At 74.8% G+C, this 56,592-nt stretch carries 50 protein-coding genes and 1 riboswitch (1 of these 51 only partly in view); of the genes, 22 read left to right on the forward strand and 28 right to left on the reverse strand.

The features are described 5' to 3' along the window. From ACI79X_RS19265 to ACI79X_RS19275, 3 genes are all read right to left on the reverse strand, one after another. On the reverse strand, positions 1-490 hold a 490-nt coding region (locus tag ACI79X_RS19265; RefSeq protein ID WP_457027030.1), incomplete at its 3' end, for a hypothetical protein. Positions 491-605: 115 nt separating this feature from the next. After that, positions 606-1,577 carry a ferritin-like domain-containing protein gene (locus ACI79X_RS19270; protein WP_457027031.1) on the reverse strand — a complete coding sequence of 324 codons (972 nt, stop codon included), beginning with the start codon at positions 1,575-1,577 and terminating at the stop codon, positions 606-608. Positions 1,578-1,678: 101 nt separating this feature from the next. Next, positions 1,679-2,410, reverse strand: coding sequence for a TetR/AcrR family transcriptional regulator (locus ACI79X_RS19275; RefSeq protein ID WP_457027032.1), 732 nt, complete (start codon positions 2,408-2,410; stop codon positions 1,679-1,681). A 102-nt stretch (positions 2,411-2,512) separates the two neighbouring features. On the opposite strand from ACI79X_RS19275, the gene ACI79X_RS19280 reads away from it, so the two are divergent. Next, positions 2,513-4,699 carry an MMPL family transporter gene (locus ACI79X_RS19280; RefSeq protein ID WP_457027033.1) on the forward strand — a complete coding sequence of 729 codons (2,187 nt, stop codon included), beginning with the start codon at positions 2,513-2,515 and terminating at the stop codon, positions 4,697-4,699. A gap of 67 nt (positions 4,700-4,766) precedes the next feature. Here ACI79X_RS19280 and ACI79X_RS19285 read toward each other — a convergent pair whose 3' ends face one another. The 7 genes from ACI79X_RS19285 to ACI79X_RS19315 form a co-directional block, all read right to left on the reverse strand. Continuing rightward, positions 4,767-4,910: a hypothetical protein gene (locus tag ACI79X_RS19285; protein ID WP_457027034.1), complete on the reverse strand. Its 144-nt coding sequence runs from the start codon at positions 4,908-4,910 to the stop codon at positions 4,767-4,769. 467 nt (positions 4,911-5,377) lie between these two features. Continuing rightward, on the reverse strand, positions 5,378-5,833 hold the full coding sequence (locus ACI79X_RS19290) for an NUDIX domain-containing protein (protein WP_457027035.1): 456 nt from the start codon (positions 5,831-5,833) through the stop codon (positions 5,378-5,380). Positions 5,834-6,082: 249 nt separating this feature from the next. After that, a complete protein-coding gene (locus ACI79X_RS19295; protein ID WP_457027036.1) occupies positions 6,083-6,622 on the reverse strand; it encodes a hypothetical protein in 540 nt (179 codons plus the stop codon). A 114-nt stretch (positions 6,623-6,736) separates the two neighbouring features. Next, positions 6,737-7,378, reverse strand: a complete 642-nt coding sequence (locus ACI79X_RS19300; protein WP_457027037.1) for an isochorismatase family protein — start codon at positions 7,376-7,378, stop codon at positions 6,737-6,739. Further along, positions 7,375-9,252 carry a hydantoinase B/oxoprolinase family protein gene (locus ACI79X_RS19305; protein ID WP_457027038.1) on the reverse strand — a complete coding sequence of 626 codons (1,878 nt, stop codon included), beginning with the start codon at positions 9,250-9,252 and terminating at the stop codon, positions 7,375-7,377. Before ACI79X_RS19305 ends, ACI79X_RS19300 begins: the two co-directional genes overlap by 4 nt. Position 9,253: 1 nt before the next feature. After that, positions 9,254-11,314: a hydantoinase/oxoprolinase family protein gene (locus ACI79X_RS19310; protein ID WP_457027039.1), complete on the reverse strand. Its 2,061-nt coding sequence runs from the start codon at positions 11,312-11,314 to the stop codon at positions 9,254-9,256. Continuing rightward, the gene (locus tag ACI79X_RS19315; protein WP_457027040.1) at positions 11,311-12,003 is read right to left on the reverse strand and encodes a GntR family transcriptional regulator; all 693 of its coding nucleotides are present in this window, start codon (positions 12,001-12,003) and stop codon (positions 11,311-11,313) included. Before ACI79X_RS19315 ends, ACI79X_RS19310 begins: the two co-directional genes overlap by 4 nt. 189 nt (positions 12,004-12,192) lie before the next feature. Between ACI79X_RS19315 and ACI79X_RS19320 the strand changes: the two genes are divergently transcribed. The 3 genes from ACI79X_RS19320 (at position 12,193) to ilvA (ending at position 20,756) form a co-directional block, all read left to right on the forward strand. After that, on the forward strand, positions 12,193-13,080 hold the full coding sequence (locus ACI79X_RS19320; RefSeq protein ID WP_457027041.1) for an isocitrate lyase/PEP mutase family protein: 888 nt from the start codon (positions 12,193-12,195) through the stop codon (positions 13,078-13,080). A 122-nt stretch (positions 13,081-13,202) separates the two neighbouring features. Further along, positions 13,203-19,259 carry a DUF4011 domain-containing protein gene (locus ACI79X_RS19325; protein WP_457027042.1) on the forward strand — a complete coding sequence of 2,019 codons (6,057 nt, stop codon included), beginning with the start codon at positions 13,203-13,205 and terminating at the stop codon, positions 19,257-19,259. Between the two features lie 213 nt (positions 19,260-19,472). After that, positions 19,473-20,756, forward strand: a complete 1,284-nt coding sequence (ilvA, locus tag ACI79X_RS19330; protein WP_457027043.1) for a threonine ammonia-lyase IlvA — start codon at positions 19,473-19,475, stop codon at positions 20,754-20,756. A gap of 3 nt (positions 20,757-20,759) precedes the next feature. On the opposite strand, the gene ACI79X_RS19335 is transcribed toward ilvA, so the two are convergent. Together ACI79X_RS19335 and ACI79X_RS19340 are read right to left on the reverse strand one after the other, a co-directional pair. Then, positions 20,760-23,027, reverse strand: coding sequence for a SpoIIE family protein phosphatase (locus ACI79X_RS19335; protein WP_457027044.1), 2,268 nt, complete (start codon positions 23,025-23,027; stop codon positions 20,760-20,762). Between the two features lie 11 nt (positions 23,028-23,038). Next, positions 23,039-23,389, reverse strand: coding sequence for an STAS domain-containing protein (locus ACI79X_RS19340; RefSeq protein ID WP_457027045.1), 351 nt, complete (start codon positions 23,387-23,389; stop codon positions 23,039-23,041). Positions 23,390-23,458: 69 nt separating this feature from the next. Here ACI79X_RS19340 and ACI79X_RS19345 point away from each other — a divergent pair, with 69 nt between their 5' ends. After that, the gene (locus tag ACI79X_RS19345) at positions 23,459-23,899 is read left to right on the forward strand and encodes an ATP-binding protein (RefSeq protein WP_457027046.1); all 441 of its coding nucleotides are present in this window, start codon (positions 23,459-23,461) and stop codon (positions 23,897-23,899) included. A 94-nt stretch (positions 23,900-23,993) separates the two neighbouring features. Next, positions 23,994-24,995, forward strand: a complete 1,002-nt coding sequence (locus tag ACI79X_RS19350; protein ID WP_457027047.1) for a zinc-binding alcohol dehydrogenase family protein — start codon at positions 23,994-23,996, stop codon at positions 24,993-24,995. A gap of 64 nt (positions 24,996-25,059) precedes the next feature. Here the strand turns inward: ACI79X_RS19350 and ACI79X_RS19355 are convergent, their stop codons facing one another. The 3 genes from ACI79X_RS19355 to ACI79X_RS19365 all read right to left on the reverse strand — a co-directional run bounded on the left by ACI79X_RS19355 (position 25,060) and on the right by ACI79X_RS19365 (position 27,268). After that, the gene (locus ACI79X_RS19355; RefSeq protein WP_457027048.1) at positions 25,060-25,656 is read right to left on the reverse strand and encodes an HD domain-containing protein; all 597 of its coding nucleotides are present in this window, start codon (positions 25,654-25,656) and stop codon (positions 25,060-25,062) included. 89 nt (positions 25,657-25,745) lie between these two features. Then, complete coding sequence (locus ACI79X_RS19360) at positions 25,746-26,711, reverse strand: TIGR03557 family F420-dependent LLM class oxidoreductase (RefSeq protein WP_457027049.1); 966 nt, start codon at positions 26,709-26,711, stop codon at positions 25,746-25,748. A 125-nt stretch (positions 26,712-26,836) separates the two neighbouring features. After that, positions 26,837-27,268, reverse strand: a complete 432-nt coding sequence (locus ACI79X_RS19365; protein WP_457027050.1) for an ester cyclase — start codon at positions 27,266-27,268, stop codon at positions 26,837-26,839. 222 nt (positions 27,269-27,490) lie between these two features. Between ACI79X_RS19365 and ACI79X_RS19370 the strand changes: the two genes are divergently transcribed. Together ACI79X_RS19370 and ACI79X_RS19375 are read left to right on the forward strand one after the other, a co-directional pair. Further along, entirely contained in the window at positions 27,491-28,654 is a 1,164-nt protein-coding gene (locus ACI79X_RS19370) for an RtcB family protein (protein WP_457027051.1), read from the forward strand. 58 nt (positions 28,655-28,712) lie between these two features. Beyond that, a complete protein-coding gene (locus ACI79X_RS19375) occupies positions 28,713-29,612 on the forward strand; it encodes an SMP-30/gluconolactonase/LRE family protein (protein ID WP_457027052.1) in 900 nt (299 codons plus the stop codon). A 55-nt stretch (positions 29,613-29,667) separates the two neighbouring features. Here ACI79X_RS19375 and ACI79X_RS19380 read toward each other — a convergent pair whose 3' ends face one another. Next, complete coding sequence (locus ACI79X_RS19380) at positions 29,668-30,144, reverse strand: hypothetical protein (RefSeq protein WP_457027053.1); 477 nt, start codon at positions 30,142-30,144, stop codon at positions 29,668-29,670. 224 nt (positions 30,145-30,368) lie between these two features. Beyond that, on the reverse strand, positions 30,369-30,521 hold the full coding sequence (locus tag ACI79X_RS19385; protein ID WP_457027054.1) for a hypothetical protein: 153 nt from the start codon (positions 30,519-30,521) through the stop codon (positions 30,369-30,371). Positions 30,522-30,880: 359 nt separating this feature from the next. After that, positions 30,881-31,032: riboswitch (cyclic di-AMP (ydaO/yuaA leader) on the forward strand. A 12-nt stretch (positions 31,033-31,044) separates the two neighbouring features. Here ACI79X_RS19385 and ACI79X_RS19390 point away from each other — a divergent pair. Beyond that, positions 31,045-31,560 (forward strand): C40 family peptidase, encoded by a 516-nt coding sequence (locus ACI79X_RS19390; RefSeq protein WP_457027055.1) that lies wholly within the window; start codon positions 31,045-31,047, stop codon positions 31,558-31,560. Positions 31,561-31,654: 94 nt separating this feature from the next. On the opposite strand, the gene ACI79X_RS19395 is transcribed toward ACI79X_RS19390, so the two are convergent. Together ACI79X_RS19395 and ACI79X_RS19400 are read right to left on the reverse strand one after the other, a co-directional pair. Then, positions 31,655-32,077, reverse strand: a complete 423-nt coding sequence (locus ACI79X_RS19395) for a hypothetical protein (protein WP_457027056.1) — start codon at positions 32,075-32,077, stop codon at positions 31,655-31,657. Beyond that, entirely contained in the window at positions 32,070-35,345 is a 3,276-nt protein-coding gene (locus tag ACI79X_RS19400; protein ID WP_457027057.1) for a TM0106 family RecB-like putative nuclease, read from the reverse strand. Before ACI79X_RS19400 ends, ACI79X_RS19395 begins: the two co-directional genes overlap by 8 nt. Positions 35,346-35,530: 185 nt before the next feature. On the opposite strand from ACI79X_RS19400, the gene ACI79X_RS19405 reads away from it, so the two are divergent. The 6 genes from ACI79X_RS19405 to ACI79X_RS19430 all read left to right on the forward strand — a co-directional run bounded on the left by ACI79X_RS19405 (position 35,531) and on the right by ACI79X_RS19430 (position 40,464). Beyond that, positions 35,531-36,073 (forward strand): DUF2510 domain-containing protein, encoded by a 543-nt coding sequence (locus tag ACI79X_RS19405; RefSeq protein ID WP_457027058.1) that lies wholly within the window; start codon positions 35,531-35,533, stop codon positions 36,071-36,073. A 36-nt stretch (positions 36,074-36,109) separates the two neighbouring features. Then, positions 36,110-37,510: an ADP-ribosylglycohydrolase family protein gene (locus ACI79X_RS19410; RefSeq protein WP_457027059.1), complete on the forward strand. Its 1,401-nt coding sequence runs from the start codon at positions 36,110-36,112 to the stop codon at positions 37,508-37,510. A gap of 453 nt (positions 37,511-37,963) precedes the next feature. Beyond that, positions 37,964-38,551, forward strand: coding sequence for a hypothetical protein (locus ACI79X_RS19415; RefSeq protein ID WP_457027060.1), 588 nt, complete (start codon positions 37,964-37,966; stop codon positions 38,549-38,551). Between the two features lie 93 nt (positions 38,552-38,644). Next, positions 38,645-39,325, forward strand: a complete 681-nt coding sequence (locus tag ACI79X_RS19420; protein WP_457027061.1) for a helix-turn-helix domain-containing protein — start codon at positions 38,645-38,647, stop codon at positions 39,323-39,325. Then, positions 39,322-40,062, forward strand: coding sequence for a nucleotidyl transferase AbiEii/AbiGii toxin family protein (locus tag ACI79X_RS19425; RefSeq protein WP_457027062.1), 741 nt, complete (start codon positions 39,322-39,324; stop codon positions 40,060-40,062). The genes ACI79X_RS19420 and ACI79X_RS19425 overlap by 4 nt, the downstream gene beginning before the upstream one ends. Before the next feature lie 30 nt (positions 40,063-40,092). Then, positions 40,093-40,464: a DUF1330 domain-containing protein gene (locus tag ACI79X_RS19430; protein ID WP_457027063.1), complete on the forward strand. Its 372-nt coding sequence runs from the start codon at positions 40,093-40,095 to the stop codon at positions 40,462-40,464. A 148-nt stretch (positions 40,465-40,612) separates the two neighbouring features. Here ACI79X_RS19430 and ACI79X_RS19435 read toward each other — a convergent pair whose 3' ends face one another. Both ACI79X_RS19435 and ACI79X_RS19440 read right to left on the reverse strand, forming a co-directional pair. Beyond that, positions 40,613-42,004 carry a DUF4407 domain-containing protein gene (locus ACI79X_RS19435; RefSeq protein ID WP_457027064.1) on the reverse strand — a complete coding sequence of 464 codons (1,392 nt, stop codon included), beginning with the start codon at positions 42,002-42,004 and terminating at the stop codon, positions 40,613-40,615. Positions 42,005-42,095: 91 nt separating this feature from the next. Continuing rightward, positions 42,096-42,908, reverse strand: coding sequence for a hypothetical protein (locus ACI79X_RS19440; protein ID WP_457027065.1), 813 nt, complete (start codon positions 42,906-42,908; stop codon positions 42,096-42,098). A gap of 109 nt (positions 42,909-43,017) precedes the next feature. Between ACI79X_RS19440 and ACI79X_RS19445 the strand changes: the two genes are divergently transcribed. Next, a complete protein-coding gene (locus tag ACI79X_RS19445) occupies positions 43,018-43,881 on the forward strand; it encodes a trypsin-like serine protease (RefSeq protein ID WP_457027066.1) in 864 nt (287 codons plus the stop codon). Positions 43,882-44,043: 162 nt separating this feature from the next. Then, entirely contained in the window at positions 44,044-44,709 is a 666-nt protein-coding gene (locus ACI79X_RS19450) for a DUF6308 family protein (RefSeq protein WP_457027067.1), read from the forward strand. A gap of 71 nt (positions 44,710-44,780) precedes the next feature. Here the strand turns inward: ACI79X_RS19450 and ACI79X_RS19455 are convergent, their stop codons facing one another. Beyond that, positions 44,781-45,497 (reverse strand): EcsC family protein, encoded by a 717-nt coding sequence (locus tag ACI79X_RS19455; protein WP_457027068.1) that lies wholly within the window; start codon positions 45,495-45,497, stop codon positions 44,781-44,783. Positions 45,498-45,860: 363 nt separating this feature from the next. On the opposite strand from ACI79X_RS19455, the gene ACI79X_RS19460 reads away from it, so the two are divergent. Next, positions 45,861-46,373 (forward strand): HAD domain-containing protein, encoded by a 513-nt coding sequence (locus tag ACI79X_RS19460; protein ID WP_457027069.1) that lies wholly within the window; start codon positions 45,861-45,863, stop codon positions 46,371-46,373. 10 nt (positions 46,374-46,383) lie between these two features. After that, positions 46,384-47,286: a class A beta-lactamase gene (gene bla, locus ACI79X_RS19465; RefSeq protein ID WP_457027070.1), complete on the forward strand. Its 903-nt coding sequence runs from the start codon at positions 46,384-46,386 to the stop codon at positions 47,284-47,286. On the opposite strand, the gene ACI79X_RS19470 is transcribed toward bla, so the two are convergent. The 5 genes from ACI79X_RS19470 to ACI79X_RS19490 all read right to left on the reverse strand — a co-directional run bounded on the left by ACI79X_RS19470 (position 47,283) and on the right by ACI79X_RS19490 (position 52,445). Further along, complete coding sequence (locus ACI79X_RS19470) at positions 47,283-48,614, reverse strand: DUF4407 domain-containing protein (protein ID WP_457027071.1); 1,332 nt, start codon at positions 48,612-48,614, stop codon at positions 47,283-47,285. The two genes, bla and ACI79X_RS19470, sit on opposite strands and share 4 nt — an antisense overlap. Beyond that, positions 48,611-49,486, reverse strand: a complete 876-nt coding sequence (locus ACI79X_RS19475) for a hypothetical protein (protein ID WP_457027072.1) — start codon at positions 49,484-49,486, stop codon at positions 48,611-48,613. Before ACI79X_RS19475 ends, ACI79X_RS19470 begins: the two co-directional genes overlap by 4 nt. A gap of 151 nt (positions 49,487-49,637) precedes the next feature. After that, entirely contained in the window at positions 49,638-50,030 is a 393-nt protein-coding gene (locus ACI79X_RS19480) for an HNH endonuclease (protein WP_457027073.1), read from the reverse strand. Between the two features lie 242 nt (positions 50,031-50,272). Beyond that, complete coding sequence (locus ACI79X_RS19485; RefSeq protein WP_457027074.1) at positions 50,273-50,761, reverse strand: hypothetical protein; 489 nt, start codon at positions 50,759-50,761, stop codon at positions 50,273-50,275. A gap of 43 nt (positions 50,762-50,804) precedes the next feature. Then, a complete protein-coding gene (locus tag ACI79X_RS19490; protein ID WP_457027075.1) occupies positions 50,805-52,445 on the reverse strand; it encodes an NERD domain-containing protein in 1,641 nt (546 codons plus the stop codon). Between the two features lie 201 nt (positions 52,446-52,646). Here ACI79X_RS19490 and ACI79X_RS19495 point away from each other — a divergent pair, with 201 nt between their 5' ends. Further along, on the forward strand, positions 52,647-53,234 hold the full coding sequence (locus tag ACI79X_RS19495; RefSeq protein WP_457027076.1) for a DUF6642 family protein: 588 nt from the start codon (positions 52,647-52,649) through the stop codon (positions 53,232-53,234). Between the two features lie 9 nt (positions 53,235-53,243). Here ACI79X_RS19495 and ACI79X_RS19500 read toward each other — a convergent pair whose 3' ends face one another. Further along, the gene (locus ACI79X_RS19500; protein ID WP_457027077.1) at positions 53,244-53,912 is read right to left on the reverse strand and encodes an NUDIX hydrolase; all 669 of its coding nucleotides are present in this window, start codon (positions 53,910-53,912) and stop codon (positions 53,244-53,246) included. 64 nt (positions 53,913-53,976) lie between these two features. Between ACI79X_RS19500 and ACI79X_RS19505 the strand changes: the two genes are divergently transcribed. Then, the gene (locus ACI79X_RS19505; RefSeq protein ID WP_457027078.1) at positions 53,977-54,828 is read left to right on the forward strand and encodes an ARPP-1 family domain-containing protein; all 852 of its coding nucleotides are present in this window, start codon (positions 53,977-53,979) and stop codon (positions 54,826-54,828) included. 1 nt (position 54,829) lies between these two features. Further along, positions 54,830-56,592 carry the 5' portion of an ADP-ribosylglycohydrolase family protein gene (locus ACI79X_RS19510; RefSeq protein WP_457027079.1) on the forward strand. Its footprint extends 892 nt past the window's final position, so the window shows 1,763 of its 2,655 coding nt (coding positions 1-1,763); it begins with the start codon at positions 54,830-54,832; the stop codon falls past the right edge of the window.

Raw genomic sequence — 56,592 nt, forward strand, 5'->3', positions numbered from 1 at the left:
CCGGGCGGGGCCCGGCCGGGGGCCCCCCGGCGCGGGGGGGTGTGGGGGGGTGGGGTGGTGTCGTGGGTGGGGGGGGGGGGGCGCCCGGGAGCGGGCGGCCCGCGGCCGCGGCCGCGGCGTCGAGGACGGCGGACCGCTCCTGGCGCTCGATCACCCGGTGGTAGCTCGCCCAGGCCTCGGCCGGCGTGACGTCGAGGGCGGCGGCGATCTGCTCCCAGCTCGCCCCGCCGCGCAGGGCCGCGCGGAACCCGGTCAGCTGGCTGTCGTGGGCCTTGCGGGCGATGACCTCGCCGAGGGCCAGCAGCTCGAGGGACTCGGGCACGTCGAGCTGCGTCTCGTCCTGGAGCAGCGAGCCCCAGTCGTCGTCGTCGCGGTCGGCGACGGTGTTCAGGGTGGTGGCCCCGGAGTCCCGCCGGCTCAGGAAGTCCAGGCGGGTGGCGGCCGTCTGGAGCGAGAACTCCTGCTCCAGGGCCTCGGGAGTGATCTGCATGCCCTCCACCTTCCCCGAGGCACCGGACGGCGGCGAGCCGTTGCGAGCCGGATCTCACCGGCGCGCGGAGGGCCCGCACCCGGGGTGGGTGCGGGCCCTCCGGAGCGTGGCGGCGTCAGTTGTCGACGCCGACGGCCTCCTTGGCGACCTCGGCGAGGGCGACCTGGGCGGCGCTGATGACGCTCGAGCGGTTCTTGTGGGTCTCCTCGTAGCGGATCAGCACGCGGATGGCGTGCGGGTCGCGCAGCGCCTTGGCGGCCTTGGCGGCGTCCGACGTCGACAGCGAGTCGAAGCCCTTCACCGGCAGCTCGTCGGCGGTGACGTCGCCGAGCTCCTCGCGGGCGGCCTTGGCGGCGTCGGCGGCGTCGCGGTTGCCCTCGCGGCGGGCGATCCGCTCGGCGCGGCGCAGCGTGGCGGCCCGGCCGACGCTCAGGGTCTCCCGGACGGCGTCGGTGAGGGTGGAGGCCTTGCCGGCCACCTGGCCGAGCTTCTCCTCGGCGGCCTCGCGGCGCTGCTGGGCGGTGTCGAGGGCCTCGTTCACCCGGTTGGCGACGAAGCGGTACGGCGCGTTGGCGGCACGCGCGGCGACGCCGGCGACCTGCTGGAACGGGGTGGCCTGCAGCGCGGCGGGACCGCCCAGCGCCTCCTCGGCGAGCACGACGGTCAGCCACTCGATGGTGGCCTCGTGGGCCGTGATCAGGCCCTCGGCGAGGCGCTCGACCTTCGCCAGCCCGGCCGCCTGGCCGAGCACCTTGAGGTAGGTGGCGCGGTCGTGCAGCTGGTGCTCGAGCGAGAGGTCCTGCAGCAGGGCCTCCTCGAGCGGCTCGGCCTGCTCGAAGGTGGCCTTGAGGACGGCGGAGAGCCGGCCGACGACGGGGGTGACGACGTCCGGGACGCCCCCGAGCTCGCGGAGCTCGGCGGTGATCAGCCGGGTGCGCTCGGCGGCGTTGTCGGCGTTCTGGGTCAGCTCGCGGCGCACGGCGTCGGTGCGGGCCTGCGAGACGCGGGTGCGGGCGACCTGCTCCTCGGTCTGGGTGAGCAGGACCAGCGCGCGGAGCTGGTTGACGATCTTGGCGTGGTCGGTCACGACGGAGGACTCCAACGGTCGGGTACGGCCTGACGCCCTCTGACATGCCCCGCCCACGGCTGTGCTAACTACAGCAAGCAGATTGCTAGCGGTGAGGTCGGTCACTCCCCCGGGTGAACGAGGTCGGCCTCGATGCCCAGCCGCACGGCGACGTCGTGCATCTCGGCCTCGAACAGCGAGGCGGCGTCGTCGAGGGCGAAGCGCAGGTGCCCGAAGACCTCCATGCAGACCAGGCCGTACAGGCGCACCCAGGAGGACAGGAACACCGCCATCACGCCCAGCGGGAGCTCGACGGGCAGCTTCGCGCACCAGGCGCCCAGCTGCTCCCGGTAGCGCGGGTCGAGGTCACCGTCGGCCGGGACGGGGAAGGGCTGCTGCAGGTAGACGGCGGCCATGAGCGTGGCGAAGACACCGCCGAAGCGCCGGCCGGCGGCGGCCGCGGGGCCGTCGTCGTCCTTCTCGGGGACGACGCCGTCGGCCGCGTTGCCGAACAGCAGGCCGAACTCGGCGGGGTGGTCGATCGCCCAGCGGCGGAAGGTCCGCGCGGCGGCCATCAGCTGCACCCCGGGCCGCGGCGGGACGACGGCGTCGCGCGCCTCCTCCAGCCGGTCGCACAGCTCGTCGTAGAGGTCGGCGACCACGCGCTCGACGAGCTCCTCGCGGCTGGCGAAGTAGCGGTAGAGCGCGGGCGGGGTCAGGCCGACCTCGCGGGCGATCGCCCGCAGCGCCAGCCCCTCGACGCCGTGCTCGACCAGGACGCGACGGGCCGCGCCGCGGATGTCGCGCAGCGTGTCGGCGCGCGCCCGCTCCCGCCTGCTCCCCGGCCCGGTCATCGCCGTCCACCTCCCGCCGTTGACAGCAGTGAACGGTGTATGCAGAGTTATCACCGTTCGCTAACAGCGTTCACCAATCTATCAGGACGAGGAGGGGGAGCCGTGTTCGAGGCCCTCGGGCGAGTGGTGTACCGACGGCGCCGGCTGGTGCTCGCGCTCAGTGCGCTGGCCGTCGTCGTCGCGGCCGTGTGGGGCACCGGCGTGTTCGGCCGGCTCACCGGCGGCGGCTTCGACGACCCGGGCAGCGAGAGCTCCCGCGCCGCAGCGCTCGCCGAGAGCGAGCTGGGCCGCGACGCCGCCGACGTCGTCGTCCTGTACCGCAGCGACGACCTGACCGTGGACGACCCCGCCTACGCCGCGGCGGTCACCTCCTCGCTGGCCGCGCTGCCCGCCGGCCTGGTGGAGCGGACGACGACGTGGTTCGACGGCGGCGCCCCTCCCCTGGTCAGCGACGACCGCCGGTCCACCTACGCCGTGCTGACGCTCGCCGGCGACGCCGACGCGCGCGCCGAGGCCGTGGAGGCGATCGAGGACGACCTCGCGGCGCCCGGGCTGGACGTGTCGGTCGGCGGGGCCGCCACCGTCGAGCGGGACATCAACGACCGGGTCAGCGCGGACATCGCCCGCGCCGAGATGATCTCGCTGCCGGTGCTCGCGGTGCTGCTCGTCGTCGTGTTCGGCAGCCTGGCCGCGGCGAGCCTGCCACTGGCGATCGGCGTCACCGCGATCCTCGGCGCGTTCACCGCACTGCGGGTGGTCAGCCTGTTCACCGAGGTCTCGGTGTTCGCCGTCAACATCGTGACGATCCTGGGGCTCGGCCTCGCCATCGACTACGGCCTCTTCGTGGTGAGCCGGTTCCGCGAGGAGGTGCGCCGGCAGGCGAGCGTCGAGGAGGCCCTCGCCCGCACGATGGCCACCGCCGGGCGGACGGTGGCGGTCTCCGGCGTCACGGTCGCGCTGTCGCTGGCCGGCCTCGTCGTCTTCCCGCAGGTGTTCCTCCGATCGATGGGCTTCGGCGGCGTGAGCGCGGTGCTCGTGGCGATGCTCGCCGCGCTCACGCTGCTGCCGGCGCTGCTGGCGGTGCTCGGGCCGCGGGTGGACGCGCTGGCGCTGCCGTGGCACCGGCGCGCGGTGGCCGCCGGGCCGGGCCGCGGCTGGTGGGAGCGGGTGGCCCGCGGGGTCATGCGCCGCCCGGTGCTGGTGACCGTCGCCGTCGTCGGGCTGCTCGTGGTGCTGGCGCTGCCGTTCCTGCGGGTGCAGTTCGGCGCGATCGACGTCCGCGTACTGCCGGCCGGCACCGAGAGCCGGGTGGTGGCCGAGACGATCGAGGAGGACTTCCCCACCTCGCCCTCGGGCCCGGTGACCGCCGTCGTCACCCTCGCCGACCCGGTCGACTCCCCCGCCGGGGCCGCCGCGCTCGGGTCCTACGTGGCCGACGTCGCCGCGCTGCCGCAGGTAGAGGGCGCCACGGTGACCGGCGCCGAGGGCACGACGGCGCGGGTGTCGGTGGCCTACGCCGGCGACCCGGTCGACGCCGACGCCCGCGCACTGGTGGGCGACGTCCGCGGCGTGCCGGCGCCGCCGGGCGGCGAGGTGCTCGTCGGCGGGGAGAGCGCGGTGATGACCGACCTGCTCGACAGCCTCGGCTCGCTGCTGCCGTGGATGGCGCTGCTCGTCGTCGGCGCGACGTTCGTGCTGCTGTTCCTGGCCTTCGGCTCGGTGGTGCTGCCGGTCAAGGCGGTGCTGATGAACGTGCTGTCGCTGGGCGCCTCGTTCGGCGCGCTGGTGTGGGTGTTCCAGGACGGCAACCTCTCCGGCCCCCTGGGCTTCACGCCGACCGGGTTCATCGAGGCGACGCAGCCGATCCTGGTGCTCGCGATCGTGTTCGGGCTGTCGATGGACTACGAGGTGTTCCTCATGTCGCGCATCCGCGAGCAGTACGACCTCACCGGCGACAACACCGCCGCGGTGGCCACCGGGCTGCAGCGCACCGGCGGGATCATCACCAGCGCGGCGCTGCTACTGCTCGTGGTGATCGGCGCCTTCTCCACCTCGGGGATCACCTTCATCAAGATGATCGGGGTGGCGATGGCGATCGCCATCGTGGTGGACGCGACCGTCGTCCGGACGCTGCTGGTGCCGGCGACGATGCGGCTGCTCGGCCGCGCCAACTGGTGGGCGCCGGGGCCGCTGCGCCGCCTCTACGCGCGGTACGGCATCACGGAGTCCGACGGCGAGGAGTCCCCGACGCCTGCGCCGCGGCCGCTGGAGCCGGCCGGCATGGCCTGACCTGCTCCGCTGACCTGCTCCGCTCGCACCGGCTCCGCGGGGACCTCCCCGCGGAGCCGGTGCCGCGTCAGCGGGCGGGCGCGGCCGGGGGCACCGGCGGACGGCGGCGGGTCTCCAGCCGGAGCACCGGCTGGGTCAGCTGCGCCAGCGTGGCGCAGCGCTGGCAGACCGGGCCGGGGTGCGTCTCGGCGGCGCAGGTCTCACAGGGCACGCGGGGTCTCCTCGTTCACGGGTCCGTCGGGACCGGGGAGTCAGGACCCTGCCACCCCGTACCGGCGTCCCCGCTCCGCGTGTGACGGGTGGGACGACTCGTCAGCGATCCGTCACCTGGGCGTCCCCGCCCGTCGGCCCGGTGCCCCAGCGCGGGCGCCGGCGGACGACGGCGGTGGCGACCGGACGGGACGCGGGGGCGCAGGCGCAGGCCTGGCCGGTGCAGCGGTGCGCGGTGCTCACGGGACCTCCCGGTGACGGTGGCCGCCGAGGGTGACAGCTCCCGCGCCCCGGCGACAGCGCCGCGGCCGCGCTGGGACGAACCGTCACCCGACCGACCCACGCCGTTCCCCCGGCCGGTACCGGGGACGCCGGCCGGCCACCCGCGTGCCGCTCGTCGACCTGCGGCTGCCTCACGCTCGCCGAGGCAGCCGCAGGTCGACGACGGGCGTCCTCGGGCGGGCGTGATCAGGCGAGCAGCGCCGCCAGGCGGTCGAGGTAGGGCACCTGGCCCTTCACCAGCTTGGTGCGCGCCTCGTCGAGGCCGAACCACGCGGCCCGGTCGACCTCCGGGAAGGACTGCACGCGCCCCGACCGCGGCGGCCACTCCAGCGGGAAGGTGCCGCTGACGATCGCGTCGGCGTCGAGGTCGCCCTCCCCCGCCCACACGGTGAGCAGCTTCGAGCCGGCGCGCAGCTCGCCGAGCGGGGTCAGCGTGGCCGCCGGCACGGGGCTGCCGAGCTCCTCCTCGAACTCGCGCCGGGCCGCGGCGAGCGGCTCCTCGTCGTCGCCGTGCTCGCCCTTGGGGATCGACCAGGCGCCGTCGTCCTTCCGCGCCCAGAACGGGCCGCCCATGTGGCCGAGCAGCACCTGGGGAGCGGGAGCGAGCCGGTACAGCAGGATCCCCGCGCTCCGCCTCGGCACCCGCCCACCCTCGCACGGGGCAGCGCCCGGGCTCAGTCGAGCGGGCGGCGGCCGCCCGTCGGCACCGGCGCCGCCCGGCGCCCGCAGCCGTGGCAGAACCGTCCGGGCAGCCGCCTCGTCCCACAGTGCTCGCACGCCATGTCCGGCCTCCTCCGTCAGCGGGTGGAGACCGCAGGCTGCCCGGCGGCGGGCCCGCACGGTGCGCCGACACCGGGGGTGGGACGACTCGTCACGCGACCGTCACACCGGTCAGCGGCAGGCGTCACCCGGTCCGCGCCCCTGCCCGTTGCCCTGCCCGTTGCCCTGCCCGTCGCCCTGGCCCGGCCCGCCGTCGCGGCCGGGGCCCTTGTCGCACGGTGCGGGGACGACGGGCGCGATGGGCGGCGGCGGGGTCGCCGGCACGGCGAGGTCCGGCGTCGCGGTGGGCACCGGATCCTCCGCGACCGGGGAGGGCGCCGGGGGCGGCACGGGCTCCGGTGAGAACGACGGCGAGGAGGACGGGGAGGGCGTCGCCGTCCGCCCGGCCGGCGGCGCGCTCGCCGGCGTGGGCACCGACAGCGGCGGCGCCTCGGGCGCCCCGCCCCCGCGCACCGCGGGCGCGACCAGCACGGCCAGCCCGGCGACGAGCAGCAGCAGGACCGCCGCGCCGACGCCGACCCACCGCCGGCGCCCCGCAGGCGCCGCCCGGTGCCGCGAGCGGGTCGGCAGCACGTCGGTGTCGTGCTCGCCGGCCGGGTCGACGGCGGGACCGACGGCCGGGTCGACGGGGTCGGGGCGGGCGGTGTCCATCCGGCCGAAGCTACGGAGCGGGCGGGCCGGATCCGTTCCGCGACCCGCGGGCGGCCCACCCGCCCGTCACACCCGCCCCACGGGGCGGGGAGGCGGCTCCTCCCGGGAGGGGGGTCACCCGGGAGGAGCCGCGGTCTCCGGGCGCCGCAGGCGGTCGAGCGCCTCGGCGAGGCCGGTGGCGTCGGCGTACTTGGCGTCGAGGTCGGCCAGGTTGTTCTCGTGCAGCGCCGCGCTCCGGTCGGCGCACGCCTCGCGGACCACCTGCGGGCGGAAGCCGGAGTTGAGCGCGTCCATCGCGGTCGCCCGCACGCACCCCGACGTCGACACCCCTGCCAGCACCAGCGTGTCCACGCCGAGGCCGTGCAGGGTGGAGGCGAGCGGGGTGCCGAAGAACCCCGACGCGTACTGCTTGACCACCACCGGCTCCCCGGGCGCCGGCGTCAGCGCGAGCCGGCCCCAGTCGCCGTCCGCGTCCTCGGCGAACGCGGCCAGCGCGGGCACCTTGCGGACGAACAGCCCGCCGTCGGCGAGACCGGCCGAGTACCGGACCGCCGTCCACAGCACCGGGTGCCCGCCGGCGCGCGCGGCCTCCACCAGCGCCCGCGCCGCCTCCACCGCGGGCGCCGGGTCCGGCAGCGCGAACGGCCCGCCCGGCTCGGTGTAGGCGCGGCAGAGGTCGATGACCAGCACCGCCGGGCGGGGCCCCCAGCCCACCCGGCCGGAGAACGCCGAGCCGTGCGGCCCGGCACCGGTCACGTCGCCGACCACACCGGCCGCCGCGGCGCGGGCAGCCCGGTCTCCTCCTCGCACCGGGCCAGCAGCTCCTCCACCGGCGGGCCCATGTCGAACACCGGCAGGTCGGCGGGGCGGTCGGCGCGCAGCTGGTCGCGCAGCGTCTCGGTGGCCTCGGCGTCGACCTCGCCGCTGTCGCAGACGACGACGCCGTAGCGCCGGGCGCCGTCCTGCGTGACCAGCCCGCGGCGCACCTCCTGCGCCACCAGCTCGGGGTCGCGCTCGAGCGGGTCGCCCCACCCGCCGCCGCCCCAGGTGACGAAGTGCAGGACGTCGCCGGGCGCCACCGGCACCCCGTGGCACTTGCTGGGCAGCACCTCGCGGGTGCCGTCCGCCCGGTCGATCCACTTGCGCCCCCGGGCGCCGGGCTCGCCCCCGTTGACGCCCCACGGGTAGGTGAGCCAGCGGTCGTCGTGGATGGCGATCTCACCGGGCTCGGCGAACACGTAGGCGACGTCGACGCCGTTGCCCCCGCGGTGCAGCCCGGCCCCGCCGGTGTCGGCGACGGTCTCCCACTTCTCGATGCGCAGCGGGTAGTAGGACTCGAGGTACTCGCAGGGGATGTTGACGAAGCTCGGCCACAGCGAGTGGCCGTCGGGGCCGTCGCCGAGCGGCCGGCCGGGGATGCCGCCGAAGCCGATCGAGTAGAGCTGGAACCACTCCCCCTTCCGCTCGCCGCCGGAGTAGTGGCCCGAGTACATGAAGTGCGGCGAGGAGGAGAAGCCGGCGGCGTTGAGCAGCGCGGGGTTGGTCTGCCCCAGCAGGCCACCGAAGAGGTCGAACACCCGCCCGATGCCGTGGTTGCGGCCGTTGAGCGCGGCCGGGTGCGCGGGCTTCCAGTACGACCCGTCCGGGATCGTGACGTCGACCAGCGGGTAGAAGCCGTCGTTCCACAGGATCTGCGGGTCGGCCACCGTGATCATGTAGATCCCGAAGAACATCCGGGTCAGGTTCTCGTTGATGTAGTAGTTGATCGGCCCGGCCGCCTGCGGCGAAGAGCCGGTGAAGTCCAGGTGCACCTTCTCGCCGGTGCGGGTCAGCGACAGCTTCAGCTCGTAGGGCCCGTTGCCCAGGCCGTCGTCGCAGATGTAATCGGTGAACGACAGGGTGCGGCCCTCCTCGAACACCATCTGCAGCAGCACCTTCATGGCGTCGTGGTTGCGCTGCAGCAGCGCGTCGAGCGCCGACAGGTAGGTCGCCGTGCCGAACCGGGTGCACATCTCGACCACCCGCCGGCCCGCGGTGCGGCAGGCGGCGACCAGGCCGTTGAGGTCGGCGCGGTTCCAGTCGGGCATGCGGACCTGGTTGAGGATGATCCGCAGCGCGTCCTCGTTGAGCTGCCCGCGGCGGTAGAGCTTGAAGGGCGGGATGACCACGCCCTCCTCGTAGATGGTGCGGGCGTCGGTGGGCATCGACGACGGCGTCTTGCCGCCGACGTCGGACATGTGCCCGAACATCGACGCCCAGCCCACCACCCGGCCCTCGTGGAAGACCGGCATGACCACCAGCCAGTCGTTGGCGTGGCTGATCGCCGCGCCGCACGCGTACGGGTCGCTGGTGAGGAGGACGTCGCCCTCCTCGACGGTGTCGTCGAAGCCCTCGAGGAAGTCGGGGATGGACAGGCCGAACTGGCCGACGACCATCTTCCCGCTCGGGTCGCCGATCAGCGGGAACTCGTCGTGCTGCTCGCGGATGCCCGGCGACAGCGCGGTGCGGAACAGCACCTCGTCCATCTCGTAGCGGGCGTTGCGCAGCCCGTTCTCGATGAGGTCGAGGGTGACCGGGTCGACGTCGACCCGGTCCACGGTGCCGGTGGCGGTCTCGACGATCCGTGCCATGTCAGCCCTCCGCGGGGGTGATCAGCAGCGAGCCCGACGCGTGGACGGTGGCCACGTGCCCGGGCAGGACGAGGGTGGTGCTGTCCATCTCGGTGACGATCGCGAGCCCGGGGACGACGTCGCCGGCGCGCAGCCGCGCCCGGTCGTAGACCGACGCCGGCACCCGCTCGCCGCCGACGTACACCGGGGACTCGCTCACCAGCGCCCCCTCCGGGTCGCCGTCGCCGGGCTCGAGCCGCACGGGCGCGACGTCGGGCCGCGGGCCGGTGACGGTGGCCCGGGCGTTGACGAGCTCGTGGTCGACGGTGAGCAGGAAGGAGAAGAGGCGGTCGTGCTCGGCGTCGAAGGCCCGCCCCAGCTCGGCCAGCGGGCTGCCCCCCTCCAGCCACGCCGGGTCCACCTCGACGGGGATCTCGAAGCCCTGGCCGTGGTAGCGGACGTCGACCTGGTAGCCGACCGTCTGCTGCTCCCGGGGCAGGCCCTGGGCGGCCAGCCGCTGCCCGGCGTCGTCGGCGAGCTCGCGCAGCACCTGCACCAGCTCGTCGTCGCCGAGCTGGCCGAAGCGCCGCAGCACCGTGCGGGCGGACTCGTCGCGGCGGCTGGTGGTGGCGTCGCCGAGGGCGCACAGCACCCCGGGCGACGGCGGCACGATCACCGGCCAGGCGCCGGTGAGCACGCCGAGCGCGTTGGCGTGCAGCGGGCCGGCCCCGCCGAAGGCGACCAGCGCGAAGTCGCGCGGGTCGAAGCCCTGCTGCACCGAGACCAGCCGCAGCCCGCCGAGCATGTTCTCGTTGACGATGTCGACGATCCCGGCGGCCGCGGCCTCCGGGGAGGCCAGGCCCATCGCCTCGGCGACCTTGCCCACCGCGTCGCGGGCGGCCTGCACGTCGAGGGTGATCTCCCCGCCGGCGAGGGCCGAGGGCAGGTAGCCCAGGACGACGTTGGCGTCGGTGACCGTCGGCTCCACGCCGCCTCTGCCGTACGCCGCGGGGCCGGGGTCGGCGCCCGCCGACTGCGGGCCGACGCGCAGCGCGCGGGTCAGCTCGGGCACGTGCGCGATCGAGCCGCCACCGGCCCCGACGGTGCGGACGTCGACGCTGGAGGCCCGCACGGTGAGGTCGCCGACCTTCGTCTCGCGGCCGATCCGCGGGGCGAGGTCGCGCACCAGCGCCACGTCGGTGGAGGTGCCGCCCATGTCGAAGGTGATGAGGTCGCGGTGACCGCACTGCTCGGCCACCCACACCGCGCCGGTCACCCCGCCGGCCGGGCCCGACAGCAGCATGGTCACCGGCGCCTCGACCGCGGCGTCGGCCGACTGCAGGCCGCCGTCGCTGCGCAGGATCGACAGCTCGCCGGCGACGCCGCCCTCGCGCAGCCCCTCGGACAGGTGCCGCACGTACTTCTCCACCTGCGGCTGGACGTAGCCGTTGGCGACGGTGGTGAGCGTGCGCTCGTACTCGCGCAGCTCCGGCAGCACGTCCGACGACAGCGACACCGGCACGCCGGGCAGCACCTCGGCGGCGATCGCGCGGATGCGCCGCTCGTGGGAGGCGTCGGCGAAGGAGTTGACCAGGCTGACGGCGAGGGCCTGCACGCCGCGGCCGGCGAGGCGCTCGAGCTGCGCGCGGACGTCGGCCTCGTCGAGCGGGCGCACCTCCGACCCGTCGCTGGCGACCCGGCCCTCCACCTCGACGGTGTCCTCGAGGTCGGCCAGCGGCTCGGGCTTGGGCCAGATGATCCAGCCGGCCAGCCCGCCGGGGACGAAGGAACGGGCGATCTGCAGGACCTGCCGGAAGCCCCGCGTGGTGACCAGCCCGACGCGGGCACCCTTGCCCTCGAGGATCGCGTTGGTGGCCACCGTGGTGCCGTGCAGCACCTGCGCCACCTCGCGCATCGAGATGCCGGCGTCGGCGCACACCTTCCCGATGCCGGTGAGCACGCCGACCGCCTGGTCGGCCGGGGTCGAGGCGGTCTTGGCGCGCCAGGTGGCGCCGCTGTCCTCGTCGACGAGCAGGACGTCGGTGAAGGTCCCCCCGACGTCGACTCCGAGCCGGTAGCTCATGCGGTCTCCTCCGTGCGGGTCGCGGGATGGGTGGCCTGCAGCCGGGCGGCCCGGACCATCACGGCCCGGGCGTTGGCGATGTGGGAGGTCATGACGGCGCGGGCCCACTCCGGGTCACCGGCGCGCAGGGCGGCGACGATCTCGGCGTGGTGCGCCAGGCTGCGGCGCAGCGACTCCTCGTCGTAGGTGAGGAAGTTGCGCCGCACGATCGGCGGGTGGATGGCGGCGGCCAGCGCGGCCGCCAGGGTGGGGTGCGCGGCGAGGGCGACCAGCCGGTCGTGGAACGCGCGGTTGAGCGGGACGAGCGCGTCGAGGTCCTGGTCCGGGCCGGGGGTGCCGACGGCGAGCATCCGGCGGGCGAGGTCGTCGAGCGCGTCGACGTCGGCCGGGCGGGCGTTCGGGACGGCGTGGGCGGTGAGCTGCGGCTCGAGGACCGAGCGCAGGTCGAACACGCCCTCGAGCTCCGCGACGGTCCAGGTGGCCACCCGCGCCCCGCGGTTGGGGACGAGCTCCACCAGCCCCTCCGACGCCAGCCGCGACAGCGCCTCGCGCACCGGCGTGCGGCTCACCCCGAGCCGGTCGGCCAGCTCCACCTCGCCGAGCCGCGCGCCGGGGGCCAGCTCGCCGCCCATGATCAGGTCGCGCAGGGTCGCCAGGGCGCGCTCGGCCGACGTCAGAGGGCGTGTCAACGGTCACACCTCCTCGGGGATTGCATGCAAGGTAGGGGTGGCCGCGGGCGCGCACAAGAGTCCCGGCGGACTTCCTCGGGTCGTTGCTCCGCACGTCGGAGCCGGTGCACACTCCACGGGACGCACGCACGCCGCGACGGTCGCTGTATGCAATCCGCGGGAACCGGGACGACATCCGAGGAGGCCACCGTGGCCGATCTGCTGAGCGCCCCGCGGCCCCCGCGGGCCCGGCTGCGCGAGCTGCTCGCTGGCCCCGGGCCGCTGATGGCGCCGGGCGCCTACGACGCCCTGACCGCGCGGCTGGTCGAGCAGGCCGGCTTCGACGCGGTCTACATGACCGGCTTCGGCACGACGGCGGGGCTGCTCGGCCGGCCCGACGTCGGGCTGCTGTCGGGCGCGGAGATGGTCGACAACGCGCGCCGCATCGCCGCCGCCGTCGACGTCCCGGTCATCGCCGACGCCGACACCGGCTACGGCAACGCGATCAACGTCGTCCGCACGGTGCAGCTCTACGAGCAGGCCGGCGTCGCGGGCATCCAGCTCGAGGACCAGGTGATGCCCAAGAAGTGCGGGCACATGAGCGGCAAGGCGCTGATCGGCACCGGGGAGATGGTGGGCAAGATCCGCGCCGCCGCGGCCGCCCGCCGCGACCCCGACCTGGTCCTCATCGCGCGCACCGACGCCGTCGCCGTCACCGGGGTCGACGACGCGCTCGCCCGCGCCCGCGCCTACGCGGAGGCCGGCGCCGACCTGCTGTTCGTCGAGGCGCCCACCACCGAGGCCGACGTCGAGCGCGTGGCCGGCGAGCTCGCCGGGGTGGCGCCGCTGGTCTTCAACTGGGCCGAGGGCGGGCGCACGCCGCCCCTGTCGCTGGAGCGCATGGCCGAGCTCGGCTTCGCGCTGGTCATCTACCCGATCGGCACGCTGCTGGCGGCCACCGCCGGCGTCCGGTCGCTGCTCGCGTCGCTCCGGCAGCAGGGCGTCCCGCCGCTGGACGGGCTGCCCACCTTCGGCGAGTTCACCGACCTGGTCGGACTGCCCGAGGTGCAGGACCTCGAGCAGCGCTTCGCGGGCTGAGTCCGTCCACATCGGCACCCGGGGGCGACCGGCGGGCAACGTCTCTCCCCGTCCGTCACACCCGTCCCAGACGCTCGCGGGGATGTCCGGACCGGTCCGTCCGGACCGGTAGACAGGACACCGTGAGCACCACGGACACCCGGCCGCATCCGCACGACGGTGCACCCCGGGCGGCCGTGGCGGTCGCGGCGACGAGCACCCCGGTGCTGTCCTACGCGCTCGCGGTCAACCGCGTCCCGGTCGTCTCCCGGCTCGCGGTCACCACGCGCGGCGCCGCGGTCGAGGGCGCGGTCGTGCGCCTGGGCGTGCGCGACGCCGAGGGCCCGATCGGCAGCGCCGTCGAGGTCCCGGTCGACCTCGACGCCGGTGTCACCACGGTGCTCAGCGACGTCGGCCTGGTCATGGACGCCGCCGCGATGCTGCACATCGAGGAGCAGCGGCCCGGCGTCATCGAGATCGACGTCGTCGCCGGCGGCACCGACGTCGGCGGCACCTCCGTCCCGGTGCACGTGCTCGCCGCCAGCCAGTGGCTGGCCTCCCCCGTGCCGCTGGCGCTGGAGATGCTCGCCGCGCACGTGCAGCCCAACCACCCCGCGGTGCCGGCGCTGCTCGACGAGGCCGCGGCGCTGCTGCACGAGCGCACCGACGACCCGTCGGTGCAGGGCTACGCGGCCGGGCCGGAGCGGGTCGACGAGATCGTCGCCGCGGTCGCCGCCGCGATGCGCGCCCGCGGCATCCGGCACAGCGAGGCCCCGGCCGACTGGGCGCACATCGCCCAGCGGGTGCGCACCCCCGGCGACGTGCTGGACGGCCGGGTGGGCACCTCGCTGGACACCACGGTCACCCTCGCCGCCGCGCTGGAGGCGGCCGGCGTCCGCACGCTGCTGTGGATCGCCGACGGGCACGCCTTCCTCGGCTACTGGCGCGAGGAGCGCAGCGCCGAGAGCACCGCCACCACCGACGTCGCCCCGGTCGCCGAGCTGGTGGCCCTCGGCCTGGTCCGGCTGGTGGAGACGACGCTGCTCACCAGCCGCGCCGCCGAGGACCCCGACGCCGACCGGCTGCACCGCGCCGCCGCCGACGCCTGGCTCACCGGCGCGGCCGACCGGCTGCTCGGCGTCACCGACGTCCACCGCGCCCGCCGCGACGGGATCCTGCCGCTGCCCGCCCGGCTGCGCGGCCCCGACGGCGCGCTGCAGGTGGTCGAGTACCGCGCCGACGAGCACGACCCCACCGTCCGCCCGGCCGGCCGGCACGCCGCCCCGGTGCCCGGCAGCCGTCCCGGCGTGCCGCCGCGGGTGCAGCAGTGGAAGAACAGCCTGCTCGACCTCAGCCTGCGCAACCGGCTGGTCAACTACACCGAGGGCGCCGGGCTGCCGCTGGTCGTCCCCGGCCTCTACCTCGCCACCCTCGCCGAGCTGCTCGCCGGCGACGGCGCGGTCACCCTCGTGCCCAGCGACCGGCTGCGCCCGGCCGACAACGTGCGGGGCCTGCGCTCGGCCCGCGAGCTGCCGGTCGGCGTGCTCGGCGAGGTGCTGCACGAGCGCCGCGAGGTCTACGCCGACGTCAGCGACGGCGCGTACCTGCCGCGGCTGCGCGGGCTCGCGCACCGGGCGCGGACGGTGCGCGAGGAGACCGGCGCCAACAACCTCTACGTGGCGATCGGCTCCCTGTCCTGGGAGCTCGACGGCCGGCCGCTGCGCTCGCCGCTGGTGCTGCTGCCGGTGGTGCTCTCCCCCGCCGGCCGCACCGGCGCCTACCGGCTCACCGCCGACGACGCCGCCGGCGCCAGCCCGAACTGGTGCCTGCTGGAGAAGCTGCGCCGCGAGCACGGCCTGGAGATCCCCGGCCTCGCCGAGGCCGACGGCGAGCTCGACCTCGACAGCGCCCTGGCCACCGTGCGCCAGGCGCTGCTCGACGCCGGGCTCCCCTTCCGCGTGGAGGCGACCGCCGACCTCGCCGTCCTGCAGTTCGCCCGCTACCGGCTGTGGCGCGACCTCGACGAGTCGTGGGCCGAGCTCGCGCAGAGCCCGCTGGTCGGCCACCTGGTGCACGCCCCCGCGGAACCCTTCGCCGACCCGGTGCCGGCCGCCGCCGCCGACGTCGACCTCGACGAGCTCGCCGCCCGCTGCCCGGTGCCGGCCGACGCCTCGCAGCTGCGGGCGGTCGCCGAGGGCGTCGCCGGGCGCACGTTCGTGCTCGAGGGCCCGCCCGGCACCGGCAAGTCGCAGACCATCACCAACCTGCTCGCCCGCGCCGTCGCCGACGGCCGGAGGGTGCTGTTCGTCGCCGAGAAGCGGGCCGCGCTCGACGTCGTCGCCCGCCGCCTGGACGCCGTCGGCCTCGGCCCGCTGGTGCTCGACCTGCACGACGAGCGGGCCCGCGCCACCGCCGTGCGCGCCCGGCTCCGCGACGCGCTCGAGGCCGTCGTCATCGCCGACGAGCAGGCCCTGGCCGCCGACGGCGAGGACCTGCGCGCCGCCCGCCGCACCCTCGCCCGCTACGCCGACCGGCTGCACGCGGTCAACGCCGCCGGCATGTCCTACTACTCGGCGCGCACCGCCCGGCTCGCCGTCGGCGGGGACTCACCGGAGCTGCCGGTGCCGCAGTCGTTCGCCGCGGCCGCGCCGGAGGACACGCTCACCGCGGTGCGCCGGGCGCTGGCGCTGCTGCCCGACGTCGCCGACCTGGTGCGGCCCTCGCCGCGGCACCCGTGGGCGTTCGTGGACACCGCGCGGGTGGACCTCGCCGCCGCGCACCGCGCCGCGATCGCCGTCGACGACGCGATGCGCGCCCTCCCCGCCGAGGAGCACCTGGCCCGGGCGCTGCGCGAGGTGCGCACCCCCGGCGACCTCGACGACCTCGCCCACCTGCTGTCCGGCCCCGCCGTCGGCCTCGACGTGCTCGACGAGGTGCCCACCGAGCGGTGGGCCGCCGCGACGACGGCGGTGCTCGCCGAGGTGGCCGCCTTCGCCGGCACCGTGCACCCCGGCCTGGAGCTGGCTACCCCGGAGGCGCTCGCGCTGCCGCTGGGCGAGCTGTTCGTCGCCGCGCAGACCGCGCAGGCCGGCCGGATGTGGGCCCGCCAGGAGGGGCTGCGGGCGGTGCGCGCCCAGCTCGCGCCGGTGCTGCGCCCGGGTGTCGCCGTGCGGCTGCGCGACGTGCCCGAGCTGACCGCGGCGCTGTGGCGGCTGCAGAGCGCCGCCGCCGGCATCGCCGCCCGCGCCGCCGTCATCCCCGGCCTGTCCGTGCCGGCCGGCTGGAACCCGCTGCTGGAGCCCGACCTGCTCGAGGGCCAGGTGGCCTGGCTGCGCCGCGCGGGCGCCGTCGCCGACAGCGCGCGGGAGTTCGCCGTCGCGCTGCGCCGCTACGTCGTCTCCGGCCCCGGCCCGTCGGTCGCGGCGGCCGCGGCCGTCGCCCGGCTGCGCGACGGGCTGGAGGAGCTGCTGCGCGTCTGCCGCAGCACCCCGCGCCGGCTGGCCGACTGGTGCGGCGACGACGGCGTGCTGCTGCGCTGGGCGATGACCCGCCCCGAGCGCGGCGTCGAGCACTCCGGGCTGATGTCGCTGCGCCGGTGGGCGGAGTTCCTCGACACCCTCGAGCCGCTGCGCGCCGCCGGCCTGCTCGACGCCCGCGCCGCGCTGGTCAGCGGCCGGCTGCCCGCCGAGGACGCGCCGCGCGCCTTCGAGCACGGCCTGGCCGCCGCCTCCACCGCCGAGCGCCGCGCCGCCACCGGCCTGGACTCCTTCGACGAGGCCGCGCACGGCCGGGCGATCGACCGGTTCACCGCGGCCTCCCGCGCGGTGCGCCGGCACCTCACCGCCGCGCTGCCGGCCGCCGTGCTGGCCGGCCGCCGGCTGGACGTGCCCGGCCCCGACGGTGCCGACCGGCTCGGCGAGCTGCAGCGCGAGCTCACCCGCCGCCGCGGCCTGGGCGTGCGCGCGCTGCTGGAGCGCCACGGCGACCTGGTCACCGCGCTGCTGCCGTGCGTGCTGGTCAGCCCCGACTCGGTGGCCCGCTTCTTCCCCGCCCGCGCCGGCCAGTTCGACCTGGTCGTGTTCGACGAGGCCTCGCAGATCCGGGTGGCCGACGCCGTCGGCGCGCTCGGCCGCGCCCGGTCCGCGGTGGTCGTGGGCGACAGCCGGCAGATGCCGCCGACCTCGTTCGGCGAGCCCGCGGCCGGTGGCGGCGACGACCTGCCCGACCTGCTCGGCGTCGCCGTGGAGGACGAGGAGTCGATCCTGTCGGAGTGCGTGCAGGCCGGCGTGCCGCGGCACTGGTTGTCCTGGCACTACCGCAGCCGCGACGAGTCGCTGATCGCCTTCAGCAACGCGCACTACTACGACAACCGGCTGTCGTCGTTCCCCGCCCCGGCGCACGGGCCGGCGAGCACCGACGTCGACGGCCACGGCATCTCGCTGGTCCGGGTGCAGGGCACGTTCCACCGCTCCGGCGCCGGGCGGCTGCTGCGCACCAACCCGATGGAGGCCAAGGCCGTCGTCGCGGAGGTCCGCCGCCGCTTCGACGCCTCCCCCGGCTCGACGCCGTCGATCGGCGTGGTCACCTTCAACGCCCAGCAGCGCTCCTACATCGAGTCGCTGCTGCGCGACGCCGGCGACGAGCGGCTCACCGAGGCGCTGGACCGCACCGACGGCGAGGGCCTGTTCGTCAAGAACCTGGAGAACGTGCAGGGCGACGAGCGCGACGTCGTGCTGTTCTCCACCGGGTTCAGCCCCGACGACCGGGGCGTGCTGCCGCTGAACTTCGGCCCGCTCAACCGCGTGGGCGGCGAGCGCCGGCTCAACGTGGCGGTCACCCGCGCGCGCCGGCAGGTGGTCGTCTTCTCCTCCTTCGACCCGTCGGCGCTGCGGGCGGAGCAGACGTCGTCGCTGGGCATCAAGCACCTGCGCGCCTACCTCGACCTCGCGGCGCTGGGCACCGAGGCGCTGCCGCGTGAGGCGCGCCGGCCCGGGACGCCCGACCGGCACCGCGAGGAGATCGCCGACGCGCTGCGGGCGCGCGGGCTGGTCGTGCGCACCGACGTCGGGCTGTCGGACTTCCGCGTCGACCTGTCGCTGGCCCGCGCCGCGGCGCCGGACTCCCCCGTCGTGGCCGTGCTGCTCGACGGGCCGGCGTGGGCGCGGCGGCGCACGGTCGGCGACCGCGACGGCCTGCCCGTCGACGTGCTGTCCGGTCTGCTCGGCTGGCCCGCCGTCGAGCGGGTCTGGCTGCCGTCGTGGCTGCGCGACCGCGACGCGGTGCTCGACCGCCTCGTCGCCGCGGTGGGCGCCGCGCCGGTGCCCGCGCCCGTGCCGGCCTCGCCTGCTCCCGCGCCGGTGCTGACCGTGGTCGAGGCCCTGCCCTCCGCGGAGCCGGAGCCTGCCGCGGCCGAGCCCGTCGCGGCCGAGCCCGTCGCGGCCGGGCCGGAGCGCGTTCCCGAGCCGGAGCCGGGCCCGCGCGGGCTGCCGTCGCTGCGCTCGGGAGTGTCGGCCGCCGTCGCCGCCCTGCCGCTCCCCCGCCCCGACGCCGACCCGGTGGCCGGCGAGCCCGAGGCCGCCGCCCCGCCGGTGGCGCTGAGCGTCGTCCCGCCCGTCGCCGAGGAGCGGCCCGAGGAGCCGGAGGAGGCCGGGCCGGCGGAGCAGCGCTTCCGCGCCTGGGCCCCGAAGCCCGCCGGCGACCGCAAGGTCCTCGACGCCCTCGCCGACCCGCGCAACGCCCGCCTGGTCACCCGGGTGCTCGCCGCCGGGCTCAGGGCCGAGGGCCCGGTGCACCGCGACCGGCTCGTGCGCATCGCCGCCGGCGCGTTCGGCCTGTCCCGCCTGACCGACGCCCGCCGCGACGCGCTGCTCGCCCTGCTGCCCCCGCACACGACGGACGGCGAGGTCGTCTGGCCGGCGTCGCTGGACCCCGCGGGCTGGACCGTCTACCGCCGGCAGGCCACCAGCACCACCCGCCCGCTGGAGCAGGTGCCGCCGCAGGAGGTCCGGAACGCGATGGTGGCGCTGTGCCGCGCCGCCGGCGGGCTGTCCCGCGAGGACCTGTTCCTGCGCACCGCGGAGGTCTTCGGCTACCGCCGCCGCACGCCGTCGCTGACCCCGCTGCTGGCCGCGGTGCTCGACCGCGCCGCCGCCGAGGGCCGGCTCGCCGTCACGGACGACGGCCGGGTCACCGCCTGGTGAAGGACCCTCCTGCCCCCCGCCACTCGCACGCTCGTGACGGGCCCCTGCAGGAGGGCTGCCGGGCACTCGTGCTCTGCCCACTCCGGCGGGGCAGAGCACGAAAGCAGCCGGGGGACCTACGTCCCCGGCCGGGTCGTGCTCTGCCCACACCCGCGGGGCAGAGCACGACTCCGCTCGCGAGCACACCCGCCCCGCCGAGGAGGATGGACCCCCGTGACCACCGCCGTCGTCCCCGAGCTCGACCGCTTTCCCGCCGACGTGCGCGACGCCGTCGGCCGGCTCGCCGGGGTCGCCGAGCGCACGCCGCTGCAGCGCAACGAGCGCCTGTCCGCGCTCACCGGCGCCGACGTCCGGCTCAAGCGCGAGGACCTGCAGGTCGGCCGCTCCTACAAGGTGCGCGGCGCCTACAACACGATCAGCCGCCTGGACGACGCCGCCCGCGCCGCCGGGGTGGTGTGCGCCAGCGCCGGCAACCACGGCCAGGGCGTCGCGCACGCCTGCCGGGCGCTCGGCGTCCGGGGCGCGGTGTTCGTCCCCGGCACCACCCCGCGGCAGAAGCGCGCCCGCATCCGCGCGCTCGGCGGCGACATGGTGGAGCTGGTCGTCGCCGGCGACACCTACGACGACGCCGCCGCGGCCGCGAAGGCCCACGCCGCGGCCACCGGCGCCGCGCTCGTCCCGGCCTTCGACGCCTGGCCGGTGGTGGTGGGCCAGGCGACGGTCGCCGTCGAGGTGCTCGAGCAGCTCGGCCGCGCGCCCGACGTCGTCGTCCTGCCGCTCGGTGGCGGCGGGCTGCTCGCCGGCTGCGGCACCTGGCTGCGGCAGGCGAGCCCCGGCACCCGGCTGGTCGGGGTCGAGCCCGCCGGTGCGGCCGGGATGGCCGCGGCGCTGGCGGCCGGGTATCCGGTGGAGCTGCCGGCCATCGACACGTTCGTCGACGGCGCCGCGGTCCGCCGGGCCGGCGACGTCACCTTCCCGCTGGTCCGCGACTCCGGCGCCGAGCTGGTGGCCGTGCCCGAGGGCCAGGTCTGCACCGAGATGCTCGAGCTGTACCAGGTCGAGGGGATCATCGCCGAGCCCGCGGGCGCCCTGGCCACCGCCGCGCTGACCGGCGGCGCGGTGCGGGTCGAGCCCGGGCAGACCGTCGTCTGCCTGCTCTCCGGCGGCAACAACGACGTCAGCCGGTACGCCGAGGTGGTCGAGCGGTCCCTCGTCCACCAGGGCCTCAAGCACTACTTCCTCGTCGAGTTCCCGCAGGAGCCCGGCGCGCTGCGGCGCTTCCTCGACGACGTCCTCGGCCCCGACGACGACATCGTGCTGTTCGAGTACGTCAAGCGGGACAACCGCGAGACCGGCGCCGCGCTCACCGGCATCGAGCTCGGCAGCGCCGACAGCCTGCCCGGCCTGCTCGCGCGCACCGCGGCGAGCCCGCTGCGGATCCAGCACCTGGACCCGGACTCGCCCGCCTACCGCTACCTCGTCCGCGGCGGCGCCTGAGCCTCAGACGAGGGCCAGCCCCACGACGGTGACGTCGTCGGCGCCGGGCGGGTCGAGGGTGGCGACCACCGCGTCGACCACCTGCTGCGGGTCGCCGGCGACGGCGGCCACCGCCTCGCGCACCGCCTCCATGCCTTCGGGCAGCGGCCGGCCGCGCCGCTCGACCAGGCCGTCGCTGTAGAGCAGCAGCCGGTCGCCGGCGTCGAGGCGCAGCGCCGTCTGCCCGTAGTCGGCGTCGTCGAGCAGGCCGAGCGCCGGGCCGCGGCCGTCGGTGACCAGCCGCGCGGCGCCGTGCCCGGCGTGCACGGCCGGCAGGTGCCCGGCGTTGGCCAGCGTGAGCGCGCCGGTGCCCGGGTCGAGCTGGGCGACGACGGCGGTGGCCATCTCCCCCGGCAGCAGGGTGCCGACCAGCCGGTTGAGCTCGGTCAGCGCGGCGGCCGGGCCCTCGTCCCGCAGCAGCGAGGCGCGCAGCGCGTGCCGCAGCTGGGCGGTCACCGAGGCGGCCGACAGCCCGTGCCCGGCGACGTCGCCGAGGACGACGGCGAGCCGCCCGCTGGGCAGCAGCACCAGGTCGTACCAGTCGCCGCCGACGACGTCGGCCTCGCTGGGCCGGTACCGCGCGCCGAGCGCGACGCCGGGCACCTTCGGCAGCTCCTCGAGCAGCAGGGTGCGCTGCAGCGCGGCCGACAGCCGGTCGTCCTCCCCGGCGCGGGCGAGCACCGCCTCGCCGAGGTGGGTGGCCAGCGCGCGGGCGGCGGCCACCTCGGGCGCCAGCCACGGGCGGGAGGTGCCGCGCACGGTCTCGGTCCAGCGGGCGAACGAGCGGCGCGGGGACAGCCGCGGCCCGCCGGCGCCCTCGGCGAGCTTGGAGGTGTAGGGGTCGCCGCCCCAGGTCACCTCGCGCGGCGTCTCCGGACGGAACCAGGCGAGGTAGTCGCCGCGCGCGCCGCCGACCTCGACGGCGAGCACGCCGCTGGCGTCCGCGGCGAGGTCGGCCGCGGCGGGCACGTCGCGGCCGAGCGCGTCGGTGACCCCGCCGGCGCGCAGCACCGCGGGGACCAGCTCGGCCACCCGCTCGGCCGGCGGCGTGGTGCCGAGCAGGTGCAGCCGGCCGTCCAGGCGCACCGCGGCGCCGGCGGCGGGCAGCAGGTCGAGCACGGTCACCTCGCCGTCGACCAGGGCGGCGACCGGCGTGCGCGGGCTGCGGCCGATCGCGCCGACGAGGTCGGCCTCGCGCCGGGTGACCGCGACCGCGGCGTCGCGCTCGCCGGCCGCCACGGTGGTGTGCAGCAGCAGCGAGGCGGTGCGGCCGAGGAACTCCGCGGCGGTGCGGTCGGCGTAGGAGGGCCGGTGGGCGCCGCTGTAGGAGTGGCAGGCGATGAGCCCCCAGAGCTTCCCGCGGTCGATGAGCGACACCGACATCGACGCGGTGACGCCCATGTTGGCCAGGTACTCCAGGTGCACCGGGGAGACGCTGCGCAGCATCGCGCCGGAGAGGTCCAGCGGCCGGCCGGTGCCCGGCACCAGCGGCGGCTCGAGCGGCACCGGGGTGTAGGTCGCGTCGGGGATCAGGCGCATCCAGTTGGTCGCGTAGAGGGCGCGGGCCTGGGCGGGGATGTCGCTGGCCGGGTAGTGCAGGCCGAGGAACGGCTCGAGGTCGGGGCGCCGGTCCTCGGCGATCACCTCGCCGTTCCACTCGGCGTCGAAGCGGTAGACCATCACCCGGTCGAAGCCGGTGAGCGCGCGCACCTCGCGGGCGAGGACGCCGGTGAGGCCCTCCAGTGACGTCGGCGCCGACAGCCGCTGCAGCACCGTGGGCAGCCGGCGGTGCCAGGCGGCCCCGGCCTGCTCGGCGCCGGCGACCGGCTCCCACTCGGTGACCAGCAGGTCGCCGCTGCGGGACAGGACCAGGTCCAGCTCGGCACCGCCGGGCGTCACCCGCAGCGGGTCGGCCTCCGAGAGGTCCGTGGCCAGCGCCGCCCGCAGCCGGTCGAGCTCGGCGGGAGCCAGCAGGTCGGCGAGGGTGCGCCCGGCGGGGTCGGTGCCGAGCAGCTGCGCGGCGTTGGCCGAGGCGACGACGACCTCGAGGCCCGGCTCGGTGACCGCGAGCAGCGCGCCGTGCGGCTGGACCGCCCCGGGGATCGCGATCGGCTCCTCGGCGCAGCGGGCCAGCGCCTCGTCGTCGACCCGCCGCCGGACGGGGTCGGGAGCCGGGGACGGCGGGGGGTCGGCCGGGGTCCCGGTCACGGTGCTGGTCGGGGTGCTGGTCATCGCGACCGACCCTACGACCCGACCTCCCCGTCGCTGAGTCCCGCGACCTCGACCACCGGCACCAGGCGGGAGAGCTCGAGCAGGTCGATGACCAGGCGGACCGGCGTGTTCTCCCGCGGGCACACCACCTGCAGCGCGACACCGGCCGCGGCGGTCCGCTTCGCGGCGCGGGCCAGCTCGCGGGCGCCGGCGGAGTCCATGAACTCGGTGTCGGTCAGGTCGATGACCAGCGAGCGCGGACGCGCGGACAGTTCGGCCTCGACGCACTCGGCGAGCCGGGGCACCGTCGCGATGTCGAGTTCACCGCGTACCCTCAGCCCGGGCCGGCCGTTGACCGAAGCTCGGTCGACGGCGAACTGCACGATCGGGCTCCTTCGGGACGGGATACGGACCCGAGGAGCGTAACGCGGCGTCGCAGAGGGGGGCCCGGGATGGACATCTCGTTCACCGTGCGGCTGCCCGTCGACGTCGGCAGCGTCCCGTTCGTGCGCGGCCTGTGCCGCCAGGCGCTGGAGCACCTGCGGGTGGACCGGCCGGTGATCGAGGAGACGACGCTGGCGCTCACCGAGGCGTGCGCGAACGTCGTGCAGCACGCCGGTGACCACGCCGAGTACGAGGTGTCGGTCGCCATCGACGACAGCCTGTGCCGGATCACCGTGGTCGACGACGGCTCCGGCTTCGACCAGGAGCAGGCCGCCGGCCGCTCCTCGCTGACCGAGGCCAGCCTCGACGGCGACGGCGGCGCGGGCCTGCGGCTGATGCAGGCGCTGGTCGACTCCCTCGACTTCCGCCGCGACCCCGACGGCCGGCACCGGGTGAGCCTGGAGAAGCGGCTCGCCCGCCCGCCGCTGCGGCTGCTCGACCGGCACTGAACGACCGGCGCTGCTGCCGCACGGCGCCGAACCGGCCCGGACCGTCCTCGAGGGCTCCCCGGGGGACCAGGACCCCGGGCATAACGTCGCGGGCATGTCCCTCCCGTCCCGCATGCCCGCCGTCGCCTACTCCTCCCCCGGCTCCCCCGACGTGCTCACCGACGTCGAGCTCGACGTCCCCGCACCCGGCCCGCACGACCTGCTCGTGGAGGTGCGGGCGGTCTCGGTGAACCCGGTCGACGTCAAGCTGCGCGGCGGCGCCGACCCGGGCGGGCAGCCGCGGGTGCTCGGCTTCGACGCGGCCGGCACGGTGGTCGCGGTGGGCGAGGCGGTGACCGCCTTCGCCGTCGGGGACGCCGTCTACCACGCGGGCTCCATCGCCCGGCCCGGCACCAACAGCCGCTACCACCTGGTCGACGAGCGGATCGCCGGGCACGCGCCGGCGTCGCTGGACTGGGCGGAGGCGGCCGCGCTGCCGCTGACGACGATCACCGCCTGGGAGACGCTGTTCGAGCGCTGGGCGCTGACCCGGGAGAGCACCGGCACGCTGCTGGTGATGGGCGCGGCCGGCGGCGTCGGGTCGATGCTCGTGCAGCTCGCCCGGCAGCTCACCGGGCTCACCGTGGTCGCCGCGGTGTCGCGGCCGGAGGCGGAGGAGTGGGTGCGCGGGCTCGGCGCGCACGAGGTGGTCGACCGCCGCGACCTGGTGGCCGAGGTGGCACGGGTCGCGCCGGGCGGGGTGCGGTACGTGTTCAGCCCGTACTCGGCCGGGATGGTCGAGACCTTCGCGCGGCTGATGACGGTCGGCGGCTCGGTCGTGGCCATCGACGAGCCCGAGGGCCTCGACACCCTGCCGCTCAAGGAGCGCAGCCAGGGCTGGCACTGGGAGTTCATGTTCAGCCGGCCGCTGCACGACCCGGAGAGCACGGCCCAGCGCGAGCTGCTCGACGAGGTGGCCCGGCTGGTCGACGCCGGGGTGCTGCGCACGACGCTGACCGCGCGGCTGTCGCCGGTCGACGCGGCGACCCTGGCCGAGGCGCACCGGCGGGTCGAGTCGTCGTCGACGATCGGGAAGGTCGTCGTCACCGCCTCCTGACGTCCTCCCCGGGGAGGTCGTGGTCTGCCCCGTCCCCGTGGGCAGAGCACGACCCGGCTCCGGGTCACCTGTCCAGCGGGTTGGCGCGGGCACGGTCGGCGAAGCCGGCCGCGGTGAACCGCCCGGCGAGGGAGTCGGGCTTGCGGCGGGCCTGGTCGGTGAAGCAGGCGACGAACTCGTCGATCAGGCCGAGCCGCGGGTACCCGGCGAGGACGGCGGCGCGCAGGTCGGCAGGCCACGACTCGGGGTCGCGCCCGGAGATGTCGAGGCCGGTGGCGAGCTCCAGCAGGTGCCCCTCGGGGTCGGCCGCGACGTCGACCTCCGGCGCCATGTGCGCGACGACGACCTCCGCCACCCGGCGGCGGCGCTGCACCGGCCAGCCCGCGCCCGCGGCGAACACCCACCCGACGGCGCCGCCGGCGTCCTCGAACGGCAGCGTGGCGCTGTCGAAGACCGGGGACAGGCCGAGGTCGTGGACCATCGCCGCGACGAACAGCAGCTCGTCGTCGAACGCGATGCCGCGCCGGCGGGCGTGGTCGGCGGCCCACAGGTAGCTGCGCAGGCAGTGGTTCACCAGCGCCGGCGAGGAGAACTCGGCGACCACCTCCCGCGCGAGGCGGCAGGCGGGGGTGTCGGGCAGCGCGGGCAGGGAGGAGGTCACGGCCGGCGAGTCTGCCGCCGGGCCGCGCCCTCCTCCCGCTGCCGCGCGCGGTGGCAGGACCGCTGCGGGAATCGGCAGGGACGGCGGCGTCAGGAGGCCGTGAGCGCCCGGACCCGCTCGATGAGCCCGCCGGCGCAGGCGTCGATGAACCCGTCGGGATCGGGGCCGACGTTCTGCAGGACGAGGTGGTCGAAGCCGGCGTCGACGTAGGGCTGCGCCTGCTGCACGTGCAGGTCGAGGTCGGGGCCGACGGAGAACTGCCCGCGGATGTCGTCCTCCTTCACCGTCTGACTGGCGGCGTCGAAGTTGACCGGGTTGGGCAGCTCGCTCATGACCTTCCAACCCGTGAGCGCCCAGCGGCTCTTCTCCAGGGCCTCCTGGACCGCGGCGTCCTCGGTCTCGGCCCAGGCCATCGGCACCTCGGCGTAGTGCGGGCCCGAGCCGCCGGCCTCGCGGAAGGCGCCGACGAGGTCCTCGCGCGGCTCGGTGGCGAACAGCCCGTCGCCGAACTCGGCGGCCAGCCGGGAGGCGTGCGGCCCGCCGCTGGCCACGGCGATGACCGGCAGCTGCTCGGGGAGGTCGAAGACGCGGGCGTCCTCGAGCTGCAGGTACTTGCCCTCGAAGGTCCGGTACCCGCCCTGCCACAGCAGCTTGATGATCTGCAGCGCCTCTCGGAGCATCTCGTGCCGCACGTGCACGGCCGGCCAGCCGGTGCCGACGACGTGCTCGTTGAGCCGCTCGCCCGCGCCGATGCCGAGGGTGAACCGGCCGCCGGAGAGGATCTGCACCGTCGCCGCGGCCTGCGCGATGACGGCGGGGTGGTACCGGATGATCGGGCAGGTCACGCCGGTGACCAGGCCGATCCGCTCGGTCTTGGCGGCCATCGCGCCGAGCATCGACCAGGTGAACCCGCTGTGCCCCTGGGTGTCGAGCCACGGGTGGAAGTGGTCGCTCATCTCGACGAAGTCGAAGCCCGCCTCCTCGGCGCGGACCGTCTGGCGGACGATCTCCTCGGGCGGGAAGGCCTCGGTGGCGAGCTTCAGTCCGACCTGCATGACGTGCGTCCTCACTGCTGGGTGTCCGGCGGTCGCAGCGGGGCTGCCCGTGGCGTGCGGAACGGAAACGGCACGCCGGGGTCCGCGGCACCGGCCCAGGGGCCGGCACCGCGGCCCGTGCAGGGTCAGCCGGCGGCGACGTCGACCCGGAGGCCGAGCTGCTCGGCGAACGTCTTCTGGTCGAAGTAGCCGACGACGCCGGTGATGCCGTCCTCGCCGACCGTGATGAGGTCGATGCCGGGGAGGTCGCACCGGCGCCCGGTCGGCTCCGGCAGCCCCGGCATCGGCCCGGTCCAGGTGCCCTGCATGCGCCACGGGGCGCACACGCGCCGGCCATCGCTCACGACGTCGTCGGCGACGAACGCGAGGTCCGGGATGGCCGCGGTGAGGGCGGCCACGTACTCCCCGATCGCGGCCTTCGGCAGGGGTCCGGGCAGGGTCGGGTCGACGTAGGTCCCGCCGTCGGCGAAGCAGGCGGCGACCGCGGCGCCGTCGTGCTCGTTCCAGCCCCGCAGGTAGCGCTCGGCCAGCTCGGCGGCGGTCGTCGTCGTGGTCATCGTGGTCTCCCCTCGATCGGTGGGCGGACACCGCGGCGCGGGGGACCGCGCCCCGGTGGGCACGGGCGGACTGGGGCGCCGAGGCTAGCGCCGGGCGGCGTGGCTCCCAACCGGTTTCGGTCCGGGGTAATGCAGTCGCGCCGCGCGAGCCGAGCGCGTTCACTGCACCGGCCTCCCGACGGACCGCGGGGACCGGGCCCCGCGCAGCAGAGAGAAAGGACCATGGAGAAGATCAGCGACCGCCTGCTCAACTGGGCGTCGATCCTCGAGCCGACCACCCGGATGCAGGCCGAGCGGACGGCCTCGATGCCGTTCATCCACCCGCACGTCGCGCTGATGCCCGACGCGCACCTGGGGCTGGGCGCGACCGTCGGCTCGGTCATCCCGACCGACAGCGCGATCATCCCGGCGGCCGTGGGCGTGGACATCGGCTGCGGGATGATGGCCGTCCGCACCCAGTTCACCGGCGACGACGTGCGCGGGCGGAACCTCGCCACGCTGCACGAGCAGATCTCGCGCTCGATCCCGCTCTCGGCCGGCCGCTACAACAAGAAGGTGCGCGACTCGGCCGCCGCACGGGTCGAGGAGCTGCGCGCCATGCCGGGAGCCGGCCAGGCCGACGGCGTCGCGCCGAACTGGCCGCAGCAGCTGGGCTCGCTCGGGTCGGGCAACCACTTCATCGAGGTGTCCCTCGACGAGGCCGACCGGGTGTGGCTGTTCCTGCACTCGGGCTCGCGCGGGGTCGGCAACAAGCTGGCGTCCAAGCACATCCGGATCGCGCAGGACCGCACGCGGGCCAAGGGCATCGAGGTGCCCGACCGCGACCTGGCGTACCTGGAGGAGGGCGAGCCGGAGTTCGACGCCTACATCGAGGCGCTGCACTGGGCGCAGCGGTTCGCCGCGCTCAACCGCGAGGAGATGATGGACCGCGTCGCCGAGCAGCTCTCCCGGTTCCTCACCGAGGAGGTGCACCGCGCGCAGGTCGTGCAGTGCCACCACAACTACACCGACCGCGAGCGGCACTCCGGCACCGACGTGTGGCTGTCCCGCAAGGGGGCCATCTCGGCGCGCGAGGGCCAGTGGGGGCTGATCCCGGGCTCGATGGGCGCGGCGTCCTACGTCGTCGTCGGCAAGGGCAACGCGGACGCGCTCATGTCGGCGCCGCACGGCGCCGGCCGGGCGTTCTCCCGCGGGGCGGCGCGGCGGCAGTTCACCCGCGCGGACCTCGACCGCCGGATGACGGGCATCGCCTGGGGCCGGTCGGACGCCTTCCTCGACGAGCACCCGGATGCCTACAAGTCCATCGACGTCGTCATGGCCGACGCCGCGGACCTGGTGGAGATCCGGCACACGCTGCGCCAGGTCGTGAACGTCAAGGGCGACTGAGGTCCCCTTCAAACCGCTGCGGCCGTGACGCCGGTCAGGGCGTCCTAGGGTCCGGCTCATGGCAGAGCGCGAGGTACGGACGGTGCTGACCGGCGGCGGGTTCTTCGAGGGGCCGCGCTGGCACGAGGGCACGTGGTGGGTGTCGGACTTCTACCGGCACACGGTGAGCACGGTGACCACCGACGGGCGGGAGACCGTGCGGTTCGAGGTCCCGGGGCAGCCGTCGGGGCAGGGCTGGCTGCCCGACGGGTCGCTCGTGGTCGTGTCGATGAAGACGCACGAGGTGCTGCGCTGGGACGGGTCGGCGCTGTCGACCTACGCCGACCTCACCGAGCACTGCGGCGGGCACCTCAACGACCTCGTCGTCGGCCCGGGCGGGCACGTCTTCGTCGGCGACTTCGGCTTCGACCTGATGGGCGGCGGGGACGCGGCGACGGCGTCGCTCAAGCGGATCGACCCCGACGGCACGGTGTCGGTGGCGGCCGAGGGGCTGCAGTTCCCGAACGGGTCGGTGATCACGCCGGACGGCGGCACGCTCGTCGTCGGCGAGACGCTCGGCAACCGGTACACCGCGTTCGACCTGGGTGCCGACGGCTCGCTGACGAACCGGCGGGTGTGGGCGTCGCTCGGGCCGGAGGTCACCGGGCGCACCGTGGACGAGGTGCTCGGGCAGCTCGCCGTCGCCCCGGACGGCTGCTCCCTCGACGCCGACGGCTGCATCTGGGCGGCCGACGCCGTCGGCGGGCGGGTCGTGCGGGTGGCCGAGGGCGGCGAGATCGTCGACGCCGTCGCCGCGCCCGAGGGGCTGGGCGTCTACGCCTGCATGCTCGGCGGCGAGGACGGCCGGACGCTGCTCATGTGCGCGGCGCCGGACTTCTACGAGCACAACCGCGCGCCGGTGCGCGAGGCGGTGCTGCTCGCGACCGAGGTCGACGTCCCGCACGCCGGCCGGCCCTGAGACGCACCGGGCGGGGACGGCCGCGTGCCGTCCCCGTCCGGTGGTCAGCCGCCGACTAGGGGCAGAGCTCCTCGAGCTTGACGACGCCGAGGTCGATGGCGCCCTCGACGTTCCCGGTGACCCGCTGACCGGGCGCGATGTTCTGGGTGCAGACCCTCCAGTTCGCGTCCATGACCTGGTTGCGGGAGCCGAGCAGGTCGTGGGACAGGCTCAGGAAGACGCCGTTGGTCTGGATCAGGTCCTGGGCGTCCTGCAGCGTCATGCCCACGACGGCGGGCATGGCGAAGTCGACGACGGGCGCGGGCGGCGGCGTCACCTGCGGCGTGGGGGCAGGCGCCACCGCGGGCTCGGGAGCCGGCGTCGGTGCCGGCGTCGTCGGGGCCGCCGCGGAGGACGTCGCCGGGGCCGACGGGGTGGAGGTGGGCGCGGGCAGGCCCGTCTCGCCGTCGTCCCCGCAGCCGGCGAGGAGCAGCCCCGCGGCGAGCAGGACGGGGAGGGCGCCGAGACGGCGGCGGGCGGAGGACTGGTTCAACGGACACCCCGTGGTGGTCGTGCGGACGCGCGCCGGCAGCGCCTCCCGGGGAGGTCGGCGCCGGTGCCGCGATGGGTACGCCGGCGAGGGTCACACGGGGACGGGGCGCCGTCCGGGACGTCGGGACTGAGCCGTCTCGGAACCGCAACGTGCCGTCTCAGCGGCCCCGGACGCACCGCGGCCCCCGTCCCGAGGTGGGACGGGGGCCGCGAGCGGGTCAGCGGTCAGTAGGCGCGGCCGGAGCCGCCCTTCTTCTGCTGCTTGGCCTGGAAGTCGCGGACGAACTGCTTGATCTTCGCCTGGTTCTGCGGCTTCTTCAGCTCCTGCACGACCTTCGCGGCGACGCCGGAGGCGATGAGGTTCCTCATCATGCCCATGGGGTGCTCCTCTCTCTCGATCCCCTCCCCGTTGCCCCGTCAACGCGCGCGGCAACCACGGCGTCCCCGGCGGGCCTGCCCCGGCTGAGGGTGGGGAGCCGCTGACGCGCTGTTCGGACGCACCGCGCCCTCCTTTCTTCCGGGGCGCGGCGTGTCACCGCGCGTCCGGCCCCGGCGTGCCGGGGCGTCCCGGCGGCGTCGGCCGTGGTGGCGGTGGCGTGTCGGATCCCGAGCCGGAGTCAAGTCGGCGGCGAGGGGTCGGGCGTGGCGTCCTCCGCGGGCGGTTGTGACGGTCCGGGGCCCTCCCTACCGTTCCGCCTGGTTCCGGCCGGGCCCTCGTCACGAACCCGAGTGACACCCGTCGGACCACGCCGAACCGGACGCCGGCAGCCAGCCGCCCTCCGGACCGGGGACCCATCGAGTCCCAGGGGTGAAGCGCGACCTCTCGCGCCGGGCGACTCCCCCGCCCGAACCCGTCAGCTAACCCGGTAGGCGACCGTGGAGAACAGGAGAACCGTCGTCCATGACGACTGCACGCACGCCCCTCGCCCGTCGCTCGTTCCGCGGCATCGCCGTCGCGGCCATCGCCGGAGCCGGCATCGCGCTCTCGCCCCTCCCGGCCTCGGCTGCCGCAGGCGGCGGCGGTGGTGGCGGGGTCGTGGCGGCGGCCCCGGTGGCCGCTGCCAACGGCGTCGCCCAGGCGGCCGTCGACACCGCGCTCGCCCAGCGCGGCGACATGTACCAGTACGGCGCGACCGGCCCCGACCGGTTCGACTGCTCCGGGCTGACCAGCTTCGCCTACCGCGCGGCCGGCGTGGAGATCCCCCGCACCTCGCGGGCCCAGTCGACGTTCGGCACCCCGGTGGCGAAGTCCGACCTCAAGCCCGGTGACCTGGTGTTCTTCTACAGCCCGGTCTCGCACGTGGGCATGTACATCGGCAACGGCCAGATGGTGCACGCGTCCACCGCCGGCAAGCCGGTCGCGGTCGTGGACCTCGACTCCATGACCGGCTACCAGGGCGCCCGCCGGATCGCCTGACGGACCGACGGCGCCCCGGTTCCCGCCGACCGGGGCGCCGCCGCCGGGCCGGTGGAGGGGCCTTCGTAGCGCTATTGGCCCTTCCCGGGCCTGCTCAGTGGGTGACGCCGAGGTGGCGCTCGGCGCAGCGCGTGCACAGGCCGGTGTTGTCGTGCACGTGCTCGCGGGCGTTGACCTCGCGGCACACCGGGCACCAGCGGAAGGTCCGACGACGACGGCGGGCGACCTCCTCCGCCGCCTCGGCCAGCACCGCCCGCTCGTAGACGACCTCGTCGGAGCTGAAGCCGCGCTCGGCCGCGAACTCCCACACCAGCTCGTCGCCCGACCACCGCGGCTCGGGACGGGCCAGCGTGAAGCCGAACCCGTCCCAGCCGACGGCCACCTGCACCGGGTGCCCGCTGACGAACCACCGCTCGTGCGGCGGCCCGGCGACCTCCGTCCAGCCGTCGCCGAGCGCCCGCACCAGGACGTCGGCGCCGACGCCGAGCAGGGCGGCCAGCTCCGCGGTGTCAGACACCGGCCAGCTCGGCCAGCCGGCACATGGCGTTGACCTGCCGCAGCTGCTCCGGCGTCCGCACCTGCGCGTCGAGCAGCAGCGGGCTCATCACCACGACCGCCAGCGCCTTCGCCCGCGACACCGCCACGTTGAGCCGGTTGAGGTCGTACAGGAACGACACCCCGCGCGGCGCCTCGTCTGCCGAGGTCGACGTCGTCGAGTACACGACCACCGGCGCCTCCTGCCCCTGGAACCGGTCGACAGTGCCCACCCGCGCGCCGTCGGGCAGCAGCGAGCGGATCAGCGCCACCTGGTTGTTGTACGGCGCGACGACGAGCACGTCGTCCGGGCCGATCGGCCGCTCTGTCCCCTCGGCGTCAACCCAGCCGACGCCCTGCAGCGACCGCCAGACGGAGGCCACCTCGGCGGCCTCCTCCATGGACGACGCGGCCGCCGGCACCGTGTGCGCCACCGAGCGCACCGCCAGCCCGCTACCCGACACCAGCCCGCCCGGCCGCACGGTGATCCGCTCGCGCAGCGCCGCCGACTCCAGCCGGCCCTCGTACGCCAGGTCCGACACGAACCGCGTCAGCGCCGGGTGCATCCGGTAGGTCGTGTCGAGGAAGATGCCGCGGCCCTCGGGCACGGTCGGGTGCCCCTCGAGCAGGTGCTCCAGCGCCGACAGCCCCGAGTCGCCCGGGTGCACGCCCTGCGAGGGCTGCGCGAGCTGCTGCGGGTCGCCGAGCAGCACCAGCGACTTGCCCGCCCGCGCCACCGCCACGGCGTTGGCCAGCGAGAACTGCCCCGCCTCGTCGACGACGAGCACGTCGACGGCCTCGGCGAGGTCGGGCTGCGTCCAGAACCACGCCGTCCCGCCGACCAGCCGCACGTCGCCGTCGACGAGCCGCCGGGCGACGTCCTTGCCGTCCTTCGACCACTCGACGCCGGGGGCGCCGCACGCCTGGTGCTCGTCGCACTTCTGCAGCGCGGGCCGGTCGACCGCCGACAGCACGTTGCCGATGACCGCGTGCGAGGTGGCCGTGACGCCGACCTTCTTGCCAGCGTCGAGCAGCGCGCGGATGAGCATCGACGCCGCCCTTGTCTTGCCGCTGCCGGGCGGGCCCTGGACGGCGAGCACCTCGCCGTCGAGCCGCAGCCCGATCCGGACGACGGCGTCGCCGGCCTGCTCGTCGGGGCGACGGCGGCAGTCGGCCGGAACCCGCCGCTCCAGCAACGCCTGCCCGAGGCACGGCGTGCCGGCGAGGACGTCGTCGGCGGTGGCGGTGATGGCGGCGCGCATGCCCTTGTCGTCGAGCGGCCCGCTGGGCCCGAGCCCGCGCGGCGTCGCCGGGGCCTTCGCCGTCTTGACGACGACGCGGCCCTCGGCGGAGTCGAGCGCGACGACGGAGCCGACGCTCACCCGCTGGTCGACGTCGACCGCCGTGGACCCGACCGACAACTTCGTGTCCTGCGGCGGGAAGCGGTACTCGTAGAGCTTCGACCGCTTCTCCTGGCCGATCTCCACCGGCGCGCCCAGCCGGCCGAGCGCGGTGCCGTCCTCGACGAGCGTGTCGTCGTCCATCTCCTTGCGGGCGAAGAACTCCCACCAGCCGGGGCGGGCCTCGCGGCGGTGCCACTGCACGAGGTCGCCGAGCAGGTCGTGACCGGCGTCCTTGAGCCGGTCGACCAGCGCCAGCTCGGCGAGCTCGGCCTCCGTGCGCTCGACGGGGCCGGTGGCCTCCGACAGCAGCGGGCGGTCCTGGCCGCCGAGCTCGCGCTCGAGCTCCTCGCGCTGGGTCTCCAGCCAGTCGTGCAGCTCGCGGGTCGAGTCGACGTCGTCCTTGTTGTAGAGCTCGATGTCGACGAGGCGCTGCGGGTCGCGGTCGGCGAGCCACTTCTCGTAGGCGATGACGCTGCCCATGGCGTCGGCGACGTCGCCGGTGTGCTCGCGGCCGTAGAACGCCTCGACCTTCTTGATCGAGTACGAGCCCTTGCTGATCCGCATCGACTGCTTGACCACGGGATAGAGGTCGACGAAGCGCTCGTTGCGCAGCAGCTCGTCGAGCTCGGCCTCGCGGACGCCGTAGCGGCCGGTGAGCCGCTTGAGCGCGCTGACCTCGTAGGCGGCGTAGTGATAGACGTGCATGCCGCGGTCGGCGCGCCAGGCGTCCAGGATCAGGTCGATCAGATCGGCGACCATCTGCTTCTCGGCGGCGGGGTCGTGCGCCCACAACGCGGTGAAGCTGCCGTCGCGGCGCCCGATGCCGGCGAGGTACTCGAGGCCCGCGCCGTCGGCGGAGTGCGGGTCGCCCTCGAAGTCGAGGTAGAGGTCGCCGTCGCTGGGCTCGGGCAGCCGGAGCAGGCCGAGGCCCTTCGTGGGTGGCAGCAGGGTGCGGGTGGGGACGCCGGTCCGCCGCTCGCGCAGCTGCTCGCGGGCCTGCTCCTGCACGCGGGCGCGGGTGGCGGCGCCGATCCGGGCGGCCTTGAGCGTCTCGGGGTCGGCGGCGGCGAGCTGCTCGAGGGTGGTGATGCCGGCGGCGCGCAGGGCCGCGCGGGTGTCGGCGCGCATGCCGGCGACGAGGCTGAGGTCGTCGGCGTCGGCGAGCTCGGCGGTGCAGCGCGCCTTCCACGAGCACTGGCTGCAGTAGGGCACGGGGACGGGCGCGGTGGGCGGCGGGGCGGCGAGGAAACCGGCCAGCTTGGCGCGGGCGCGCCGGGCGTAGGCGGCGACGTCGACCAGCCGCCACGGGTTCGCGGCGCCGTCGCCGGTGACCACCCAGACGTGCTCGGGTGCCTTCCCCTGGAGGACGGCGAGGCGCTCGGCGTAGGTGGCCATCTGCAGCAGCGCGGGCACCTTGACGCGGCGGGCGAGCTTGGCGTCGGCGACCTCGTAGGACCAGGCGCCGAGGTTCGACGGCGACGCGACCTTCAGCAGGAAGTCGGCCGCGCCGCCCCAGACGCCGTCGAAGAACGCGGCCTGGGCGATGACGTCGACGCCCTGGCGCATCGCCTGCACGGTGAGCGCCTCGGCCTCGCGGCGGCCGGCGGCGTCGAACCGGGTGGGGATGCGGACGACGCTGCGCCCCTCGGCCTCGAGCGCCGACAGGTACTTCTCCTCGTGCTCGGTGCCGAGGTCGGCGATGAGCAGCGCGTGGTCGTCGGGGCCGCCGGCGAGTGGCTTGAGCCGGCCGTCGGCGACGGCGAGGTCGAGCGTCGTCACGTGCGCGCAGGCCTGGTGGCGGGTCAGGTCGGTGGGGCTCAGGACCAGGGAGCCGTCGGTGCGGTACATCGAGACGGGACGTTCTCACGCGGGCTCCATGATCGGCTGGTCCCCCGCCGGTGGGCCCCGAGTCGCCGCGCCGTCACACCCTCGGCGACGTCCCCAGCGGGGTGAGCCGCTTGGGTGGAGGTTTCCCCAACACAGACGACAGGCGAGGATGCGGAACGCCCGTTGCCGAAAGACAGGAACGACCCGTGGGACTGCTCCGCAAGACCGTGTCGCTCTCGACGTTCGGACTGGTGTCCTTTCGGGACAAGGAGCAGCGCGCGACCCGCTACGCCCGTCAAACGAAAAACGCAGCTCGCGTACAGGTGGCTCAGCAGGCAATGGCGCTCGAGCACCAGCGGCAGGTGATCGCCCAGCAGGAACACATGGCGGTACAGCAGCAGGTCCAGGCATGGCAACAGCAACAGGCGTGGCAGCAACAGGCCTGGCACCAGCAGCAGATGCACGCTCAGCAGGTCGCCCAGCAGATGCAGCAGCAGAGGCAGGGCACGATGCCGGCTGCGGGTACGCCACAGGTCTCGTCCCCGGCACCCATGCCGCCGCAGCTTCCTCCGGCGGCGCCGCACTCTTCGCAGACAATGCCGCAGGCATTGCCTTCGGCGCCGCTTCAGCAGGCGCAGTCGGGCCCGCAGCAGCTTCCGCCTGGCTGGTACCCCGACCAGGTGAACGCCCAGTTCGTCCGCTGGTTCGACGGAGTCAGGTGGACGGAGCACACGCAGCGTCGAGGCTGACTTCGTCCCGGCTGACCGATCACGGAGACTGAGCCGGTGACGGCAGGACTGCACCGCTCGCACCGGGTGGCCGGGGCGCTGGTCGGGTCGGCGGTGGGTGACGCGCTGGGGGCGCCGTTCGAGTTCGGCCCGCCGGGTGCTTTCTCGGCCCGCTTCCCCTCCCCCGCCCGCGGTACGGCGACGGAGATGTGCGGCGGCGGCTCGCTCGGGTGGGAGCCGGGCGAGTTCACCGACGACACCCAGATGGCGCTGCTGGTGGCGACGTCGCTGGTCAAGGGGGGCGGACTGGACGAGGCCGACCTGTTCGGCCGGTTCGCCGCCTGGGCCGCGGCCGGACCCCCGGACATCGGCGTGCAGACGCGGGCGGTGTTCGAGTCGGGCCTGCCGTGGGACCGCGCGGCCGCCTCGCACTTCGCGCGCACCGGCCGGGCCGCGGGCAACGGCTCGCTGATGCGGACGACGCCGGCGGCGATCCGGTTCTCGCGCGACGGGACCGAGGCGACCGTGGACGCCGCCCGGCGCATCTCTGCGCTCACCCACGGCGACCCGGCGGCCGGCGAGGGCTGTGCCGTCCTCCACGAGCTGATGCGGGTGGCACTCGACGGCGGCGACCCGCTGGCCGCCGTCCCTTCCGCCTTGTCGCTCGTCGCCGAGGAGCACCGCGACCGGTGGGCGACGGTGCTGGTTCCGGACTGGGAGCCGTCCATGGCGACGGAGTCGAACGGCGCCGTGTGGCCGACGCTCGGGCAGGCGCTGTGGGCCCTGCGGACCGGCCGCGACTTCGCCGAGGTGCTGCGGCTGGTGATCGACCTGGGCGGTGACACCGACACGGTGGCGTGCGTGGCCGGCGGCCTGGCCGGGGCGGTGTACGGGATGGGCGGCATCCCGATGCGGTGGTCCTCCCCGGTGCACGGGACGGTGCCCGGGCACGGCGACCGGGTGTGGCGGCTGGCCGACCTGCAGCAGCTCGCCGCGGCGCTGGACGGGAAGCCGGTGCCGTCGTACGACCCCGGCGTCATCCCGCGGATCGGCCCGGTGGAGGTCCTGCCGGGGATCTGGGCGGGCAACCTCGACGGCGCGCGATACAGCGACGAGGACTTCGCCGTCATCTCGCTGTGCCGGCTGGGCGAGCCGTTCCCGCACACCAACCACCGGATGTCCTACATCGCCGACAACGACCACAACGTCGACCTCGACGTGATGCTCGCCGACGTCCTCGACGACCTCACCGCACTGCACGCCGAGGGACACCGGGTGCTCGTGCACTGCTACGGCGGGGCGTCCCGCACCGGCCTGGTGCTGCGCGGCTGGCTGGTGCGCGAGCAGGGGATGTCGGTGGAGGAGGCGACGGCGCACGTCGCCGAGCGCTGGCCGCACCTGGGTCTGTGGAACGCCTCGTTCACCGCGGCGCTGGAGCGGCTGGCCGCCACCCGCTGACGCCCGAGAGGACGTCGCGCCACTCCCAGGCGGACCAGTTCTCCGCAGGCTGCCCGGACACCGGATACTCCCGCGGTCGCACTCATCGACGAAGGGACCACATCGATGCACCAGCCGGGAGGCGAGGGCCACCCTGACGATGGCGGACCCACGCCCGCCGGCTTCCCGCCGCCATGGGCGCGACCGGGTCCTCCGCCACCACCCTCACCCCCGAGCTGGGGTCCGCCGCCCGGGATGCCCGCAGGTGCTCCGCCGTGGGGTCCGACAGGGCCGCCGTGGGGTCCGCCGGGGATGCCGCCACCGGGACCGCCGCCCGGACCTCCGCCGGGGTGGGGCCCGCCACCAGGTTGGGGCCCACCGCCTCCCGGCGGACCGCAGTACGGCGGTCGGCCGTACTCGATCCTGGGCGCGATCGCCGCATCCGTGGTGGTGCTCCTCTTCATCGGGCTACTCATGAGCGCCGTGCTCGGTCCCGGCGACGCGCAAGAACAGGCCGACGGCATCCCGGCGCCGACCACCACCGTCACCGAGCTGCCTCAGCCCTCGCCGGAGGTGACCCCCGAGCCTCCCGGATTCAGTGATGGCACATACCTGGTCGGCACCGATGTCCAACCAGGTCTCTACCGGTCGACCGGCGCGGCAGGCTGCTACTGGGAGCGGCTGGACGACGTGACAGGCGACTTCGACGCCATCCTCGCCAACGACAACCCGTCCGGTCAGACCTACGTCGAGATCCTCCCGACCGACGTGGCCTTCATGACCGAAGACTGTGGCCGGTGGATGCCGACGACCGCCGGCGGGCCAGACGTCAGTGGCGGCTTCGGGGACGGCACCTACCTCATCGGGTCGGACATCCAGCCAGGGACCTACAGCTCGACGGGCTCATCCGACTGCTACTGGGAGCGGCTCGACGGACTGACCGGCGACTTCGGGGCCATCCTCGCCAACGACAATCCGCAGGGACAGACGTACGTCCAGATCCTGCCGACCGACGTGGCGTTCTCCACAGACGACTGCGGTACGTGGCACCGCGTCGGCTGAGCGACGCTGGACCGGCGAGCCGCCACCATCCCACTTCGGCGGCGTTGCAGAATTGATGCGCTAACGCACTAATTCTGCAACGGAGGAGTCGCCGTGCTGACCGTCGACGAGGCAGCGGCCCGGCTGGGGGTCAGCACCCAGGAGGTGCGCCGGCTCGTCCGGACCGGCACCCTGCCGGCGGAGCGGATCGGCCGGACGCTGGTCCTCCCGGCCGACGCGGTGGACGAGCGTGCCCGGATGCCCGTCGGCCCGGGCCGCCTCCTCGCGGCACCGACCGCCTGGGCGACCCTCTGGGAACTGTCCGGGGAGCGCGCGGAGTGGCTGGACCGGTCGGCCCGCTCGCGGGTCGCTGCGCGGCTCCGGTCCTCGGACGCCGAGCAGGTGGTGGCGGCGGCGCGTGAGCGCGCCGACCGGCGGGAGCTGCGGGTGCTGCCCGCGTACCGCGACCGGGTGTCCGCGGCGGAGGGCTTCGTCGCCTCAGGGCTGTCCGCAGCCGACGCAGTGGGAGCGGACATCGTCGCCGCTGGCGCGGCGGTCGAGGGCTACTGCACCGAGGGCACGCTCGAGCGACTCCGCCGGGACCTCGGCCTGTCGGACCGGGGTGAGCCGAACGTCGTCGTCCGCGTCCCGAGGTTCGCCGACCTGCCGTTGGCCGGCCGACAGCACATGCCGGCAGCGGTGGTCGCCGTCGACCTGGCCGAGTCTTCCGACGTCCGCACCAGGCGGGCGGGGCTGGACCTGCTCACCGCGGCGCTGGTCGCCGTCCGGGGATGACCCCTCCCGCGACGGTCGTCCTCCCGCCGCTGACCGGTGCGCTCGACCGGCTGTGGGACCTCGTGCTCGACATCGCCGCGCAGCTCGATCCGGCGGGCTGGGTGCTCGTCGGCGGGCAGATGGTGATGCTGCACGGGATCGCCGCAGGCCGGACGCCCACCCGGGCCAGCCAGGACGTCGACGTCCTCGCCGACCTCCTCAGCGACCGCGCCGGTCTGAGCCGCTGCGTGCAGGCGGTTCGGCAGCTCGACCTGCGTCCGGAGCCGGACAGCACGGGCAAGGTGTACCGCTTCCGCCGCCCGGCCGACGGCGCCGTCGTCGACGTCCTGGCGCCCGACCACTCCCCGCCCCGCTGGTCGCTGCGGACCGCGGTCGGCGGGGACACCATCCAGATCGACGGCGGCCACCAGGCGCTCCGGCGGGCGACCCCGCTCGCCGTCGTGAGGGGGAGCCGGTCCGCGACCGTGCCGGTGCCGAACCTCCTCGGCGCGCTGGTGCTCAAGGCGGCGGCCTGGCAGAGCACCACCCGGGACCGGGCCCGGCACAGTGGCGACGCCGCCTTCCTCGCGAGCCTGATGAGCGACCCACTCGTCGAGCGGGCCCGCTTCGCTGGCAGCGACCGCAAACGGCTGCAGCGACTCGACCGCGTGCTCAGCGATCCGGATGCCGCCGAGTGGCGGGCGCTGGGCGACGCGGCCGACGACGGCTACGCCGTGTGGCGACTGCTCCTGGGCTGAGCCCCGGAGGCGCGTTGCTAGCGTCCGGCCATGGCGATCGACCCCCGCGGTGCCGACCTCAAGCGCTTCCTCCAGGAGGACCCGGGCGGGCCGGTGGTGATGCTCAACCTGCTCCGGTTCACCGAGGGCGGGCGCGAGTCGTACGACCGCTACCGCGAGGCGCTGTCGGGCACCTTCCTCGCCCGCTACGGCGGCGAGGTGGTCTACGCGGGCGACGGCGGCACGCCCCTGGTCGCCGAGCAGGGACAGGACTGGGACGCCGTGCTGCTCGTCCGCTATCCCTCCCGCGAGGCGTTCAGCCGCATGGTCGCCGACCCCGAGTACCAGCAGTTCACGCACTTCCGCACCGAGGCGCTGACCGAGGCGGTGCTGCAGCCGACCACGGAGTGGCAGCGCGACTGATCGTCACCGGGCGCGGCTGGAGCTGCGCCGAGGTGGGAAGTCTTCCCCCGGAGACGCTTGTGCTCTGCCCCGTCACCGTGGGCAGAGCACGAGCGTCCGGGAGGACACCACCCGGCAGGAGCGTTCAGGTGCGCGACCGGCGGGCCGCTTAGACGCCGGAGGTCACCCGGGCGCCCGGGCGGCGGGACGGGCGGATCGTGCGGGCGGCCGAGCGGGCCAGCCGGATCGGGCCGGTGTCCCAGATGCGGCCGGCATCGTCCACGGGAGGTGCCGGCTGCGGCACCGGGCGCGCGGCCTCCTCGGCGTCAATCTGCTCCTGGGCGAGCGCCGCGAGCCGGCGCACACGGATCGCCGCCTTCTGCCGGTCCAGCCGCTCCTGCTCGGCCATGACCAGCAGCTCCTCCTTGGCCTCGGCCACCGAGCGCCGCGACTGCTGCTGCAGCTCCTCGATGTCCACGTCGCCGCTGTCGCGCAGCGCCGCGAGCCGGTCGTAGGCCGTCGGCGGGCCGAAGTTGAGCAGCACCTTCATGAGGACCGGCAGGATCTCCACGCACATGAACAGCAGCGACAGCATGAACTTCGCCGCGGCCAGGGTGGCGTTGCGCTCGCTGAGCCGGTCGAGCGCCTCCAGCCGCAGGAGGATGCCGCCCGAGCCCTCGTTGGTGCTGTCGAAGGCGGCCTGCAGGCGGTCGAGCTCGGCGGTCAGCCGGGCCAGCTCGGCGGAGTCGGTGGCGAGCGCGGCGGCGGCGAGGTCGGCGCTGCGCGACTCGGCGCCGGCGGCGGCATCAGTTGCGTCGTCCAGCTCGGCACGGGCCGAGGCGACGACGCCGGCCTGCGCGTCGGCGGCGGCCCGGGCCTGCAGGTAGGCCTCGCCGGTACCGGCGTCGCCGGTGCCGCAGGTGCCGTCGAGCTCGCACTGGGCGCGGGCCTCGAGGTCGCGCTGGGTGGCCAGGGCGGCGTCGTAGGCGGCCTGCTTGGCGGTGAGGTCGGCCTGGACGGCGACCAGCGCGGGGTCGGCCGAGCCGCCGGTGGCGACGACGTCCTGCTCCAGCGCCACCTTCTCCCGGAGCTCGTCCAGCCCTGCGAAGCGGGCGTCGGCCTCCAGCGACTCGCGGTAGGCGTCGGCGGCCTCGGCCTGCATCACGGTGATCTCGGCGTCGATCTCCTTGTGGAACACCTGCAGCGTCAGCGGGGTCGCGACGACGACACCCAGGATGAGCGCCAGCCCCACGCGCGGGACGGCGAGGGCGAGGTTGCGCTTGAGCGAGGCGTCGTGCGCCATGCCGACGAGCAGCATCCGGTCCAGGTTGACCACGACGGCGCCCCAGCCGAGGCCGAGCAGCAGCGCGAACGGCCACCAGACGCCGAGGGCCATGTGCAGCGCGAACGACGCCGACGCGACGGCGAGGCCACCGGTGCTGAGCAGGACGCCGCCGAGCGCGGCGAACCGCGGCCGCGCACCCGGCGCCGACTCGAGCAGGTCGGGCCGCGCGCCGCCGAGGACCGCGAGGCGGTCCTGGAGCCGTCGTCGTCCAGCCATGTGGTCAGCACTCCCCGAGCGCCGGGGGTCGTGGTTCGTCCGCCGCTCCCCCGAGTGATCGGCAGTCCCGGTCGTGGTCGGGACCCGGTCGTCACACGCGTCCCACGCCGTCCCCGAGCGCGCGGAGCAGCCCGGTGGTGACGCCGGCGCCGCGGGCGACCACGACGCCGTCGCGCACGAGCTCGCCGACGGGCTCGCCGGGGGCGGGGTCGCCGGCGAAGCGGAGGCGCAGGTGGTGCTCGACGACGTCGGCCGCCGTCGTCATCAGTGTCGGCGGGCCAGGGACGGAGTAGTCGTTGCCCTCCCAGACGTGCCAGACGCCGCCGACCCGGGTGAGGCAGGCGCCCATCCAGTGCTCGTCCAGGTGCACCTCGCAGCGGTCCTCGTCGACGGCGAGGTCCCTGACGTCGCGCAGCCGGTCGAGGAGGGCGCGCGTCCCGTCGTCGACGGGAGGCACCCACATCGCCCGGCCGGCCTGCGGCGGCGTGGCCCACAGCTCCGCCGGCGTCAGGGCGGCGAAGCCGGAGAAGGCGCGGGCGCCGTGCAGGTCGCTGAAGGTGGCCCGCAGGCGGCCGTCCTGGCGCACCTCGACGCGGCCGTCGGCACGCTGCACGCAGTCGAACCGCCAGGCGTCGGGATGCCGGTGCACCGAGGAGCTGAAGCGGTCGGCGATCAGGAGCTCGACCTCGGCGAGGTCCCGCGCCTCCATCTCGAACCACTGGTGCCCACGGTCGAAGCGGTCGACCTGGTGGATCCCGTCGTCGCGGCGGAAGACGACGGTGCGGGCCTCGATGTCGCCGAGGTGGATCTCGCGTCCCTGTTCGACCACGACCGTCGCCCCGTGCTCGACGAGGTGGCGGTACCGGTCGACGAGGGCGGTGAGCTGCGGGTCCGGCGTCTGCACCCTTCTCACGCTACGGAACGATCCGTATCCGCTCTGGCGTGTCGTTAGCAAGTCTGCCTAACCTCCGGCGGCCGGCACGAGGCCGGCACGCGACCGAGGGGGAAACCGGATGCGGAAGACCGTCACCACGGTGGCACTGGCATCGGCGCTGGTGCTGGCCGGAGGGACCGCCGCGCAGGCGATCACGGGCAACTTCACCGACGACCACGAGCACGACTACGTCGGTCTCGCCGTCTTCTTCGACGAGAACGGCACCGCCACCCACCGCTGCTCCGGCAGCCTGCTCACCGACACCGTCTTCCTGACGGCCGGGCACTGCGTGACCCTGGACGACCAGGGCACCGTGGCCACGAGCGCGCGGGTGTACTTCGAGCAGGACGTCCAGGCGCTGGGCGGCGCCTACCCGTACGACGAGGACTACGGCGTGACGTCGTCGGAGATCTACTCGTACGGCTACACCGGTCTCGGCAACATCCCCGAGACCAAGGACGCCGGGCTGATGATCCTCGACGAGCCGGTCACGAACGTGTACCCGGAGATCACCGAGTACGCCTCGCTGGCCACCGCCGGCTCGCTGGACAGCTACAAGCGCTCGCACCCGGGCAACTCGGCGACCACGACGATCTCCGGTTACGGCGTGCAGGAGAGCAACGGCAGCCAGACCAAGCAGGTCGCCTACCGGGAGCGGCTCACCGCCGAGAGCTTCATCATCGGGCTCAACGGCACCAACGCCGGCGGCTACAACGTCAAGCTGTCGACCAACCCCGGCGGCGGCCGCGGCGGCACGTGCTTCGGCGACTCCGGCGGCCCGGTTCTCGTGGGCGACACGGTGACCGCGGTGAACTCGTTCGTGATGAACGGCGCCTGCGCCGGCACCGGCTTCGCCTACCGGACCGACACCCAGGACGTCATCGACTTCATCCTGGAGAAGGCCGGCGACGAGGCCGACGAGATCGAGTTCGTCACCCTCTGACGCAGTCCTGACGGGGCCGTCCCGCCGCAGCGTCGCGGCGGGGCGGCCTCCGTCGTGTTCAGGACAGGACGCCGTAGGCCGTGTAGGCGGCGCGCCGAATGCGGGCCGGCGGATGTTGCGACGAGGCTCGGGGCACCCGCTGTGCGACCCGAGGAGTCATGAATGACATACCGCCTGCCCGTAGCCCTGCAGTCAGGCGACGACGGTCGAGCCGAGGCCTACCTGCACGAGTACTACGGCCGCGGAGAGGGCTCCGCATACACCGGCTCGTACTTCGACGGTTGGGGCGGCGAACAAGACCTCTACCGCTTCACGGCGGAGGACGTCGTCGCTGTCACCTTCTTGTCCGTAGTAGTCCCTCCGATGGCTGCGCACCGGCTGCTGCATGCGGACGCCGACCGCTTCAACGCACTACTCCGGGACGTCGGGCCGGACCGTGACTTTGCGGACGAGCTGAAGCCGATGCACCGGGAATGGCCCGGCTGGCGCCTCGAGACGGCCCTGCGCGACCTGCCCGGTGTGGGCCGGACGATCGCCAGCAAACTCTGCGCGCGCAAGCGTCCTCGCCTGTTGCCGATCTACGACTCGATCGTCGCCGAGGTCACCGATGCCTATTCAACTCAGTGGGAACCGCTGCGCCAGCAGCTACGCGCCGATGACGGAGCACTGCAGGCACGCCTCCTGCGACTCCGCGCCACAGTAGGACTGGACGACTCAGTGTCCGCTCTCCGTGTCTATGACGTCATCTCGTGGATGGAAGGCAAGAAGCGGAACCTGCGGCCGACCGGCGGGGACGAGCAGGTGGGGGCCGAGCTCACCAGGGAGTGAGATGACCCGCTGCCCCCTGACGGAGTCGGCCCGCCGCGGTTCACCGGCGCGGCGGGACGGCCCCGTCATGTTCAGGACAGGACGACCTCGGCCGTGTGGGTGGCGTCGTCGCTCAGGACCATGAAGTCGCCCGTGTCCTGCACGGTCGAGCGGAACGTCTTCTCGGCGAAGGCTCCCACTGCCCGGGTGGCCACGGCGTCGAAGCCACCGCCGATGACGCCACCGATGATCGGCACGCCCTTGACGAGGGGCACCACAGCCCGCTTGGTCCCGAACTTCGACACGAGGGCAAAGCCGGCCTTCTTGTTGATCTCACGGATGACCGAGACGGGGATCCGCTTGATCAGCTGGGTGCTCGCCTTCTGCCCCACCGTGACGCCGGCCTTCTTGAGCACCTCGGTGCCTGCATTGCCGAGCAGGCAGAGCAGGACCGCCGACCGCATCTGCTCGCTGTTCAGGTCGTGGCCGTGGACGGAAGCGATGGAGGCGGCGAGGTGGGTCTGGACGAGGTAGGCGGCGCCCACGTTGGCCGGCAGCGAGATCGGCAACGTCATGAGCCCACCGATGTTGGTCACGAAGCCCTGTGCGGCGGCCATGCCGACGTGGTTGCGCACCAGCACGCGGACGGCCTCCTCCGCAGTCCTGCCCTGCAGTGCCTCGCGGGCCGACTCGTCTGCATGCTTGAAGGGGCCGAAGCCGTCGATCCCCACCGTCAGCAGCCGGTCGACCAGCTGCTGACCAGCGTTCGCGACACGAGAGCCGGCAGCGGGCTCGAGATCCTTGCTCATGTTCTGCTCCTCGACGACGGGGCCTGACCGCGCGGACGCTAACCAGAGGGCGAGGCCGATCAGCGGCCCGACACGGAAGGACTACACCTGCCGCCCAGCCGGCCCCAGGTGCACCTCGGGACGGTCGCGTCACACCGACCTGCTTAGCGGCGTCGGCGCGGGAAGCCGGACGTAGGAGGCCTGCAAGGGCCGCCTCAGAAGGTGCAGGCAGACCCCTCTCCGCACTCTGGCGTCCTGCCCCATGCGCACGCGCTGGCTCAGCGCCGTCCTGCGCCAAGGCCCTGCTCGCGTCCGGGGTGTGCGCCGGAGCCGACGTCGCGCACATGGTCGGCTGAGGACGTCCCCGGCGGGTAGGAGGTGGGCATGGCCGACCGTCCGATCCTTCTGCTCGACGTCGACGGCGTGCTCAACGCGCCCCGCCGCGAGCTGCCCGCGGGGTGGCGGCAGGGGTCGTTCAACGGCTACCGGCTGGCATGGGACCCGACCATCACCGCACGCCTGCGGGAGCTGCACGAGGCGGGCCGGGTGGAGATCCAGTGGCTGACCACCTGGGCCGGCGACGCCGACCGGCTGCTCGCCGAGCCGATGGGCCTGCCTCGGGGGCTGCGGGTGCACGCCCGCGCCGACGCCGCGCCCACCGGGTTCCTCGGCGTCTTCGGCGGCGGCTCGGGGTGGTGGAAGCTCACCGCCGCGCAGGAGGTGGCGGCGGCCGAGCCCGACCGGCGGATCGTGTGGATCGACGACGACCTCGCCGAGCAGGCCGACGACACCGGCGACTGGCTGGCCGCGAACCCGCACGTGCTGGTGGTCGCGCCGGACCTCTACGTCGGGCTCACCCACGAGCAGCTCGACCGGGTCGAGGAGTGGCTCCGGTAGAACGGCGGGCGTGCGCCGCGCCCCGCTGACCGGTCTCGTGTGCGTGCTCGTCGCGCTGGCGGCGTGCGGCTCGCCGTCGACGGCGGCTCCCCCTGCGACCACCACCTCCACCGCCACGAGCACACCAGCCCCGGACATGTCCGCGGAGTTCGCCGCCCTCGAAGCACGCTTCGACGCCCGGCTCGGCGTCTTCGCCGTCGACACCGGCTCCGGCGCCACGCTCGAGCACCGGGCCGACGAGCGGTTCGCCTACGCCAGCACCGTCAAGGCGCTGGCGGCCGGGGCGCTGCTGGCGCGGACGTCACCGGCGGACCTGCAGCGGCCGGTGCCCGTCACCCCCGCCGACCTGACGACGGCGTACTCGCCGGTGACGGGGACCCGGGTCGGCCAGAGCATGACGCTCGCGGAGCTGTGCGACGCCGCGGTGCGCTTCAGCGACAACACAGCACTGAACCTGCTGCTGCGTGAGCTCGGCGGGCCGGCCGGGCTCGACGCGGCGCTGGAGGCCATCGGCGACGACGTCACCGAGGTCGCGCGCACCGAGCCGGAGCTCAACAGCGCCGTCCCCGGCGACCCCCGCGACACGACGACGCCGCGCGCGCTGGCCGGGTCACTGCGGTTCTACGCCGTGGACGGCGCCGCCGCGGACGACCGCGCGCAGCTCCTCGACTGGCTGCGGCGCAACACCACCGGCGACGCGCTGATCCGCGCCGGCGTGCCCGCCGACTGGGACATCGGCGACAAGACCGGCACCGGCGCCTACGGCACCCGCAACGACGTCGCCGTGCTCACCCCGCCCGGGCGGGCGCCGATCGTGCTGGCGGTGATGTCGAGCCGGGACGAGCCGGACGCCGACCACGACGACGCGCTGATCGCGGAGGCGGCCCGCGTCGTCGTCGCGGGCCTCGGCTAGTGCTTGGTGAGGACAGTGCCGTTGACATGCCGTGAGCGGGCGATCTGCTCGTCGCGCCAGCGGTCGACGCCGTCGCGGGTGACGTCGAGCTGGGCCTCGAGCACCATCCCGGTCGCCCGCGACTCGGCCTCCAGCGTGCGCGCCGCCCGCGCTTCGGCCGCCGCGAGCGCCGAGCGCGCCAGCACCTCGGCCTCCTCGTACTCGGTCTGCATGCGCAGCCGCACCCGCTCCTCGACCTTCTCGTCGCCGAGCGCGAGCAGGCGCTCGTAGAGGGACGGCGGGCCGAGCGCGAGCATCGTCTTGAACAGGATCGGCAGGCACTCGATTGCCGTCATGAACCAGAACAGCAGCCGGTGCGCCGTGGCGAGGGTCGGGTTGCCCTCCTCCAGGCGGGACATGGCGGTGAGCCGGGCGAGGATGCCGTCGCTGTCGTCGACCGCGGCCTCGTGCGCGGCGGCCTCGGCGGCGAGCCGCCGCTGCAGCGAACGGACGTCGGCGCGCAGGCCGGCGAGCTCGTTCTGCTGGTCGACGGTCTTCTGCGCCTCCTCGCTCTGCAGCTGCTCGAAGGTCTGCGCCTTGAGCGCGTCGAGCTCCGCGGCGAGGGCGTCGCGTTCGGCGCGCAGCCGGTCGCGGTCGGCGCGGCGGGCGTCGGTGGCCGGGCCGAACCCCTGGTCACCGGTGCCGCCGGTGCCGTCGATCTCGGCGTTGTAGGCAGCCTCCGCCGCCTCGTAGCGCGCGGTCACTTCATCCAGTCGGCGCTGCATGTCGACGATGGCGGGGTCCTCGTCGACGTCGGCCTGGGTGACGCCGTCGGCGAGGTCGGCCTCGAGCTCGGCGATCCGCGCCTGCTTGTCCTGCAGGTCCACGGTCCGGCTGTCGGCCCGCATGCGCTGGTTGAACTCGTCCTCGGCCTCGGCGGCCATGACCTCCACCTCGGTGGCGATCTCGGCGCTGAAGACGGCGAGCGTCAGCGGGGTGGAGACGACGGCGCCGATGAGGACGGCGAGCACCACGCGCGGCAGCGCCATGGCCAGCGTGCTCCACCAGCGCTTCAGGCGCGGCGAGGAGACGACCAGCCAGCGGTCGAGGTTGAGGATGACCAGCCCCCACACGAGGCCGCCGACGACCGCGACCGGCACCCAGAGGTGCAGCGCGATGTGCAGGGCGTAGCTCGCCGAGACGACGGCGAGGCCGGCGGTGGAGAGCAGGACGGCGCCCATCGCGACCTGCTTGCCGCGCTCCTTCGGCGCCTCGCGCAGGACCTCGCGGTTGGCGCCGGCGACGGTGAGCAGGTGCTCGCTCAGGGCGGCTCGGATGGGGTGCTTCACCGGGGGTCCTTCCGGGTGGCGCGGCGCAGGCTGTCGACCAGCGAGCCGGGGACGCCGACGAGCCGCGGCGTCACCTCGATCCGCGGGTGCAGTGCGTCCTGGGTGGCCCAGAAGGCGTCGAGCCGCTGGGTGACGGGCGAGGGGGCGCCGACGGTGGCGGCGACGTCGGCGTGCAGGGACACCGGCGGGGGTGCGGCGACGGTGGGCAGGTCGAGCTGGGGAACGGCGACCGCGACGACGGCGGGCGTGGCCGCGGGCGTCGTCGAGAAGCGGTTGCGGCCGGTGACCTCGATGCGGCGGCTGGCGTGCACGTGGACGAGCGCCTCGCCGCAGGGCGGGTGGCCGCCGCGGCCGTCGACGACGACGTCGCGGGCGTGCTCGAAGCACCAGGTGACGAGGACGGCCGAGCCCGGGCGGACGATCGTGTGGCTCACCGAGAGGGCGCGCAGGACGGGCACCTGGGTGTCGGAGGCGCCGGCGTCGGCTGCGATGCCGTGCCGGCAGGCGAGCAGCTGCGGCTCGCTCTCGCTCGCCGTTCGGCCGGAGGCGGCCTCCTCGCGCCAGTCGCGGATCCAGCGCTCGGTCCACGGCAGCGACGAGTCCCGCCGCTGCGGCGGGCGCGGCCCGCGCGCGGGTCCGCGGCCGCCGCCGGTGTCCCGCCACGCCTTGGCGCGCAGCCAGGCGAGGAACAGCAGGAGGAAGAAGGACCAGAGGAAGGCCTCGGCGAGGTCCTTGAGGAAGCCGGCGACGCGGTCGGCCTCGAGCGAGCCGCTCCACTCGGTGTTGTTGCTCAGCGCGACGAAGCCGGCCAGCAGCAGAACCGCCGCCCACCCGACGACGAGCGGATCGCGACGCAGCGGCTCCCGGAACACGTCTCCCCCACCTGCGGGACGTCCCCGCCGTCAGCACACCCTCGGATCACCGGAACTCGATCGGATCGAAGTTCCGTGGAAGTCGTACCGGGCGGGGCCGACGGAAGGCAGGGTGCGCTCACCCGTCCGGGTCAGGCGGCGCCCCCATCGCTCAAGCGACCGTGGGCGAGGTCACCTCGGCCGGGCGCTGCGGCCGACGCACGACCGCCGTCGGGACGCCGGGCGGGAAGTAGGCCGCCCGCCGGTGGGCCAGCCGGCGGAGCTCCCGGTCCCACGGCACGCGCGCGGACTTCCGCTCGTTGTGCCGCCGGCAGAGCGCCTGTGCGTTCTCGACGGCGGTGGCGCCGCCCCGGCTGTGCGGGTGCACGTGGTCGGCCTGCAGGTCCTCGGTCGCCCGGCAGCGGCCCTCGACGAGGGAATGGTGCTCGCACCGGTGGCCGGCCCGGTCGAGGACCGCGCGCCGGTCGGTCCGGGAGAACCGCCGGACGGGGTCCCGCGGGTGCCGGCCGTGGACGACGGCGCGCGCCACCCCGACCACCTTCACCAGCGCGAGGACGGCGAGGAGCGCGACGAGTCACGGCCTGCCGAGGACCTCGTGCAGCACGCCGCTCACCACACCGCCGAAGACGTCGGACGGTTCGAGGGCGGAGGCGGTCGCGGTCACGCGAGGAGGGTCGGCTGTCTCGTGCATCCCGTTGCAGCCGGGCCCCCGGCGTCTCGCTCCGGAGGGTGGCGCCGCCGTCGGACCCGGCTGGTGTCGGATCGTCCTGCTCGCCGGTGTCTCCTTCAGGCGCCAGGTCCACCGAGGGTGCTCAACTGACTGGTCACCGTTGCGCCGTTCTGCAAGGTGGACAGCGGGACATAGCGCTGGTTCTGGGTCCACGCGATCCGCCGGCCCTCTGCAGACTCCGAGTCGTTCTGGATGGGCGCCGGTAGGTGGACGGTGTCCGGGTCCTCAGGAGCGGACAGGAACATCACGCCGTAGGACATGCCCTCGGTCCGGGGCCCAGCCGTCAACAGCCGCTCGATCAGCGTGCTCAGGCGCCTGTCCCCGTCGTCCCGCCACCTCGCGGCTTCACTGCGCGTGAACAGCACCGATGGCAGCCATCGCTCGATGAGCGGGAACAGCGGCTGGATGGCTCCTTCGGCGTAGAAGCCGAGGTGGGTGGTGTCAGGCCGGAAGGACCTGTCCGGCTGACAGACGTACGCGCGGTATCTCAGGTACTCCGGCCAGGCGTCACGCGCGGGTACGACGACGGCGGTCTCTTCTGACACGGCCTGAGTGTGGCTTTCGAGGGCACCGGTGGCACGGCAGGTCTCAGGAGCCCGCGGTGAGCCGTCGGACGACCGCCTCGCCGCCGACGCGGCGGATCAGCTCCAGGTCACCGCAGACGACCAACAGGTCACGGGGACGCGAGAGTCCCACGTAGAGCATCTCCCGCGCCCGCGCCTCGTCCCGGAAGCCGTTGACCGCCAGGACGACGGCGGGGCGCTCGAGGCCCTTGAACCCGAGGACGTGCCCGTAGAAGAGGTCGTCGTCGTCCCAGAAGGTGGCCCAGTAGGCGTCCTGCCCCTCGGCCTGCCGCTCCCTTTGAACTGGGTGCCGCTGATGGGTGGTCAGCAGGGCCACGGACTCCGGCGGCCAGTCCTCGTCCTCGAGCAGTGCGGCGGCGACGCCGTCCGCCATCTCGACGGCCTCCTCCGAGGCGCACGGCACGAAGCGCACCGGCACCCCGGACGATCCGCGCACCCTCATCCCCGGCGCCAGACTCGAGAACGTCCCCGCGATCTGCTTGGTGTTGCGCAGGTTCTCGACGAGGGGGAACGACTCCAGCTCGACGGTAGGCCGTCCTTGCCGCGCGAAGATCCGCTGCCCCTCGTCGGAGAAGACGTAGAGCGCCCCCGTCCCCGGGTCGCGGAGGGCGGCGAGGACGGCGTCCCACCAGCTCTCTGCGAAGTCCTGCCCCTCGTCGACGACGATCGCGTCGAAGCGCTCGGACCTCAGCAGGTTCCCGGCGAGCGACACCATCCGCGCCGGCAGGAACTCCTCCCAGTACCGACTGTCGTCGTCCGAGCCTTCGGGGACGCCCCAGCCGATGCCGAGGTAGTGGAAGGTGCCGACGTAGTCCGGCCGCTGCCGCTTCGGCAGCTTCTCGACCCGGCGCCGGAGGAACTCGGCCAGGCCGCGCGAGTAGCACATGAGTGCGACGCGCTGTCCCTCCGCGGCCAGCCGGCGGGCCTTCTCCACGGCCAGCCAGGTCTTGCCGGAGCCTGCACCCCCGGTGATCTCCACCCGGTTGCGGCCGGACAGGAGGTCGAGCACCTTGGCCTGGTCCTTGGTGAGCAGATCGCAGGCCGCCTCGCGCTCGGCCAGCCAGGCCACCAGGTGCTGCTGCGGGATCGCCGTCCCGGCGAGGCAGTCGACCAGGTCCTCGACGTCCTCGGCGCTGGGTGGGTCCGGCTCGCCCCGCACCTGCTGGAGCGCCGCCCTGATGCGGGCAGCCGCGTGTGGCACGTCCGTCCTGTCGATCGCCATCCACCGGGCGAGGCCCGGGGCGCGGAAGGCGACCGGCAGCATGGTGGCCGGCAGCGCGACGAGGTGCACCAGACGCGGACGCCACGCGGTCCAGCGGGGGTGCTCGCCGAGATATTGGCCGAGCAGGTACTTGCATGTGACGGCCTGGTCGACTGGGTGGATCTCGCGGTCCACGCCATCCCCGACCTGGCGCCACACCCCGCGCTGGAGCGACACGCTGCCGCCCTTCACCTCGACGACGGCGACGCCCACACCGGGCCAGGCGACGATCAGGTCGGCCTCGCGGTCCTCCGCGCGGTCGCTGAAGCGCAGGTTGCAGAAGAGGACGGCGTCGTCGGGCAGCTGTTCGCGCAGCGTCCGGACGAACAACTCCTCGGACGCCGACGCGAACTGCGGCTCGTCGGGGAAGAGACGCGCCGTCATGTACACACCCCGATCGTCTCCATCCAGCGCCGTGATGGTTCACGACGCGACGCGGACGAGCATCGCAACGGACGACCGCGTCCTGGAACACCCCCGGGGGGTGGGCGCCTCGTCCGGCTCTACGGGCACCTAGTGCCTCACGAGTCACACCGGCGCGCCGGCCTCCACGGAACGATCGGTCGACCGAGTCAGCCTGGGTCCGTGCCGAGCAACGGGATCTTCTGCCTCGAGGGCGAGTGGGAGGAGCGGCTGACGGACAAGCTCAGCGTCCGCCCCGGCCTCGACATGCTCATGACGATGCGCAAGGACCGCCTGATCCACCGCAACGCGGCGACGTCGGACGAGTTCGCGCACTACTTCACCAAGTGGACGTCGCACCGCTACAGCGCCTTTCCGCTCGCCTATCTGGCCTTCCACGGCCGCCGCGGCAAGGTCGCGCTCGGTCGAGACGACCTGTCGCTCACCGAGATCGCCGACCTGGTCGAGCGGCCGCTGACCGACCGGGTCGTCTACTTCGGCTCCTGCGAGACCCTGGGTGCGTCCGATGCCCAGCTCGCCGAGTTCGTGGCCCGTACCGGCGTCCGCGCGGTCGTCGGCTACACCCGCCAGGTCTACTGGAGCGAAGCCGCGGCCTTCGACCTCACCCTGCTGCCCGAACTCCTCGACAGCACCGACCCGAGGAAGCTGTACAACCGCCTGACCAAGCGGCACCCCTACTTCGTCGATGGCCTCGGGCTCCGCATCGCCACGGCGACGTGGGTGTCGCCACGGAGGCGCAGCGCGGCCTGATCCCGCAGTTCAGGCATGCCGGAACAACTCAGCCGGTCGCCCGACCGACCCACGGGTCATCTCTCCTGTGCTCGCCAGGTGGTCCTTCACGTGCCGTCGGAAGACGTCGGGCTGCAGGCGGTGCCCGGCCACGGCCTCGTGCAGCCGCCGCAGGTCGCGGAGGGTGAACGGCTCGGGGACCAGCCGCTCCGGGTCCGGCCGCTCGGCGTAGGCGGCCCGTACCCGTTCGACCGCCATCCCCACGATGTCGTCGTGGTCGAAGGGCAGACCGACCGCCTCAGCCACCGGGCGGAGTTGGACGTCGTCCGGCCGCTCCTCGGCGACCGGGGCGACGGTCGCCGTGGGGAGCACGACGACGTGGGCCACCGACAACACCCAGCCCCTATCGTCCCGCCGGGGGTCGTCAAAGACGTGCAACTGCCGCGGCGCCTGGCCGCGGAGGCCCGCCTTCTGGTCGAGCGAGCGCAGCACCGCCCCGGCCAGGGTCTCCCCCTCGTGCAGGAAGGTGCCGGGCAAGGCCCACGCATCGGTCCGGGTCGCGCTGTCGCGACGGACCAGGAGGACCAGGAGCCCCCGGTCCGGATTAGGTGTCAGCACGGCCGTGTCGACGGCGACCGACGGCCGCGGGTAGTCGACCAGCCTCCGGCCGGCGGCGTCGCGATACTCGGTGGTTGACATTAACGCGGATCCCGCCTAACTTTGGGTTTGCGCGGTAGAGCGCAATCTACGGGAGGTGGGCACGATGAACAACCTCGAGATCCGACTGCACGTCGGCCAGGGGACCGCTCGCGGACCACTGACGGTCTTCCCCGTCTGGACCGACGCCCCGACGCCGCCGTCGCGCTACCTCACCGGCGCCGGTGTCCCCGTCGAGGTCTCCGAGCGCGCCGGCTCCCCCGCCGTCGACCAGGTCGTCGTCACCAACCGCGCCGACCGCCCGGTCCTGCTCCTGGCCGGGGAGCTGCTCGAGGGAGGGTGGCAGACGCGTGCCCTCACCGGCTCCACGGTGCTCGCTCCCGGGCTTCCGACCGTGCAGCAGGTCGTCTGCGTGGAGCAGGGGCGGTGGGGTGGTCCCACCGCCCACACCCGGCGGGCCCGCCGGACCCCGTTCACCGTCCTGTCCGCGATGGACGGGGACCAGGCTCAGCACGCGGTCTGGGACCGGGTGAGCGGGCTCGGGTCGGTGGCGGGACCGTCGGCCACCGACTCCCTGGCGGACCGCCTCGACCGCACGGAGGGGGCGGCCCGTGACCTGACCCGCGGACTGCGGCCGCTGGCCGGTCAGCGCGGGCTGCTGGTGGGCACCGGCGGGCGGCCGGCCTGGCTGGAGCTCTTCGACAGCGCCCGCACCCTGAAGGCCCACTGGTCGGCGCTGCTGCACGCCGCGACGGTGGACACCCTGGGCCGCCCGGCCGTCCGCACGCCTGCGGCCCTCGCCCGCAGGTTCGCCGAGAAGGTCGAGCACACCCGGCTCCTCCCCGACGGCCCGGCCGGCCTCGGTCACCGCGTCCGCGGAGGTGACCGGGTCGGCGTGACGGCCCTGACCTGGTCCGATCGCACCGTCCACCTCACCGCCATCACGTCGGAGGCTTGAGATGACCACTCCCCTGTCCCGCCGGCACCGTGTCGCCGGCGCCCTCGTCGGCTCGGCCGTCGGCGACGCGCTCGGCGCCCCGTTCGAGTTCGGCCCGGCCGGTCGCTTCTCCGCCGAGTTCTCCTCCCCCGCCCGCGGTGCCCACACCGAGATGCGCGGTGGTGGCTCGCTGGGCTGGGAGCCCGGTGAGTTCACCGACGACACCCAGATGGCGCTGCTCGTCGCGACCTCCCTGGTCGACGAGGGCGGTCTCGACGAGGCCGACGTCTTCGACCGGTTCCGTACCTGGGCCCAGGCCGGCCCGCCGGACGTCGGCGTCCAGACCGGCGCCGTCCTCCGCTCCCGCCTGCCGTGGGACCGGGCCGCGGCGGCGCACTTCGCCCGCACGGGGCGCGCGGCCGGCAACGGCTCGCTCATGCGGACGACGCCCGCCGCCATCTGGTTCTCCCGCTTCGGCACCGAGGCCACCATCGACGCCGCCAGGCGCATCTCGGCGCTGACCCACGGCGACCCGGCGGCCGGCGAGGGCTGCACCGTCTTCCACGAGCTCATGCGCGTGGCCCTCGACGGCGGCGATCCGCTGGCCGCCGTCCCACAGGCTCTCGACCTGGTCGACGTCGAGCACCGCGCCAGGTGGGCGGCCGTCCTCGCGGAGGACTGGACGCCGGAGCAGGCGACCGAGTCCAACGGCGCGGTCTGGCCCACGCTCGGCCAGGCGGTGTGGGCCCTGCGGCACGGGCGGGACTTCGCCGAGGCCATGCGGCTGGTCATCGACCTCGGCGGTGACACCGACACCGTCGCATGCGTCGCCGGTGGCCTGGCCGGAGCCGTCTACGGGATGGGCGGCATCCCATCGCGCTGGGCGACGGTCGTGCACGGCATCCTCCCCGGACACGGCGACAGGGTGTGGCGGCTGGCGGACCTGCAGCAGCTCGCCGCGGCGCTGGACGGCGCACCGCTGACGACCTACGACCCCGGCCGCACGAAGCGGCTCGGCCCGGTCGAGGTCATGGACGGCATCTGGGCGGCGGACCTGGACGGCGCCCGGTACAGCCAGGAGGACTTCGCCGTCGTCTCGCTCTGCCGGCTCGGCGAGCCGTTCCCACACCGCGTGCACCGCATGGCCTACCTGGCCGACAACGACGACAACCCCGGTCTCGACGCCGTGCTGGCCGACGTCCTCGACGACATGGCCGCGCTGCGCGAGGAAGGCCACCGCCTCCTCGTGCACTGCCACGGCGGGGCCTCGCGCACCGGCCTGGTCCTGCGCGCCTGGCTCGTCCGTGAGAAGGGGATGGACGTCGAGGAGGCCACTGCATGCGTCGGCGAGCGCTGGCCGCACCTCGGCACCTGGAACACGAGCTTCACCGCTGCGCTGCACCGACTGGAGCGGTCCCGGTCGAGCGTTCCGCACCTCGAAGCCGTCCGAGCACGGGTGGCCGACCGGGTGAGCGCCTGGGACGACGAGGACGTCGCCATCGAGGTCGAGGAGGGCCGAGGCGGGTCCCTCCAGGTGACGATCCGCAGCCGCTCTCCGCTCGTCTACTACACCCAGTGGGTGGTCCTGGGACCCGACGGCGAGGTCACGCTCCCGGCGCCCGACGACGGCTTCACGTCGCTCGGCGCCCGAGGGGCGACCGTCGGGACCGTGGCGACGGACGACGAGGCGGTGACGATGGTCGTCGCCGAGGTCGAAGGCGCTGTTCGGATCCTGCACGAGGATCAGGCCCGCGCCGCCGAGTCGGCCCGCCCTCCGACCCAGCC

Source organism: Geodermatophilus sp. SYSU D01119 (assembly GCF_054049975.1).

What these genes read in the sequence shown, in the direction of transcription:
- ACI79X_RS19275 (WP_457027032.1), bottom strand. Translation starts at nt 2,410, where the DNA reads ATGACCGGGCCGGGGAGCAGGCGGGAGCGGGCGCGCGCCGACACGCTG.
- ACI79X_RS19295 (WP_457027036.1), bottom strand. Translation starts at nt 6,622, where the DNA reads ATGGACACCGCCCGCCCCGACCCCGTCGACCCGGCCGTCGGTCCCGCC.
- ACI79X_RS19305 (WP_457027038.1), bottom strand. Translation starts at nt 9,252, where the DNA reads ATGGCACGGATCGTCGAGACCGCCACCGGCACCGTGGACCGGGTCGAC.
- ACI79X_RS19310 (WP_457027039.1), bottom strand. Translation starts at nt 11,314, where the DNA reads ATGAGCTACCGGCTCGGAGTCGACGTCGGGGGGACCTTCACCGACGTC.
- ACI79X_RS19335 (WP_457027044.1), bottom strand. Translation starts at nt 23,027, where the DNA reads ATGACCAGCACCCCGACCAGCACCGTGACCGGGACCCCGGCCGACCCC.
- ACI79X_RS19345 (WP_457027046.1), top strand. Translation starts at nt 23,459, where the DNA reads ATGGACATCTCGTTCACCGTGCGGCTGCCCGTCGACGTCGGCAGCGTC.
- ACI79X_RS19350 (WP_457027047.1), top strand. Translation starts at nt 23,994, where the DNA reads ATGTCCCTCCCGTCCCGCATGCCCGCCGTCGCCTACTCCTCCCCCGGC.
- ACI79X_RS19360 (WP_457027049.1), bottom strand. Translation starts at nt 26,711, where the DNA reads ATGCAGGTCGGACTGAAGCTCGCCACCGAGGCCTTCCCGCCCGAGGAG.
- ACI79X_RS19365 (WP_457027050.1), bottom strand. Translation starts at nt 27,268, where the DNA reads ATGACCACGACGACGACCGCCGCCGAGCTGGCCGAGCGCTACCTGCGG.
- ACI79X_RS19370 (WP_457027051.1), top strand. Translation starts at nt 27,491, where the DNA reads ATGGAGAAGATCAGCGACCGCCTGCTCAACTGGGCGTCGATCCTCGAG.
- ACI79X_RS19375 (WP_457027052.1), top strand. Translation starts at nt 28,713, where the DNA reads ATGGCAGAGCGCGAGGTACGGACGGTGCTGACCGGCGGCGGGTTCTTC.
- ACI79X_RS19385 (WP_457027054.1), bottom strand. Translation starts at nt 30,521, where the DNA reads ATGGGCATGATGAGGAACCTCATCGCCTCCGGCGTCGCCGCGAAGGTC.
- ACI79X_RS19390 (WP_457027055.1), top strand. Translation starts at nt 31,045, where the DNA reads ATGACGACTGCACGCACGCCCCTCGCCCGTCGCTCGTTCCGCGGCATC.
- ACI79X_RS19400 (WP_457027057.1), bottom strand. Translation starts at nt 35,345, where the DNA reads ATGTACCGCACCGACGGCTCCCTGGTCCTGAGCCCCACCGACCTGACC.
- ACI79X_RS19415 (WP_457027060.1), top strand. Translation starts at nt 37,964, where the DNA reads ATGAGCGCCGTGCTCGGTCCCGGCGACGCGCAAGAACAGGCCGACGGC.
- ACI79X_RS19425 (WP_457027062.1), top strand. Translation starts at nt 39,322, where the DNA reads ATGACCCCTCCCGCGACGGTCGTCCTCCCGCCGCTGACCGGTGCGCTC.
- ACI79X_RS19430 (WP_457027063.1), top strand. Translation starts at nt 40,093, where the DNA reads ATGGCGATCGACCCCCGCGGTGCCGACCTCAAGCGCTTCCTCCAGGAG.
- ACI79X_RS19435 (WP_457027064.1), bottom strand. Translation starts at nt 42,004, where the DNA reads ATGGCTGGACGACGACGGCTCCAGGACCGCCTCGCGGTCCTCGGCGGC.
- ACI79X_RS19445 (WP_457027066.1), top strand. Translation starts at nt 43,018, where the DNA reads ATGCGGAAGACCGTCACCACGGTGGCACTGGCATCGGCGCTGGTGCTG.
- ACI79X_RS19450 (WP_457027067.1), top strand. Translation starts at nt 44,044, where the DNA reads ATGACATACCGCCTGCCCGTAGCCCTGCAGTCAGGCGACGACGGTCGA.
- ACI79X_RS19455 (WP_457027068.1), bottom strand. Translation starts at nt 45,497, where the DNA reads ATGAGCAAGGATCTCGAGCCCGCTGCCGGCTCTCGTGTCGCGAACGCT.
- ACI79X_RS19460 (WP_457027069.1), top strand. Translation starts at nt 45,861, where the DNA reads ATGGCCGACCGTCCGATCCTTCTGCTCGACGTCGACGGCGTGCTCAAC.
- ACI79X_RS19490 (WP_457027075.1), bottom strand. Translation starts at nt 52,445, where the DNA reads ATGACGGCGCGTCTCTTCCCCGACGAGCCGCAGTTCGCGTCGGCGTCC.
- ACI79X_RS19500 (WP_457027077.1), bottom strand. Translation starts at nt 53,912, where the DNA reads ATGTCAACCACCGAGTATCGCGACGCCGCCGGCCGGAGGCTGGTCGAC.
- ACI79X_RS19505 (WP_457027078.1), top strand. Translation starts at nt 53,977, where the DNA reads ATGAACAACCTCGAGATCCGACTGCACGTCGGCCAGGGGACCGCTCGC.